The organism is Nonomuraea sp. B5E05 (assembly GCF_039880665.1).
Lineage (GTDB): Bacteria > Actinomycetota > Actinomycetes > Streptosporangiales > Streptosporangiaceae > Nonomuraea.
In genome coordinates this window covers 56,315-113,277 of sequence record NZ_JBDPMJ010000012.1, presented here as the reverse complement: position 1 = coordinate 113,277, position 56,963 = coordinate 56,315, and the positions used below count along the sequence as shown (strand labels likewise).

Sequence of the window (56,963 nt, the reverse complement as noted above, 5' to 3'; positions counted from 1 at the left end):
TGCCGAAGTCGGTGAGCACCACTCGTCCGTCGTCGGTCAGGAACACGTTGGCCGGTTTGACGTCGCGGTGCTGGATGCCGTGGGCGTGCGCGGCCGACAGCGCGTCCAGCACCCGCAGCCCGAGCGCCGCCGCGCGTTCCGGCGCCCACGGGCCCTCCGCGGCCACGGCGTCCTTCAGATCGCGGCCCTTGAGCATCTCCATGACGATCGTGGGCAGGCCGTTGTGGGTGAGCACGTCGTGGACCGTGATGATGTTCGGATGCCGTAGCTGGGCGGCGGCCATCGCCTCACGTGTCGCGCGCTGCAGCGCCTCCTCGCGTTCGGCCGCGGTGAGCGACTCCGGCAGCAGCAGGGCCTTGACCGCGACGTGGCGGTCGAGGAGCTCGTCGTGGGCGAGCCATACCGTGCCCATGCCGCCCTGGCCGAGTGTCTGCAACACTCGGTAGCGGCCCGCGATTTTTCCTTCCCCGTTACCCGGCACCCGGCCACAGTATTGAGGGCAGGTTTCAATTCGCTATATTTCACGCCGCAATCAATCGCATGAGTCCGAGCCCTGGGAGCGACGATGACCACAGCACCACCTGTGCCACCTGCGTCTTTCTGGCCGGACCAGGGCAGCGGGCAGCCGTCGACCTCGAAGCCACCAGGGTGGGCGATGGGCATCATGGCCGCCGCCGCGACGGTCGCGGTGCTCGGCGGGGCTCTCATCGCCGTGCGGAACGTGGGCACGCAGCCTCCGGTCGCGATGCCCCCCGACCCCGGAGGCAAGGTCGGCGCTCCGGCCACCCAGCCCACCGCGGACCCCACCCTCGGCCCCACCGCGAGCCCGCCCACCGCATCCCCGCAGGACACGGCGCAGGCCTCGCCCTCCTCCACCGTGACCTCCACCTTCCCGCCGCTGCAGGACGTCCCCGAGGTGTGCGACCTGCTCCCCGCGAGCCTGACCTCGCGGCTGGCTCCCAAGAGCGAGTCCGAGCCGGGTGTGGCCAAGGACGGTTACGGCGCGAAGCGGAAGGACTGCGCGTGGAACCAGAAGGGCTACAACATGAAGGGCGGGTACAACGAGTCCCGCTCGTTCACCGTCAAGGTCAACGTCTTCCCGGACAACGACTCCGCCCTGGACGACGCCGACTTCTCGTGGCGCTCGATGCGTGACGACTCGGGCCAGACCAAGGGCGCCCCGTACAACACGAAATATGGGGAGATCAAGGAAATCAGTGATCTCGGCGACGGGGCGTACGCGATCTACAACGAGCACACCGACAGACGGAGGGCGATGGCCTGGATTCTCGTCGTCAGAGGCAACGCCACCATCGACATCCATTTCCACGGCTCCGACAACAAGGGCCGCGAAATCCTCCCGAACAAGGACAGCCGGCCCGTCCCCGAGGAAGAACTCCTGCAGGGAGCGGAGGAGATCGCCAGGGAGACCCTCAAGAACCTCACGGGCTGAGGCGCCCCGCGTGGTCGCCCGGGGTGGCTCGCGCGCCGCACGCCCGGCGGTGCATGAGCGGCCCCTACCGGGGTCAGGGCTGGTCCGCCACCAGGGCGGCGAAACCGTCGAGATGGCGGGCAAGGCTGTATTCGAACAATCCGTCCAAGTCCGACACCACGTCCTCCTGAGCCGTGGCCAGCAGCGGGAATCGTCCGCTGCCGAGGAGTTCGCCGGTCCGCTTCCGCTGGGACAGCCGCCACTGGTCGAGGGTCACGCCGGTCTCCTGCTCGGCTTCGACCTCGGCCGCCATGGACTGGGCGACGGGAATGACCAGCGCGTGCAGCGTGAGCGCCTCGCGCATCCGTGTCGCCATCGTCAGCCCGAGCCCGTCGAGCGCGCGCAGGGTCCACTCGGTGTGCGCCATCATGGCGGGCACGAGCAGCGGGCGGATGAACGAGACGGCGCTGGGCAGCCAGAGGTGTCGCCGGCACAACTCCCACTGCAGGCGGGCGACCAGTTCGAGCTTGGCCCGCCACCCGTCCGGCCCCGGGACGGGCAGCTCTGGTTCGCCGAAGGCCTCGTCGGCCATCTGCGTCACGAGCTCGTGCTTGCCGGCCACGTGGCGGTAGAGCGACATCGGTCCGACGTCGAGCTCGGCCGCGAGCCGCCTCATGGACACCGCGTCGAGCCCCTCGACGTCGGCGATCGCGATGGCGGTGCGGAGCACCTGCTTCCGGTCGAGTGCCGGTTTGGGGGTGGCGTCCTGCCGCCGTCTCGGGGCGGCAGGACGCAGCCGGCCCTCGCGGGCGCTGACCACCGTGCCGGCGCCGACCTTCGTTTCGACCAGCCCCTCGTCGCGGAGCGTGGCCATCACCCTGGTCGCGGTCGCGACCGCGACGCCCCAGCGCTGGGCGATCTGCCGGATGGAGGGCACACGATCGCCTGGCCGCAGGTCGCCGGCTTGGATCCGGGCGCGGAGCTCCGCGACGATCCGCCGGTAGGGCGCTTCTTTCTGCGACGGCATTGAACCTCCGGATCTGACGGCTGCATCGCCGAGCCAGTGTACTAGGTCATTCAATCTCGTACTAGTGCACTCTGTGCTCCATATTTTCTCTGCTCGCACACATTGGGGCGCCATGTCCATACGATGTACGCATGCCAGTTGATACACCGTACGCATCCGTGCGGCGGGCAGGCGACGCGGACCAGCAAAGGGTGCTGGACGTCCTGACCGAGGCGTTCATGAACGATCCCCTCGCCTGCTGGCTCTTCCCCGACGCGGGCGGGCGGGGTCGCCTCCAGGCGTACTTCTACCGCCCGATGCTCACCCACCCCACCGCTGAGGCGTACCTGGCCGGCGGTTCCGCGGGCGCCTCGGTGTGGCAGACGCCGGCCGCGGGCCGGACGCCCCACGAGGAGAACCCCGACGCAGTGGGCCAGAACGCGGTCCTCGGCGAGAGCGGCGCGCGGTTGCGGGCCCTGGGCCAGGCGCTGGCCCCGCGGCACCCCCAACACGAAGCCCACCTCTACCTCCCCTGCATGGGAGTGATCAGCGGGCGGCAGGGCGCCGGGCTCGGCTCGGCGATGTTGCGCCACCGGCTGGAACGAGCGGACGCCGACGGGCTCCCCGCCTACCTGGAGGCGAGTTCACCCCGCAGCCGCGCCCTCTACCAGCGGCATGGATTCGAGGACCGCGGCGAGCCCGTACGCGTGGCGGACAGCCCGCTCCTGTGGCCGATGTGGCGCCAACCGCGCCGCTGACCGCCGACCCCACCACCCGACAGACGGACAGAAGGAGACCACGTCCATGACAACCACCCACGACGCCGACCGGCGACCGCCCACCCTGGTGATCGTCCACGGCACCAACGCCTCGTCGGTTGCGGTTTCGGGACTGATCGGCGAACTCACCCTGCGCGGCCACCGCTGCGTGGCGGTCGACCTGCCGGGACACGGCCGCCAGGCGTTCTACCCCCGTTCGTACCAGGCGCCGCAGGACCTCGAGGCACTGGCGACCGAACCGTCGCCCCTCGCGAAGATCACCATCGACGACTACGTCGAGCACGTCGTGGACGTGGTGCGCCGCGCCCGGAGCCACGGGCCCGTGATCCTCGCCGGCATGAGCCAGGGAGGCGTCACCGTGAGCAGGGTCGGCAACGCCATCCCCGACCTGCTCGAGCGGGTCGTCTACGTCGCGGCGTACTGCTGCGTGGAGCTGCCGAACCTGACCGCCTATCTCGGGACGCCGGAGAACGGCGACAGCCTGCTTTCCCGGGTGACCGCGGCGATGGTCGCCGATCCGGCGGTCCTGGGAGTGAGCCGGCTCAACTGGCGTTCGGCCGACCCGGCGGTGTTCCAGGGCGTCAAGGAGGCCCTGGCCGGCGACTTCACCGACGAGGAGGTGAGCCGGCTGCTCAGCATGCTGGAGCCGGACGAGAGCGCGAGCATTCCCCTGGCCGAGGCGCGGGGCGAAACGCACACCTGGGGCCGGATTCCCCGGACCTACGTGCGGCTCACCCTCGACCGGCTGATCCCGCCGGCGCTGCAGGACCGGTTCATCGAGGAGGCCGACCGGCTCACTCCGGACAACCCGACCGACGTGCGCAGCGTCGCCGCACCCCATGTCGGCCCGTTCGACCGGCCCGAACTGGTGGAGATCTTCGCCGGGCTCCTCAGCCGCTGACCGGGGTGGGGGACCTCCCCCGGATGCCCCTGCTCACGGCCAGGTCATGATGATCGAGCGTTCGAAGTCGACGTATCCGGCGCGCCGGAAGGCGTTAGCCATGGGGACGTTGCCGAGGTCGGTGGCCGCCCGGATGCGCGGGACACCCTGCGCGGCGAGGATCCGGCTGCCTTCGGCGAGGATGTCGTCGATGTAGCCGTTGCCCCGGTGCGCGGGCACCACGGCGAGATAGCCGATGACGGGGTTGTAGTCGTTGCGGGCCGGGGTGACGAACCCCACCGGCTCGCCGTCCGGCAGCGTCGCGACCCGCCACCAGTCGCGCGGGCTGCGATAACGCGCGAGCTCGTCCTCGTAGTGTCCGACGGCGGCCTCGCGGGCGGGCATCCGGGTCAGGTCGTCCCTGCTGTGCGCGTCGAGGGTGCCGTCGAGGACCCGGGTCATCAGGGAGAGGATCTCCTCGGTGTCGCGGACCTGCCGGAACCTCAGGCGCCCGCTCGGCTCGGGGATCGGCGTTCCCGGACGCCACTCCAGGCGCAGGCGCTCGACGAACAGGCGGGCGCCGGTCCGTTCCAGCGCGGCCATGCGGTCCTCGACGGCGCGCCTGGCCGCCCCGTCGTCACGCCAGCCGGGCGGGACGAAGCGACCGTACTCGGGCGGCCGGGCCCCTGCCGGGACGACGCCGGCCATGGCGGTCCGCAACAGCCGCACGCCGACGTCCACGCGGTCGTCGTCCGGGCCGCCGTCGTCGAGGTCGAAGACGTCGAGGAGGAAGGGGGTTTCGTCACCGGCCCGGCACCACCAGGCGGCCCTGGCCACCAGGCGGTCGCCGCGAAGGGCGACCCACATCCACTGCGGTCGCCTGCGGCCGGCGGCGAGGTCGTCCGCGAGTTCCTCGTTGAGGACGTAGGGCAGCCGGGAGAAGAGGCCGAGTTCGTCGCGCCCGGTGATCGGGCGCACGGTCAGGTCGTTATTTTCCATCCGGCTGCAAGGTCTATCCGATCGCCGGGCCCGCGCGCCAACCCTTTCACGCGTCCGGCCGCGTGGCGTGGGCCCTGAGGACGGCCCGTGCTCTGGCCGCCATGGCCTCGTCCACCATGTCGCCCTCGAAGGTGATCGCGCCGGCCCCGCTCGCCTGGGCCCGGTCCACGGCGGCGACCAGCCGCTCGTAGCGGGCGAGCTCCTCGGGGCTCGGCGAGAACACCTCGTTGATCACCGGTACGTGGGACGGGTGGATGGCCATCATCCCCTCGTAGCCCAGGGAACGGTTCTGCCCGGCGAAGGCGCGCAGCCCGTCGAGGTCGGCGATGTCCGTCCACAGGCCCGCGACCGGGCAGGGCACGGCCGCGGCGCGCGCGTCGAGCAGGACGCGGGAGCGCAGGGCGAGGGTCTCCGTCCCGTCGCGGCTCCAGCGGTAGCCGACCGCGCGTTCGACGTCGCCGCCCTTGCCGGTGACCGCTCCGAGATAGGCGACGCGCGGGGCGGCGCGCCCGATCTCGTACGCCTCCCGCAGGGCGGCGGCGCTCTCCAGCAGCGGCACCAGGGCGAGCCGCCCCTCGGGCAGGCCGTGCTCGCGCTCGCACCAAATCAGCAGCCGGTCGGCCAGCCGCACGTCGGCGGGGCCGGTCACCTTGGGCAGGACCACCCCGGCCAGACGGGGGTGGGCGACGGCGCGCAGGTCCTCGGCGCCCGCCCAGCCGTCGAGCGGGTTGATCCGGACGAGGAGCGCCATGTCGCCGGTCGCGTTCGCGACGGCCTCGGCCACATCGGCGCGGGCGGCTGCCTTCCCGGCCGGCGGGACGGCGTCCTCGAGGTCGAGGATGGCCGCGTCGGCCCCCGCCGCCTCGGCCTTGGCGAGCCAGCCGGTCCTGGTGCCGGGGACGAACAGCAGGGAGCGCAGCCGCGGCCGGTCAGATGACACCGCGCTCCTCCAGCTTCGCCAGCTCGCCGGCGTCGAGCCCGAGCCAGTCGCGGTAGACGAGGGTGTTGTCCTCGCCGAGCGCGGGCCCGGTGCGCCAGACGCCGCCGGGCGCCTGGTGGAAGTGCGGCAGCGCGGCCTGCATGCGCACGGGCCCGAGGTCGGGGTCGTCGACGGTGACGATGTCGCCGCGTTCGGCGTAGACGGGGTCGGAGGCGATGTCCTCGGCGGTGAAGACGGGCGACGCGACCACCTCGGCCTCGGCGAACGCGCGCAGGCACTCCTCGGTGGTCCGCGCCGCCACCCAGCCGCGCAGGACGGCGTCCAGGCGTACGCGCCCGGCGAGTTGCTGCTCGGTGGTGGCGTACTCCTCCTCGGGCAGGCCCACGAGGCGGACGACGTTCAGGACCGAGCGCAGGGTGGCGGAGGTGACGGTGATCCATTGGGCGTCGGCCGAGAGGTAGGTGTTGATGACGGCGGCGGGCGCGACGGCCAGCTGGTTGCCGGACCTGCCGGGGACGACGCCCAGCTGGTCGTGGGTGATGACCTGCCACTCGACGAGCCGGAACAGCGGCTCGAAGAGGGCGAGGTCGATCCACTCGCCGTCGAACGACGGATCGTTCGCCCGGCGGTGCAGGGCGGCGAGCACGGCGTACGCGCCCATCAGCCCCGTCACCGCGTCCCCGTGGGAGAAGCCCGTGTGCACGGGCGGCCCGTCGGGGAAGCCGGTCAGGTGCACCACCCCGCTGCGGGCCTCGCCGACCTTGCCGAAGCCGGGGGCGTCGGCCAGTGACGAGGTCGCGCCGAACCCGGAGATCTGCAGCAGGACGGCCCGGGGGTTGATCCGGTGCACGGCCTCCCAGTCGAGCTCCCAGGCGCGCAGCCGCGACGCGCGCAGCGTGACGATCACGACGTCGGCCCAGGCCACCAGCCGGTGGGCGACCTGGCGGCCGCCGGGATCGTGCAGGTCCAGGGTGACGGAGCGCTTGTTGCGGCCGGCGACCTTGAACCACAGCGGCACGCCGTCACGCGCCGGCCCCATCGCGCGGGCGGCGTCGCCGGTGCCGGGCGGTTCGACGTGGACGACGTCCGCGCCCTGGTCGGCGAGCATGGACCCGGCCAGCGGCCCGGCGACCACGTGGGCGAACTCCACCACCTTCAAGCCGCGCAACTGCCCGCGCTGTTCAGAGGCCACGCATGAACTCCTTCGTCCTGGTCAACGGAAATTCATCGTGCATGGGCGGAGAAATGCGGGTCCAGCAGGACGACCGGATATATTCATGCGGTTCGTGCATCAGTGGCGATCCAGGCCGCGCCGGCCGGCACCTCCCGCCCTTCGGCACGGGCCTCGTCCAGCAGGTCGAGGAACGCGGCGGCGGCGGGCGGCAGGGTCCGCCGGGCCCGCACCACGATGTCCAGGCGCCGTTCGACCGCGGGCCCGGTCAGCTCGCGGTGCACGACGTGCCCCGGCCCCAGCAACGGCAGCACGAGCGCGGGCATCGCCGACACCCCGAGGCCGGCGGCGACCAGCCCGCCCACGGTCGCCACGTTGCCGGCCTCCGCCGCGGGCGTGACCACGGCACCGGCCTGCTCGAACGCCGCGTCGGTGAGCCTGCGCACGCTCGACTCAGGGCCGACGGCCAGGAACGGCTCGGCGGCCAGGTCCTCCCAGGTGACCTCGTCGCGGTCGGCGAGCGGATGGCTCTCCGGCAGCACGGCCCGGAAGCGGTCGCGGATCAGCGGGCGGTGCTCGAGCCGGTCGGAGGCCGTGCCCACGGTCGTGACGGCGAAGTCGGCGTCGCCGTTCAGCACCCTGCCCAGCACGGCGCGTTCGAGGCCGTCCATGATGCGCACGCTCACGTCCGGCCGCCTGCCGCGGAACGCGGAGATCATCCGGGGGAGCAGCACGGCCGCGACCGACGGGAGGGTGGCCATGGCGACCAGGCCGGACTCGCCGAGCAGGTAACGTCGCAGTTGTTTCATCCCCGACCGGTGGGCGTCGACGATCTGCTCGGCCACGCGCAGGGTCTCCTGGCCGGCCGCGGTGAGCTGCACGTTGCGGGTGTCGCGTTCCAGCAGCTGGACGCCGAGCACCCGTTCCAGGTCGGAGACGGCGCGGCTCAACGTCGACTGGGAGACGCGCAGGTGCGCGGCCGCGGCGGTGAATCCGGCGGCCCTGGCCACGGCGACGTAGGCGGCGAGTTGCCGCAGGCTGGCGTCCATGGCACCCACTGTTGCGCATATCGCATGGATAAATCCACTTTTGATGGTGGACGTGAAACGTCGGTGCTCGGAAACTTGCCCGTAACCTCCCGCCCGGCGAAAGGACCCCGATGATCGCGATCCTTGGCTTCCTCACCATCGGCCTGTTCCTGGTGTTGACCATGACCAGGCGCGTCTCGGTCCTGACCGCGCTCGTGCTGGTCCCCGTGGCCACGGCGCTCGTGGGCGGCTTCGCCGCCGGCATGGGCCCGATGATCCTCGAAGGGCTGGGCAAGGTCGCCCCCACCGGCATCATGATCGCCTTCGCTGTCCTGTACTTCAGCCTGATGATCGACACCGGCCTGTTCGATCCGCTGATCCGGGGCATCCTGCGCCTGGCCAAGGACGATCCGCTGCGCATCGCCGTCGGCACCGCCGTCCTCACCATGTGCGTGGCCCTCGACGGCGACGGGGCCTCCACGTTCCTCATCACCGTCTCGGCCCTGCTGCCCGTCTACAAGCGGCTCAACATGAGCCCTCTCGTGCTGACCGGTGTCGTCTGCCTGGGCGCCGGCGTGATGAACATGGTCCCCTGGGGCGGCCCGACCGCCCGCGCGATGGCGGTGCTGAAGCTGGACAGCTCCGAGGTGTTCGCCCCCGTGCTGCCCGCCATGGCCGCGGGCATCGTCTGGGTGCTGGTGGCGGCGTACCTGATCGGGCTGCGGGAACGCCGCCGCCTGGGCACCGTGGGCCTGCCGGTCGAGCCCCAGGTCGAGCCCCAGGTCGAGCCACAGGTCCAGGCCGAGTCCGGGCCGGTCCGCGGTGACGGGCCCGGCACGCGGCTCGCACCCGAGCGCAGGAGCGCGGCCCTGACCGCGTTCAACCTCGTTCTCACCGTCGTGCTGCTGGTCGCGCTGGTCCTGCAGGTGATGCCGCTGCCGGTGCTGTTCGTCCTCGGCTTCGCGATCGCCGCCGTCGTCAACCTCCCCACCTGGGAGAAGCAGCAGGCCCTGCTCGACAAGCACGCCAGGAGCGTCGTCCTGGTCACCACCATGATCTTCGCGGCCGGCGTCTTCACCGGCATCCTCACCGGGACCAAGATGATCGACCAGATGGCCACCGCGTTCGTCGGGGTCATCCCCGACTCCTTCGGCGGCCACCTGCCGCTGCTCGTGGCGATCACCAGCATGCCGCTCAGCCTCGTCTTCACTCCCGACGCCTACTACTTCGGCGTGCTGCCCGTGCTGGCGCAGACCGCCGGCGGCTTCGGCATCGAGCCGGCCGAGATCGCCAGGGCCGCCATCCTCGGCCAGATGACCACCGGATTCCCCCTCAGCCCGCTCACCGCGGCCACGTTCATCCTCGTCGGCATGAGCGGCGTGCAACTCGGCCAGCACCAGCGCTTCATCTTCGGCTGGGCGTTCGCCACCACCGCCGTCATGACCGTCGTCGCACTCCTGACCGGCGCCATCTCGATCTGAGGAGTTCTCGTCATGAAGTACGGCCGGATCCTCGTCGCCTCGCGTTCAGCGCCACCGACGGCAACATCGCGGTCGTGGTCGAGGACGTCGCCCCCGACGGCACGACCGTCCGCGTCACCCAGGGCCGGCTCAAGGCCGGCCACCCCTTCGGGCACCACCGCGCGGTGCCGGTCCGCCCCGGCAAGACGTACGGCCTGGAGATCCGCACCTGGCCGACCCACTACCGGCTCCCGGCCGGGCACAGCCGGCGGGCACGGGCCGGCGGTCAGCGCCGGCCCGTCACGATCGGCCCGTCACGATCGGCCCGTCACGATCGGCCCGTCACGATCGGCCCGTCACGATCGGGCGGTCACGGGCCGGCGGTCAGGAGGTGGACGGCACGGGCAGGAGGTCAGGGGCGGGCCTTCTCCAGGCCCTGGGCGAAACGCCGGGTGATGTCGGCGGGGCGGGTGATCGCGCCGCCGATGACGACGGCGTGCGCGCCCAGCTCGATCGCCCGGGCGGCCTGGCCGGGGGCGCCGATCCTGCCCTCGGCGAAGACCGGGACGTCCAGGCTGCCCGCCAGCACGGCCACCAGCTCCAGATCCGGCCCGTCAGGAGGCGGCGCAGCGGACGTGTAGCCGGACAGGGTCGTCGAGACGCAGTCGGCGCCGAGCTCGGCGGCGGTCAGGCCCTCCTCGGCGGTGGAGACGTCCGCCATGACGAGCGCCCCCGCCTGGTGCACGCCGGTGATCGTCTCGGCCAGGCTCCGGCCGTCAGGGCGGGGGCGGACGGTGGCGTCGACCGCCACGATGTCCGCTCCCGCCCGCGCCACCGTCAGGGCGTGCTGGAGCGTGGGCGTGATGTAGACGTCGCCGTCGCCGTCCTTCCACAGGCCGATCACCGGGACGGACACGGCCGCGCGGACGGCCTCGACGTCGGCCGGGCCGTTGATCCGCACGCCGGCCGCGCCGCCCAGGACGGCGGACCGCGCCATCGCGCTCATGAACTGCGGCCCGTGCAGCGGCTCGCCCTCGTAGGCCTGGCAGGAGACCACCAGGCCACCGCGCAGGAGTCCGAACACCTCGCTGTCGGTCATGCTCTTCCTTTCACTGCGGCGAGCGCACCCGCCGGGTCAGCCCGGTCGCGTCCCGGGTCCGAGGCCGTCTCGTGCCGGTCCGGGAGGTGCCTCATCCGCGCGCTCCGCCCCGGCGCGGGGTTCATCGGCGTGCCCGTTCCGCTTCCCCGGCGGCAGCGGCGGCGCCCACCAGCACCGCGTCGTCCCCGAGACGGGCGGTGACCACGGGAACGTCCGCCAGGACGGGCAGGACGCCGGCGGCCAGCGCGGCACGCAGCGGGGCCAGGTAGAGCTCTCCGGCGGCCAGCACCCCGCCCCCGAGGATCACCACGTCCGGATCCCAGACGTTCACGACGCCGGCCAGGGCCCTGCCCAGGGCACGTCCGCCGCGCGCCAGCACACCGACCGCGTCCGCGTCGCCGTCCCTGGCCGCCCCCACCACCCGCCGCAGATCACGACCCTGGTCACGGTCCAGATCACGGCGCAGGTCGATGCCCCTTTCACGGCGCCGGTCAGGGGGCAGGTCGCGGCGGGGGTCACTGCGGGGGGCACCGCGGGGGTCAGGGGCTTGCGGGGGCGGGGCGGTGGTGTAGGCGGCTGTCATGGCGGGGCCGCTGGCGACGGCCTCGACGTGGCCTTCGGCGCCGCACGAGCACGCCAGGCCCGCCGCCTCGGGGACAGGTACGTGCCCGACGTGGCCGGCGGCTCCGCGGACGCCGGTCACGACGCGGCCGTCCAGGGCGAGGGCTCCGCCGACGCCGGTGCCCACGGTGACGCCCAGGGCCGTCCCCCACGGGGAGCCCGCCAGCTCGCCGGCGAGGAACGCGTGCACGTCGTTGCGGACCAGCACGGGCAGGTCCAGCTCGGTCTCCAGCGACGCGGCCAGCGGCGTGCCCGCCCAGTCGCGGATCGCGTCCGTCGCTCCGGCGATCTTCCGGCCGGCCGGGTCGACGACTCCCGCCGTGCCCACCCCGGCGCAGGTGACGTCGTCCAGGCCGAGCTCGCGGGCCAGCCGCAGCACGGTCCGCACGACCGCCCGCGGTCCCTCCGCGGCCGGTGTCGGAGCGTACGCGTGGCGGAGGACCGTCCCTTCCGGCGTCACCAGCCCAGCGGCGATCTTGGTGCCGCCGATGTCGATGCCCAGCCTCACGTCCCGCGCCCCCTCGCGATCGACAGCCGGTAGTCGTAACGATCGGCGCGGTACAGGCTGACGGCCCGCTCCACCGCCCGGCCGCGCGCGTCGTGCGTCACCCGCGAGACCCGCAGCGCCGGGAAGTTGTTGGGCACGCCCAGCAGTTCGGCCTGCTCGCGGTTGACGACCGTGGCCGAGATGGTCTGGTCGGCGTGTTCGGGCGCGGCGCCCGCCGCCTCCAGCACGGCGTACAGGCTCTCCACGTGTCCGCGCGCGGCCAGGTCGGGCACCAGGTGCTCGGGGACCCAGGCGTTCTCCAGGCACATCGGCTCGCCGTCGGCGGTGCGCAGCCGGGTGATGCGCACGACCGGCGTGCCCGGCTCGAGGAACAGGTCGCGGGCCACGTCGATCTCGGCGGGCTCGCTCGCCAGCACGAGCAGCCTGCCGCCCGGCTTCATGCGCCTGGCCCTGATGTCCTCGCTGAACGAGCTGAACGTCAGCGACTTGGTGATCTTGCCGGGGTCGGCGACGAACGTGCCCGACCCCTGGACCCGGTAGACGCGGCCGTCACGTGCCAGGCCCTCGATGGCCTGGCGCACCGTCATGCGGCTGACGTTGTACTGCTGCATCAGCTCGCGCTCGCTCGGCAGCGGGTCGTGCGGCGCCATCCGCGCCTCGATGAGGTCGGTGAGGACGCGCCGGAGCGTTTCGTACTTGGTCTCCTGCGTCATCCCCCTGGCCGCCCTTCTAAGTGGTCCGTACCACTAGAAGGGAATCCTGGCCGTCAGGGGAGCAATATGTCAAATGTCCAGGGACAGGTCCGTACCACTACGCGAGTGCGCGGAGGGTGGCGGGCAGGCCGCCGGCGTCGAGCCGCTCCAGGCAGTCGGTCACCAGCGCGCGGAAGACCCGGTCGCCGGGGAGATCGGCGCCGAAGATCTCCTCGATCGCCAGCAGGCGGTTCACGGTCGCCGCGGCGGAGGCCCTCTCGTCGCCGCGCAGCCGGTCGGCCAGCGGGTCGGCGAGCTCGCGGGCCGTGGTGACGTACCGCATCCACCCGGCCACGGCCAGCGCGATCCAGCGGGGTTCGTGCCCGCCCGCCAGCCTCTCGCGGGCCGGGTCGAGCAGGCGCTGGGGCAACTTCTGCGAGCCGTCCATTGCGATCTGCGCGACGCGGTGCCGCAGGCCGGGGTTGGCGAACCTGGCCTGCAACGACTCCTTGTACCGCGTGAGGTCGAAGCCCTCCAGCCCGTCCAGGGTGGGGGAGAGGTCGTCGTCCATCAGCCGGCGCAGGAACCCGGCGAACACGGGATCGCCCACGGCCTCGGACACGTGCGCCGCGCCCGACAGGTAGGCGATGGCCGAATGGCTGCCGTTGAGCAGGCGCAGCTTCATGCGTTCGTACGGCCGGACGTCTCCCACCAGCAGCGCGCCCGCCTGATCCCACGCGGGCCGGTCACCGGCGAAACGATCCTCGATCACCCACTGCGTGAACGGCTCGGTGACGACCGCGCCCAGGTCGGTCACGCCGAGCCTGGCGGCCATGTCGTCCAGGTCGGCCTGCGTGGTCGCGGGAACGATCCGGTCGACCATGGAGGCGGGGAAGGTCACGTTCTCCGCGACCCAGGCGAGCACCGGAGGCTCGCACAGGTCCGCCACGAGCGCGGCGAGGGTGGCGCCGTTGCCGGGCAGGTTGTCGCAGGAGATGACGGTGAGCGGGCCCGCGTCCGCGGCGGCCCGGGCGCGCAGCCCGGCGACGAGCCTGCCGATCGCGCCCCGCGGGTCACGCCGGTACGCCCGCTCCGTGATCGTCAGCGTGACCACCGCCGTGTCCGGGGCGCTCAGCCGGGCCGCCAGGTCGTCACCGGGGGCGAGCACTTCGCGTACGGCGCCGACCACGCGGGCCTCCTCGCCGGCGCGCACGCCGTACAGGCAGTCCTGAGGGCGGAGCCGGTCGGCCACGTCGGTGCTGCGCTGGCTGGCCCCGCAGACGCCCCAGCGGTCGTCGCCGGTCGCGGCCATGGCGCGCTCGGTGTAGACCGCCTGGTGGGCCCGGTGGAAGGCGCCGATGCCCAGGTGCACGACGCCGGTCGCGCGCGGCTCCGCGAGCGGGCGCGCGGCCGGCGCGACCCTGGACAGGGTGGCGCGGCTGAGCCTCACCAAGAGTGCACGCTCCCGCCGGCGACGCTCATCGGCACGCCTCCGAGAGGAGCGCCGCTCGTGATGTTCACCGGTAGGCCTCCAGGTCGGCGAAGAGGGTGCAGGCCGGGTGGGTGCGCAGGACGGAGGCGGGGCAGCTCTCGCTGATCGGCCCGTCGAGCGCGGCGGCGAGCGCGGCCCTCTTGTTCGCGCCGGGCACGGTGGCGACCAGCGTGCGCCCGGCCATCAACGTGGGAACGGTCAGCGTGATCGCCCGCCCGGGCACGTCCGCGAGCGTGGCGAAGCACCCGTCGCTGACCTGCTGCCGCCGGCAGTCCTCGTCGAGCTCGACCACCTTGACCGCGCGGGGGTCGGCGAAGTCGGCCACCGGCGGGTCGTTGAACGCCAGGTGGCCGTTGTCGCCGATGCCCAGGCAGACCAGGTCGATCGGGGCGCTGCCGAGGAGCGCGGCGTAGCGGGCGCTCTCCGCCTCCGGATCGTCGCCGGGCTCGATCACGTGGACCGCGCCCGGCCGTACGGACTCCCAGAGCTCGTGGCGGAGGAAGCGGCCGAACCGCTGGGGCGCGTCCGCGGGCAGGCCGATGTACTCGTCCATGTGGAAGACGGCGACCCTGGACCAGTCGATCCCCTCGGCCGCGCGCAGCCCGGCCAGCGTCTCCCGCTGCGAGGGGGCGGCCGCGAAGATCACCCTGGCCTCGTCGCGGGCGGCGAGCGCCGTGCGCAACGCCGCGGCCGCGGCCCGCCCGGCGGCGGCGCCGGACCGCGCCCGGTCGCTGAAGATCCGGACGTCGAGGTGCCCGGCGACGCGTTCGATCACGGGGTCCGTGTGCGTGGCCGTCACGGCCGGCCTCCCTGGGAGCGGAGCTCGATGATCTGCATGAGGTTCCTGGTGATGTGGTACGGGTCCTTGACCGGCAGGGCGACGACCTCGTCGAGGGGAGCCCCGGCCCGGTCCCTGATCTGGATCCACTCCGCGCCGTCCGCTCCGCCGGGAAACGTGCGGAGCGTGTAGTCCCAGATCCGGTCGAACCAGCCGGCCGCCTCCCGGTCGCCGTAGCGTTCGGCCGCCAGCAGGGTGGTGTAGGCGGCTTCCGAGTGGACCCACCACAGCTTGGTCGACCAGGTCCGCCTGACCAGGTCTTCGTACGGCCCCCCGGCGGGCCGTCCCGAGACGCCGACGTAGCGGAACAGCCCGCCGTGCTCGTCGTCCCACCCTGCGGCGCACAGTGCGGAGACGCTGGCGAGCAGGTCGCCGTGGTCGCCGGTCTCGCCGAGCGACTCACCCGCCTCCAGCGCGATCCAGATCCCCTCCAGCGCGTGGCCGGGCGTGCGGTGCCTGGCCAGGACCGTGTCGCGCATGCCGGGGTCGGCCACGAACGTCTCGGTGAACAGGCCGCCGTCCTCCCGGTGCGCGAGCATGGCGCGGCGCGCGGCGCGCAACTCCTCCGCGTAGGGGTTGGTCCGGTCCGCGGACGCGGCCTGGTGCGCGCGTGCCTGGTCGAGCCTGGCGTTGAGGACGATCATGCGGGCGCCGAACCCCGAGCAGCCGGGCGGCAGCGGATAAGGCGGGGTCGGGGGATCGCCGGCCTGCACGTCGTCCGCGATCCGCTGGACGATCACGTCGATCGTGGGGAGGTGGGCGGGCGAGCCGGTGGAGCGGGTGAGCTCGGAGAGCCCCATGGCGACGAAGGCGTCGGCGAAGATGCTGCGCTCCGCGGGCAGCGGCAGGCCCTGCTCATCGAGCGCCGTCCCGCCCCGCTCGCCGACGACGTAGGCGCACCGGCCGTCGGGGCCGACGGCGTGGTCGAGCAGGAAGGACGCGCCGCGTTCCGCGTGCCGGACGAGCGTGCCGGCGTCGGCGCCCAGCCCGTCCGGCGAGAGCAGGCCGCGGTCGGCGAGCCGGGCGGCGCGGGCGAGCAGCCAGACGAATCGCCCCTGGGACCAGGTGAACTTGTTCGTGGACAGCAGGCGCCGGCCGCGATTGTCGAAGCAGGTGAAGAACCCGCCGTGCTCGGTGTCGATGCCGTTCTCGAGCCAGAACGGGAGGATGACGTCTTCGAGTTGCCTGCGGGCGACCTGTTCGGGCTGCTCCGAACCCATGCCGTCCTTTCCTGAGGAACAATGAAAGCGATTGCATTGATTCTTGCTCCGCTAGAGTACTCCGGTCAAGCCGGGGCGAGCCGATGCCGAGGAGCGCGGGTTGAGCAAGCCGACGATCTACTCCATCGCCCAGCGGTGCGGCGTCTCCGCGGCGACCGTGTCGCGGGTCTTCAACCGCCCCGAGCTGGTCAGCCCGCGGGTCAGGGAGCAGGTGACGGCCGTCGCCCGGGAGCTCGGCTACCTGCCCAACCCGGCCGCGCGCGGGCTGGTCACGGGCAGGGCCGAGACGATCGGGCTGATCGTCTCCGACATCACCAACCCGTTCTTCCCGCTGCTGGTGCGCTCGATCCAGCGTACGGCGGAGCGGATGGGGAGCTCGGTCATGCTGGTCGACGCGGAGGAGAGCGCGGCGGCGGAAGTGAGACACGTCGCCCGGCTGCGCGGCAGGGTGGACGGGGTGATCGTGGCCTCGCCGCGCTCGTCGTCGGCGGCGTTGCGCGAGGCCGCGAAAGGGCTTCCCTGCGTCCTGCTCAACCGCCCGCTGCGCGACCTGTCCTCGGTGATCTGCGACAACACCAGCGCGCTCTTCGACGCGGGCGAGCACCTCCACAAGCACGGTCACCGCTCGTTCGCGCTGCTCGCCGGGCCGAGCGCGTCGTGGGCCGCGGCCCGGCGCTCGCAGGCGATCCGCGGGTGGGCGCGGGGCCGCGGGGTCGAGCTGACGGAGCTCGGGCCGTTCCGCGCGACGTTCAAGGGCGGCAGGCAGGCGGGCGCCGCGCTGCTGGAGACGGGCGCCACCGCCGCGTTCGCGTTCGACGACCTCACCGCGTGCGGAGTGCTCGCCGAGCTGGCCGGGCGGGGCGTCGCCGTGCCCGGCGACCGCAGCGTCGTCGGCTGTGACGACGTGCTGCTCGCCAGGACCGTGACGCCGAGCCTGACCACGGTGACCGCGCCGATGGACGATCTCGGCGCCACCGCGGTCCAGGTGCTGACCAGGCAGATCGAGGCGCCTGGCGGCGCGCCGGAGCACCACAGGCTGCCCGGCGTGTTCGTCGCGCGCGACTCCACGGGACACTCCACTGGGCCGCGGTCCACCTCTTGACCGGGGTTCGGCCGTAGTCTTGAATGCCTGCAATCGCTTTCATCGGTCATGAGGAGCTTGCAGGGTGCGAAACGGACGGCCAAACGGACGGCACGCGTCGCTCATGCGGACGTACGCCGAGCAGGTCGCGGGCCTGATCGGCAGGATCGAAACCGAGGAGGCCGGCGCCATCGAGGCGGGGGCGGAGCTCATCGCCGACCACATCACCCGGGCGGACCGGCTGATCTACGTCTACGGCCCCGGCGGGCACTCGAACCTCGCCGCGCAGGAGGTGTTCTTCCGCGCGGGCGGCCTGGTCAACGTCAGCGCGATCCTCGACGAGGGCACGCTGCTGTCCGGTGGCGCGCTGCGCTCGATGGCCATCGAACGCACCCCCGGTTACGGCCGCGTCGTCATCGAGGACAACCGGCTCGGCGCGGGCGACCTGCTCATCCTCGTCAACGCCTACGGCATCAACGCCGCGCTCGTCGACGCCGCGCTGACCGCCCGCGAACGCGGCGTCACCGTCCTCGGCGTCTCCTCCAGGGAGCACGCCGACCGGACCGCGCCCGACCATCCGGCCAGGCATCCCACCAGGCAGAACCTGCACGACCTCGTCGATCTGCACATCGACACGAAGGTGCCGGTCGGCGACGCCGTACTCGAGATCGAGGGCGTGCCCGAGCGGGTCGGCGCCATCTCGACGTTCGCCAACGCGTACACGCTCAACTGCGTCATGGCTGCCGCGATCGCCGAGCTGGCCGAGCGCGGCACCGTTCCGGAGATCTGGCGCAGCGGGAACGCGCCGGGCGGCGACGAGCGCAACGCGCTCTTCCTCGACCGCTTCCGGGGGCGGGTCCGATGGTTGTGACAGGGGACGGCCTGCTCGCCGGGGCCGCGGTCGCCGACATCACGCCGCGGCCCGGCGGTTCGCTCGCCGGCTACGCCGCCAGGACCTCCGCGTCCACCGCGGTGCACGATCCGCTGCTGGCCACCGCCGTGGCGGTCTCCGACGGCACGACCACGTCCGTCGTGATCTGCGCCGATCTCATCGCTCTCGACCCGGACACCACCCGCCATATCGCCGGCGACCTGCGCGAGCGCACGGGCATCCCGGAGGAGCGGGTGGCCGTCGCGGTGACGCACACGCACGCCGGGCCCGCGGTGACCAGGGGCGGCATCGGCGGCGTCGCCGACCCTTCGTACGTGCGGCACGCCCGCTCGCGGATCGTCGCCGCGGCGGAGGCCGCGCTCGACGCCATGACCCCCGCCGTGCTCCGCCGCGGCAGCGGCACGCTCGACGGCGTCGCGAGCAACCGGCGCGGCGGGACCCTCACCGACCCCGTGGTCCCCGTCGTACGGCTGGAGCGCGAGGACGGCGAGCCCATCGCCACCGTCTTCTCCTACGCCTGCCACCCGGTGACGCTCGGCCCCGGCAACCTCCAGGTCACCGCCGACTGGCCCGGGTACGCGCGGCGGCACGTGGAGTCCAGGGCCGGCGGCGTGGCCGTGTTCCTCCAAGGCTGCTGCGGCCAGCTGAACACCGGGCACACCGCGCTCGACAGCCTGCGCCGCGCCGAGCCACAGCCGGGCAGGACCTTCGAGGCCGCGGAACGCATCGGGACCCTGGTGGGCGAGGCCGCGCTCGGGGCCGCGACAGCACCGGCCGCTGGGCTGGTGTCGGTGGCTGCCGCGCGGGTCGAGTTGCCGCTCGGTGAGCCGCTCCCGCCGGACCGGCTGCGGGAGCTCGCGGACGAGCCCGGCGGCATCTGGGCGGAGTGGGCGCGTGCCCAGCTGGCCGGCACCGGGCCGGCGGCGGTCGAGGTCCAGGTCGCCGTGCACCGGTGGGGCGGTGTGCCGCTGGTGTTCCTGCCGGGCGAGCCGTTCGTCGAGTTCGCCGTGGAGCTGCGCGCCGCGCTCGGCGATCCCGGGCTGCTCGTCGCCGGCTACACGGGCGGGGTCCCCGGCTACCTGCCCTACCCGGAGGCGCACTACGAAGCGGGCGGCTACGAGATCTGCGAGGCCCACCGGGCCTACGGGCTGCGGGCCGCGTTCACCCCCGAAGCCGGCCGCCTGGTCATGGCCGCCGCCATGGCCCTGGCCGGGGAGGCGCGGTGAACGTCGAAGGCCGGCTCGCGGACGGGCGTCACGTACGCGTCGAACTGGACGGACCGCGGATCGCCGCGGTCACCGAGCTCCGTGACGCGCCCGACGTGCTCATCCTCCCGGGCCTGGTGGACATCCAGGTCAACGGGTACGGCGGGCGTGACTTCAACGCCGACGACCTCTCGGCCGGCGACGTGGCCGAGCTGGTCCGCGAGTTGTGGAGGCACGGCACCACGACGTCGTGCCCCACGATCATCACCGCGCCGGAAGACAAGATCATCAGGAACCTGCGCGTGATCGCGGCGGCCCGCGAGGCCGATCCGCTGGTCCGGCACGCCATACCCGCCCTGCACGTCGAGGGGCCCTGCCTGGCGGCCGAGGACGGGCCGCGGGGCGCGCACGACGCCGCGTACCTGCGCGATCCCGACCTCGCCGAGTTCGGGCGCTGGCAGGAGGCGAGCGGCGGGCTGGTGCGGATCGTCACGCTGGCCCCCGAGCGGGCGGGCGCCGTCCCTTACATCGCCGAGCTCTCCCGGCGGAACGTCATCGTGTCCATCGGGCACACGGCGGCGGCGCCCGCCGACATCCAGGCCGCCGTGCGGGCGGGCGCGCGGCTCTCCACCCACCTCGGCAACGGCGCCCACGCGATGATCCGCCGGCACCCCAACTACATCTGGGCGCAGCTCGCCGAGGACCGGCTCGCCGCGACGTTCATCGCGGACGGGCACCACCTGCCGGCCGACACGTTCACCGCGATGCTGCGGGCCAAGGGGACCGCCCGCGCGCTGCTGGTCAGCGACTCCGTCGCGCTGGCCGGTTGCGCTCCTGGCGACTACACGACCCCGGTCGGCGGCCGGATCACCGTACGCGAGGACGGCCGGGTGACGCTGCCGGGAAGCGAGCTGCTGGCCGGTTCGGGAAGCTCGCTGATCGAGTGCGTCGCCTGGGCGGTCACGCGTACGGAGGTCGACCTCGGCACCGCGACGGGCCTGGCCGCGGCGAACCCGGGCCGCCTGCTCGGAACGGGCGGCGGCCGGGTCGAACCCGGCGCGCCCGCCGACCTGATCGTCACCACGTCCGACATATCCAATCTGTCCGTCCTGCGCACCTTCGTGAACGGCGTGCCCGTCCACGGCGCCTGAACCGCACCCCTCCCCGCCCCCCGACCTGGGAGATCTCATGGGCTTTCTCGACTGGCTAGTGATCTGCGGCTACTTCGTGGTGATGATCGCGATCGGTGTCTGGGCGAAATCCCGCATCCGTGACGCCAAGGACTTCTTCACCGCCGGAGGCCGAATGCCCTGGTGGTTGTCCGGCATCTCCCACCACATGTCGGGCTACAGCTCCGCGGTGTTCGTCGGCTACGCGGCCATCGCCTACACCGCCGGATTCACCCTGTACGTCTGGTGGGCGATCGGCATCACGTTCGCGATGCTGGTCGGATCGGTGCTGTTCGCGCCGCGCTGGCCACGGCTGCGGCAGCGGCTCGGGATCATCTCGCCGCTGGAATATCTGGCGACCCGCTACAACGTGCCGGCGCAGCAGGTGCTCGCGTGGAGCGGCACCGCGCTGAAGGTCTTCGACGTGGGAGCCAAGTGGGCGGCGACCGCGCTGCTGCTCCAGGTGTTCGCGGGCGTGCCGATCGCCTGGGGCGTGCTGCTCACCGGCGGGGTCACGCTGATCTACTCGACGATCGGCGGGTTGTGGGCCGACGCGCTCACCGACCTGGGCCAGTTCGTCATCCAGCTCGTCGCGGGGATCACGTTGTTCGTCGCGGTGCTCGCCCAGCTCGGCGGCGTGTCCGCGATCTGGACGCTGTGGGACAGGCTTCCCGAAGGGCACGGCCAGCCGTTCAACGGCACGTACACCATGGGCTTCGTCCTGGTCTACCTGCTGATCAACACGCTCTCCTACAACGGCGGGACCTGGAACCTCGCCCAGCGCTTCATCGCCGCGCCGACCGGCGAGTCGGCCAGGCGCGCCGCGCTGTTCTCCGCGGGCCTCTACCTCTTCTGGCCCCTCGTGCTGTTCTTTCCGATGTGGGCCGCACCGGTCCTGCTGCCCGGCCTGGCCGAGCCCGACCAGTCGTACGCGCTGCTGACCCAGCAGCTGCTGCCCGGCGGACTCATCGGTCTCGTGCTCGCCGGGATGTTCGCGCACACGATGGCGATGACGTCCTCCGACGCCAACGCCATCTCCTCGGTGGTGATCAGGGACATCATCCCCGCGGTCTGGAAGCGGGCGAACCGGCTGTCGTCCGCGTCCGAGCTGCTGGCCGGCCGGGTCTCCACGTTCCTGTTCATCGCGCTGTCGATGGGCATCGCGCTCGGCGCGGACAGCTTCGGCGGCGTGCTGGGCCTGCTGATCCTCTGGTTCGGCGCGCTGGTCGGCCCGATCGCCATCCCGATGTTGCTCGGCATGTTGCCGATGTTCCGCCGCAGCGGTCCCGCGGCCGCGATCGGCTCGTGGGCGACCGGGCTCGTGGTCTTCGCGCTGCTGAAGTACGTTTTCCCTGGTCAGAGCCAGACCGTGGAGGTGGCCGCCCCGGTCCTGTCGGCGCTGGTGGTGTTCGTGCTGGTCGGCCTGGTCGCCCCCGCGCGCGACGCCGAGGCCGACGAGCTGGTCGACTCGCTGAACGCCGAGCAGCCCGAGGCCGCCCCGAGCCGGTGAACGGCCGTACGGGGTGGACGCCGCGACGTCCGGCTGATCGGCCTGTCCTGCCACGCGGGGTGCGTGATCGTGCAAAGCCGGGGTAGGGGCACGCGCATGGCACTCATGGATCGGGTACGCGCGTACATGCGCAGCCCCAAAGGCAGGCAGAACGTCGAGAAGGCCAAGCGGATGGCCCGTGACCCGCACACGCAACAGCAGGTGCGACGCTTCCTCAGCCGCTTCAAGACCCGTCGGCACTGACCCCCGGACCGGCTCAGGGCAGGGTGGCACGGCGTACCCCCGCGCCGGGGACGGGCGCCATGGTGCTCCTCGACGCCGCCGAGGACGACGCCATGATCGGAAGGATGCCGGGCGTCTGCGGCGCACGCGCCTGATGGGCCTGAGAGGGTCAGGCGTCCAGCGTGCTGGCGTCCTCGCAGGCCTGGTAGTGCTTCGACGCCTCCCGCAGGCCTGTCTCCTGCTCCCTGAGCGCGGTGGCCAGGAGTGCGAGCCCCGCGTCGATGCCGTCCAGCCGCTGCCCGCGCCCCCGCCGGTATCCGCGGCCGTAGTCGTCGTCGCCCAGGGCGGTGCGCGCGGCGCGCCATGACGCCTCGAATGTGGCGTGGATGCCGGACACGTCGCCGGCCAGGTCGTCGGCCGCGCACGCCAGCCGGTGAAGGTGACTCTGGCTGTGGGCGACGACGCCGTTGAACTCCACGGGTTCGCAGCCTAGCGAGCGCGCCGCCCGAGGTCGATAGGCAGCGTATTTCAGAAAAGGATGGTACATACGAGACTTACGGTGCTGTGTGGTCGGTGTGAAGGGCGGGCGATGACGAGGGACGAGCCGTGGCGGCTGCTGGAGCAACTCGTCCAGGAGGTGAACCAGGAGACCGAGCAGCTCAAGCAGATGCAGGAAAGGATGCGGCTGCTGTCGGCGACGGCCACCTCGAAGGACGGCATGGTGACCGTGACCGTCGGACCGCGCGGCGAGGTGCGGACGATCGACCTCGACCCGCGCGTCTACCGCAAGCTGTCGCCGTCCGAGTTGTCCGCCTCGATCATCGAGCAGATCGGCAAAGCGACCGGGCAGGTCTCCGGTGAGATGAAGGAGCTGATGGAGCCCTTCACCCCCGATCTGCCGCTCGATGACCTGTTCGGCGAGGAGACGGGCTTCGAGCCGTTCCTGCCGCGACCCGGCACACCAGGTCACGCGAGCCACGACCGCCGTCGTGACCCGCCGCCCCGAAACGTCGATCGAAAGAGATGACGCCGAGTGATGGGCTCGATCTCAGCCTGGTGCCCGACATCGTCAAGCCGCTGGCGCGGCCGCTGACCGGCGGAGCGGTCCCGGAGGCCGACGTCGCCGGGATCCTCGCCGAGGCCGCCACGCTGGAGAACCTGGCCGACCTCCTGGCCGGGCTCAGAGCCGACGACGCCGGCGCTGTCGCACGAATGTTGCGCGGCTGGGACTGGCAGGGCCCCGCCAAGGAGGCGTTCGAGCAGGCGTTCACCGCGCTCGGCGGGCAGCCGGGCGCCACCGGCCCCGATGCCGGGCCGGCGCTGCTCGACCTCCTGGAACAGGCGCTGCGCGACGAGGCGGCGGCCCTGCGCGAACACGGCGTGCGGATGCAGCACACCGAATGGATGATCTACGCCTCGCTGGCGCTGCTCGGCGCGGTGATCGTCAGGCTGCTGGTGTGGATCTACGTCAACGGCCCGGCCGTGCTCAAACTCATCCAGCACAACACGCTGCTGACCCGGATGCGCATCCAGACGATCAAGCGGCTCGTCCTCAGCGGCATGCTGACGTTCGGCGGCATCAGCGGCGGTCTCGACCTCGGCGTGCAGGTGGCTCAGCAGATCTGGGGAGACCGCGAAGCCGGTGACTTCGACGTCGCGTCGCTGGCGCTGTCGGCCGGCAGCGGCGCCCTGACCGGCGCCCTGTTCGCCGGCGCGAACGCGGGGCTTTCGCGGCTGCTGAGCCGGAACATGGTGTACCTCGCCTCCGAAGCCGAGCTGGCCGTGCGTGACAGGATCGTGGCGTACGGGCAGAGCATGTACGGCCAGGCGCTGCTGGGCGGGCTGGCGGGCACCGGCGGCTCCGTCCCGGGACTGGCGCTCAGCGGGCAGCTCGACACCTCGCACCTGGCCTTCGCCCTCATCGCCGGCGTCTCCGGAGGCCTCGACGTCCCGGCCGCGGCGAGGGTGAGCTACACCCCGATGCAGGCGGTCGCCCAACTCGGCGACCCCCCAGCCACCGGCCCCCCGACCACGGTCAACGCGTCCGCCGGCACGCCGCCCACCGGAACCTCGGTCACCGGTTACGGGTCCGTTGGCAGCTCGGCCACGGGCACCTCGACCACCGGTGACGCCGGCGTTGGCACACCGGTCGCCGACTCCTCGACCCCGGTGCACCAGCCCCGGCCCGAACGCCACGGTGACGTCGGCGCCCTGATCAACCGGCAGACCCCTGAACCGGCTCTTGCCCAGCCGCACCAGGGCGAGACGATCGTGGGTGAGGTCACCCGGCGTCACGACACACCCCTGTCCAGCGCCGAAGGGGGCGGAGTTCCCGTACGGCCGGCCCAGAGCCACCCGGCCGAGCAGGCCCCGGCCGGACCGACGCGGTCGGAGGTGGCGCGTCCGGGTGAGCTCCCCCGTGACTCGCTGCTCCCGGCCAACATCCCTACGATCAACGCGCCCCCAGAAGCCACGGCCGAACGGCACCACGACGACGATCTGAAACCCGCGGACACCGCCCCGGCCCACCAGCGGCCCGCGGACGCCCCGGCTCCTCAGCGGCCCGCGGACGAAGTCCCGGCCAGGCAGCGGCCCGCGGACGCCCCTCCAGCGGACGCTCCGGTCCACCACCGGCCCGTGGATCTCCCGGTCCACCACCGGCCCGTGGATCTCCCGGCCCATCAGCGGTCTGTGGACGGCGGCCTCGGGCACAAGTGGCCCCAGGGGTCCGGCGAAGAGCGGCCCGCGATGTCGAGTGAACCGGTGCCGGGCGGCCGGAGCGGGCCGGGCGGCGACTCGGCCGGCCCTGTCGTGCGGCAGCCACGCGACCACAGCACCCCGCCGGACGCCGGAACGCGGGCCTCGACGCTGACGTGGACGCCCCACGAGGGGACGGTGCCGGTCCTGGACCCGGTGGACCCCGTGGGCGCTCGCCAGGCGACCGGAGACGCCCCGACGGTCGCGGACCCCCGGCCGCGGAACTTCGCCGAGGCCGCGGCGATGGTGCACCGCTGGACGCCTGACAGCGGGGATGCCCGGCGGCCTGCGCGCGATGGCTGGTCGCCTGACAGCGGGGACGCCCGGAGGCCCGTACCCGATGCGGAGCTCCTGGCCGAGGGCCGTCGTCTGAGACGGGAGCTGGGTGTCGTCAACGACAGCGAGACGACGGCGTGGGCGCTGGCGCGGATGAGCCGGATCTCCGGCGAGCCGGCGGCGGGGCGGGCCGTGCACCGGCTGGCGGCCGAGCTCGGCCTGCACCGCGACATCGACACCCTGGTCGATCTCTACAACGACGCCGAGCGGTTCGCGATGGCCCGGGACGGCGATACCGGCCGCGCGGCGCTGGTGGACACCCTCCGGGCCACCATGGCGGCGGACTCCTTCCGCTGGACGGGATACCGTCACCGGAACCTGTTCGGCCTGCGGGACGTCACCGCCGCGCAGGCGCGCGCGGTCGGGCTCATGGTCGGCATGATGGGGGAGCGGCTCACCCAGAGCGGCGCGAGGGACTTCGTCAGGCCCCTGCTCGACGGGCACGTGGGGCCTGGCGCCGGCCGGGTCGCCGAGGTGCTGCCGGTCGTTCGGGCGGCCCAGGAGAACGGCTATTTCCCCGCCGGGACGAGCGGGGCCGCAGCCTTCCGCCGGGGCATGGAGCGGTTCTGGCACGAGGACCCCTACCTGTGGAACGGCGTGCTGCTCGCCGAGAGGCACGCCATGACCGACCCCGGCGAGGCGACGGCCCGGCTGCTCGCGCACCTCGACGAACTCGCCGCGCCGCCGGGCCCCGGCAGAGAGCGCGCCGGCCCTCCGCTGGAGCGGCTGGCCGAGGACGTGGGGCTGGGACGCTCCGTCGGGCACCTCGTCCGCCTGGCCGAGGAGGCGCGGGCGCACGGCGCCGGCCTCACGCGGGCGGCCCGCGTCGAGGAGCTCACCGGCCTGCTCGCCGCGCACCGGGCGCGGGACCCGTACCGCTGGGACGGTCTGCGGATCGCGGCGGAGCACGGTTTCCCGCGCCCGCGCGACGACGAGGCGCGGTCCCTGGCGCGGCTGGCCGAGCTCACCCGCTCCGAGGCGCCGTCCCGGCTGTGGGTGTTCGACCCCCTGCGCCGGCTGGCCACGGAGGCGGGTCTCGGCCAGTCCGTGGAACGGCTGGCGCGCAGGGCGGCCGACGTCCAGCAGGCCGGTTTCGACCTGTTCGGGCCGGTCGATCGGCGGCAGGTGCTCGATGCCCTGACCCCGCACGCCGGCCGTGCCCCGGCGGGCCCGCCGCAAAATCCGCGGAACCTGCCCCCGGGCCTGCACGATCTCTCCCCCTCCGCCGTTCAGGAGGCGAGGCAGGCCGCGGCTCGGGAACACGCGCAGGCGCAGAAGGCGTACCGGAGCGCCCATTCCCCCCTGCGGCGCTCGCTGTCCCTGCTCACCGGGCCCGATCCGCTGGCCGTGGCGGAGCAGGAGCGGGTCGCCTCGCTGGACTCCCGCGTCCAGGCGTGGCGGCGCTGGCCGGAGCGGCCGGAGGTGTCGTTCACGAGGGACGTCGGGGCGTTCCGCCGTGCCTACGATCGGGCGATGGAGCGCGCGGTCGCGGGGGAGGCGGCGATCCCGTACATGTCGGAGAACGCGACCGCCTCCCTCGCGGACCGTGACGGCGGGCGGGGGTTCGGGCTGGAGCTGGAGTTCGACCTGCCGGACCGTACCGACGTCAGGAGGCTGGAGGCGATCGCCCGCGCCCTGCGCGAGGCCGGCCTGACCGGCGACGCCCAGGTGCACAGCCGCCACACCATGCACGGGGAGGGCTACCGATCGGGCGGGAACGGCGGGCGCGGGCTGTGGAACCTGGAAAGGGATGGCACGGTCGCGGGCGAGCTGGTCTCGCCCATCCTGTACGACGAGCCCGCGACGTGGGAGAACCTCCGCGTCGCCTGCGAGATCATCCGGTCGCACGGCGGCACGGCGAGCCTCTCGACCGGCGGGCACGTCCACGTGAGCACCCACGACTACGACCACATCGTGGAGAACTACACCGCCGTGCTGCGCTACGCGGACCATCACGCCGACACCCTGTTCAGGCTCGCGCAGAACCCGGAGCGGGCCGGTCACCGAGGTCTCGCCTACTGCCGTCCCAACGACCTGCCCGCCCCGGGCTACCAGCAGATCGATCCGGTACGGCACGCCAACACGGGCCAGGAGCTGGCCCTGAACATGGAGGCGATGCGTGGCACCGCGAAGGACCACATCGAGCTGCGGTTGTGGGACGGTTCGCTCGACCCCGCCGTGATCCAGTCACAGGTCAAGGTGTCGCTGGCGCTGGTCGAGGCGGCGTTCCGCACCGCGACGCTGGGCCGTCCGCCGAACGGCGACCGGCGCGACCACCTGGGCGCCCACGCCGCGCTCCTCGCGCAGGAGCCCGCGCTGGACGTCACGGAGCGGGGAAGCCGATCCTTCCGTATCCTGATGGACGAGCTCTTCTGGCGGGCCGCCGACAAGGAGCAGCTCACGGCCCTGTTCGCCGCCACGCGCTGGATGCCGGGCCCATGAGGGAACGGGACAACGTCGTGATCGTCCGTAACGGCCCGGCGGCGGAGCCTCCTCCGGCCGCTCCCGTCCGGCACGACGGACGGCCGTACCACCTGGAGATGATCTACGCGGGCGGGGCCCGCCGCGGCTACGCCGACGACGCCGCCGACCTCGTCGAGCTGCTCGCCCCCGGCTACGCCGCGCTCGCCACCGCCGGCGAGCGCGCGACGGCGCGCGTACGCCTCGCCATGGACCTGCAGGTCACGCTGCAGGCCCGGCTCGCGGCCGGACCCCGGCTCGACGCCTGCGGCGACGCGGAACGCGCCGTGATCCTCGGCGGGCGGCACGAACCCCCGGCACCCACCCGGTGGGAGGCGCCGGTCCCCCTGGTGCTGGTCGCGACCTTCTACGAGCCCGCCGGTCCGCTGCCCAGGCCACAGGGGCCCGCGGACCTCCAGATCTGGCTCGACCCGGCCGACGACTGGGCCCTGCTGACCAGCCTGCACGCCGCCGGCGTGATCACCGTCAGCCGCGCGGTCACGTGAACCACGGAAGGAACGCCCATGAACGCTCGATCCGTCACCGTCCTGGTGTGGGGCGAGAACCGGCATGAACAGACCGAACCCAGCGTGGCCGAGATCTATCCCGACGGCATGCACAACGCCGTCCGCCGCGGCATCGAGCACTGGCTGGGGGAGTGGGTGACCGTCACCACGGCCACGCTCGACGACCCCGAGCACGGGCTGACCGAGGAGGTGCTCGCCGGCACCGACGTCCTCACCTGGTGGGGCCACGCCGCGCACGGCGAGGTGTCGGACGAGGTGGTCGATCGGGTGCACCGGCACGTCCTGGCGGGCATGGGGCTGGTGGTGCTGCACTCCGGCCACTACTCGAAGATCTTCACCAGGCTCATGGGCACCACGTGCACGCTGCGCTGGCGCAGCGCGAACGACCGCGAGCTGGTCTGGACGGTGAACCCGTCCCACCCCATCGCGCGCGGCATCCCCCACCCCATCGAGATCCCCGCCCAGGAGATGTACGGCGAGCAGTTCGACATCCCGGCGCCCGACGAGCTGATCTTCATCAGCTCGTTCACCGGCGGCGAGGTGTTCCGCAGCGGCTGTACCTTCCGGCGCGGCAACGGCAAGATCTTCTACTTCAGCCCTGGCGACCAGGACTACCCGGTGTACCACCACCCGGACGTGCTGCACGTCATCGCCAACGGAGTCGAGTGGGTGGCCGCCGACCCGCCACGGCGCGACCTGCCGGCCTCGCTCCGGCAGGAGACGGGCGACTTCGGCACCGGCCGGGACGACCGCGGCGCGGCGCCCGACGAGAGGGCCGCGGAGTGAGCGCCGCCGCCGGCCGGGCGCGGCCGCTCCGCGTGGTCCAGGTCGGAGCGGGCGCGATGGGCCTGGTCTGGATGCGCACCCTGACCGCGTCCCGTGACGTCGACCTCGTCGGGGTGGCCGACCTCGACGTCGATCGGGCGCGGGCCGCCGTACGCGCCACCGGCGCCGACGCCAAGGTCGGCGCCTCGCTCGGCGACCTGCTCGCGGACACCGCGCCGGACGCCGTCGTGAACGTCACCGTCCCGGCGGCCCACAACGAGGTGAACATCGAGGCGCTCTTCGCCGGGCTCCCGGTCCTGTGCGAGAAGCCCGCCGCGCCGACCCTGGCCGAGGCGGTCGTCCAGGTCGCCGCCGCCGAGGCGACCGGCCGGCTGCTGATGATCAGCCAGTCGCGCCGCTACTACGCCGCCCTGGAGGAATACCGCCGCCGCATCGCCGAGCTCGGCACGCCCGGGCTGCTGACCACCGGCTTCTACCGCGGCGAGCGCTTCGGGGGCTTCCGCGACGTCATGGAGCAGCCGCTGCTGGTGGACATGGCGATCCACGCCTTCGACGCGGCCCGCCACCTGCTCGGCGCGGAGCCGATCTCGGTCGTGTGCGAGAGCTGGAACCCGGCCTGGAGCTGGTACCGCGGCGACGCGGCCGCGACCGCGACGTTCCTGTTCGGGGGCGGCACCCGCTACGTCTTCACCGGCTCCTGGGTCGCGGAGGGGCTGGAGACGCCCTGGAACGGCCGGTGGCGGGCCTCCGGCCCCGGAGGCACCGTGACCTGGGACGGCGAGGACCGCGTCACCTCCAGCACCGGCGGCGCGTCGGAGGTGCCGGCGGGCACGCACGAGGAGATCGCCGGGGCGCTGGCGGAGTTCCTCACGGCACTGCGCACGGGCGTGGAGCCGTCGGGATCGATCGCCCGCAACATCCGCTCCCTGGCCATGGTGGAGGCGGCGGTGCGCTCGGCGGAGTCGGGCGCGCGGGTCCACATCGGGGCGCTGCTCGAACAGGCCCACCGGGACGCGCTGGCCCTTTCCGTGCGCGAGGAGATCCGCGCCCGTCTGGAGAGCGCCTCCCGGGTGACAGGGCCTACCGCGGAAGGTTGAGTGATCCACCGTGGCGGGTTGACGACGTGGTGTGCACGCGACGTCGGAAGCGTGCCATTGACAGGCGTGTCGGCCGATCGAAAAGATACGGTCGTCCGTACAACTTCGTGGACAAGAGGCACCGGATGACCGACATCGACTGGGCGCGGCGGCTGGCTCTGGAACCGGGCGCCGCCGTGCCGCTCTACTACCAGCTGCGCGAGCGCCTGCGCGCGGTGATCGGCGAGTGCGAGCCCGACACCCCGATCCCGGCGGAGAAGGACCTCATGGTGTTCGCCGGGGTGAGCCGGGCCACCGCGCGGCGGGCGATCGGCGACCTGGTCCAGGAGGGGCTGCTGGTGGCCCGGCAGGGCAGCGGCACCTACACCGCACCGGTCGGGGTCACCTCCGAGCTTCTGGGCTCCAGGCCGGCCGGCTTCACCGAGACGATGGCCAGGCTGGGGCGCAAGCCGACCACGCGGGTGCTCGTGGCGCGCGCGCAGCCGTGCGCCGCCGACCTCGCCCCCGCGCTCGGCCTGGAGGCAGGCAGCGAGGTCGTCTTCCTCGAACGCCTCAGGCTGCTCGACGACGAGCCCTGCATGATCGAGAGCGCCCATCTCCCGGCCGAGCTGGTGCCCGGCATCCTCGACGAGGACCTGACCGGGTCGCTCTACGGCCTGCTGCGGCTGAAGTACGGGCTGACCCCGGCCTCGGGCAAGGAGACGATCGGCGCGGTCAACGCCGACTACCGCCTGGCGGGGCTGCTGCACGTGCCCATGGCCGCGGCCCTGCTGGCCACCGCCCGGTCGACGGTCACCGAGGGCGGGCTGCCGCTCGAATACACGATCCGCCACGCCAGAGGCGACCTCGCCGTGTTCTCCGTCGAGCTCAACGACGCGAAGAACGCCCTGATGGGTCAGGAGCCGAGGTGAAGGGCGTGTCCGGACGGCGCCTGCTCGCCGCCGCGCTCACCCCCTGCCCGGGCGGCGCTGACCGGCAACGCCGCCGGGCGATCCGCTGACGTTCAGGAGAGGTTCTTCTGGGCGGCGTTGTCCCAGGAGGCGTTGGTGCCGATCTCCGGCGTGGAGCCGGCGAAGGCGCCGCGGGCGTAGGTGTCGCCCTGGAGGGTGTACATCAGCCAGGCGGTCAGATATCCGAGGAAGCCGCCGCCGTCGCCCTGGATCGTGTTGTGCCCGGCGCCCTTGAGCATGGCCTTGGCGGCGGCCCCGGGGACGGCCCGGTAGTAGTTCCGGATGGCCGAGTGCGGGGAGATCAGGCCGTCGCGGGTGCCGCTGAGGAACAGGACGGGGCAGTCCAGCCGGTCCACGTGGAACCTGTCGTCCGGGTCGACCCAGATCGGGGCGGGCAGCGCGATCGGGACGACCGACGAGATCAGGCCGCCCGACTTGGTGGCCGTGTTGACGGAGCCGCCCGCGCCCTGCGAGTGGCCGACGGCGCCGACCTTGCCCACGTCGAGCTTGCCGTGGAACACGCTGGAGGAGTCGCCGTTCCTGGCCACCATGTACTCGGCGGCCTCGATCATCTCGGTGCCGGTGCCCGTCGTCGTGTCCGTCGTGGCGATGACCACGAACCCCCAGGAGGCGAGCTGGTTCAGCACGCCCGGATACTGGGTGGGGACGGCGTCCGTGCCGTTGCCCCAGGTGACGATCGGGTGCTTGACGCCTCCTTCGCCCAGGCCGGCCGGATAGTGGATCCGGTAGTCGCCGCCGACGTCCGCGGTGGCCACGGCCCAGGGCCCGGCCGCCGCGTAGTGGGCTTCGATCGTGTCGGCGGCCCGCGCGGGGGAGACCAGGACCCCCAGCAGCAGCACCACGGCGACCATGAGCTTCATGCATCCTCCCCAGGTGTACGGATGACCGTATCTTTCGCGTCACCCGCCACCCTGTCAACAGCCCTGTCGGCGAACCGCACCCGTTGTCCGCCCACGCCGCCGTGTTCCTCGGGCTCGCGGCGGCCACCCTGGCCCTGGACCCGGCTCTCGTCCTGTCCCCGCCGGGTGACCGCCGCTGCACCCGTCAGGCCTGCGTACGGTCCAGTTCCAGGCGTACCCTGGCCAGCCAGGACCCCCAGCCGTCATCCGGCCGGCTGTCGCCGATGCGCAGGTAGAACCCCGGAGACTCGCCCCGCAGGTCGGCGAGGCCGAGCGTGCGCTCCTCCCGGTTGGACCGGTCGCGCACGTCGTTCTCCTCCCGCAGCACCGTCCGCCAGGTCTGCTGGTCGGTCGAGACCTCCACGAGGAAGTGGTTGGCGATGTCCAGCGTCAGCGACCCGCCGGTGACCTGCGCGGGCAGCTCGAACCGGTAGGTCGCGTGGCTGTCGCCGTCGGTGAACCGGGCACGCCCGTCGTGGACCTCGCCGTCGAGCTTGGACCCGCCCACGTCCAGGAGCCAGGGCTCCTCGGCCGGGGTGCCGGGCGTGAACTCCACCGTGTCGCCGATCAGCGTGACCGCCACCTGCTCGCCGGCGGCCCCCTGGTCGGAGGTGGCGGCGAGCCGGATCGGGTGGCTGCCGGGACCGGCTGTCGCCGGCACCGCCACCTCGAACGCCACGGTCTGGGACGCGCCCGGCGCCACGGGGCCGAAGGGGGCGGACGCGGGCTGGACGGTCCAGCCCTCGGGTCCCGTGGCGGTGAGCCGGCCGCGGGCGGGTTTCGTGGCGTGGTTGGCCACGGTCGCCGAGAGCCTCACGGTCTCGCCTGGGGCGGCGAACACCCCGGAGCTCTCGATGACCAGCGTCGACGTGGCGGGCGGCTCAGGAGCGAGCAGTTCCACCTCGGCCAGCGAGACCGCCGTGCCGCCGGTGAACCTGATCCGGTAGTGGGCGTACGCGCTCGGGCTGGTGATCTTGAACGGGCGCGTCTGCGACCGCCACGCGAAGCTCTCACCGGTCCGCTTGTCGATCGACTTCCACGCGTTGCCGTCCTTCGAGCCCTCCAGGACCCAGCTGGACGGATCCTGGGCGGGATCGCCCGAGCCGGACGTGAGCGTGTAGTAGCGCGCCGTGCGCTCGCCGTCGAAGGAATAGCGCACCCACTCGGGCACCGTCGCCCCGGTGGCCGAGTCATCGTCGAACAGCGCGCTCACGTCGGCGCCGCCGGGCGCCGACGCCGTGCCGCGCCCGGGCCCGGTGAGGTCGTGCAGCGGCGTCGGGACCCGGTCGTCACCGGTGATCGAGGGCGGGGCGGCGTTCTTCCCCGTGCCCCAGCGCGAAGGCTTCGGCCCCATCTCGAACACCAGCTCGCCGCCCTTGGCGATCAGGTCGTGCGGCAGGTACGTCTTCCCGTACGGCTTGCCGTTGACCTTCAGCCCCTGCACGTAGACGTTGCGCGCGCTGTTGCCCGGCGCCCTGATCACCAGCTTCCTGCCGTTCTCCAGGCGCACGGTCGCCTTCGTGAACAGGGGCGAGCCGATCGCGTAGGAGGGGCTGCCCATCTGCAGCGGGTAGAAGCCGAGGGCGCTGAAGACCTGCCAGGCCGACATCTCCCCGTTGTCCTCGTCGCCCGGGTAGCCCTGGCCGATCTCGCTGCCCAGATAGAGCCGCGAGAGCGCCTCGCGCACCTTGGCCTGGGTTTTCCACGGTTGTCCCGCGTAGTCGTACATGTAGGCGATGTGGTGCGAGGGCTGGTTGCTGTGCCCGTACTGGCCCATCCGGATGTCGCGGGCCTCGCGCATCTCGTGGATGATCCCGTTGTACGAGCCCGGGAACAGCGCGGTCTCCTGGTCGTCGAAGAACGCGTCGAGCTTGGCGGCCAGCTTGTCCGCGCCGCCGTACAGGTTGGCCAGGCCGCGGCCGTCCTGCGGCACGTGGAAGGCCATGTTCCAGCCGTTCGTCTCCGTGTAGTCGTGGCCCCACTCGCGCGGGTCGTAGGCGTCCGGCTTGAGCCGGAACGACCCGCCCGCGCTCCTGCCCTGGAAGAAGCGGACCGCCGGGTCGAACATGTGCACGTAGTTGAGCGCCCGGTTCCTGAAGTACTCGTACTCCTCCAGGTAGCGGGCGCGCTTCGCGCCCTTCGACCGTTCGGCCAGCGACCTGGCCATGTTCGCGATGCCGAAGTCGTTGATGTAGCCGTCCATGGCCCACGACATGGCCTCACCCGTCGACTCCGTGCTCGTGTAGCCGAGGAAGACGGAGGTCGACAGGCCCTTGCGGCCCACGTGGCGGGTGGGCGGGGTGACCGTGGCGTTCTTGAGCGCCGCCTCGTAGGCGGTCTCGGCGTCGAACCCGGTGATCCCCTTCAGGTGGGCGTCGGCGAAGGCGACGTCGGAGCTGGTGCCGACCATCAGGTCGGCGTAGCCCGGCGAGGACCAGCGCGCGATCCAGCCGCCGTCCTCGTACTGCCGCACGAACCCGTCCACCATCTCCCCGGCCGCCTTCGGCGTGAGCAGCGCGTACGCGGGCCAGGTGGTGCGGTAGGTGTCCCAGAAGCCGTTGTTGACGTACACCTTGCCGTCCGCCACCTTCGCCCCGGTCTCGGTGGGCGTGCTGGGCGGGGTCTCGGTGGCCGACTGCACGGCGTGCCTGTACACCGGGGTGTCCGCGGTGCCGGTGTTCTCGTGACCGGAGTTGGGATAGAGGAACAGCCGGTAGAGGTTGGAGTACAGGGTGACGAGCTGGTCGTGGCTCGCGCCCTCGACCTCGATGACGCCGAGCTTGGCGTCCCACGCCTTCCGCGCCCGCTCGCTGACCTGCTCCAGCGTGTCGGAGGCGCCGATCTCCAGCTCCAGGTTCTTCCTGGCCTGCTCCACGCTGATCAGCGAGGACGCGATCCGCATGGTCACCGTGCGCGTCTCTCCCGCGTCGAACGCGAGATAGCCCAGCACGTTGTCGCGTCCCTGGCCGGTCAGCCTGCCGCCGCCGGTGACCGGGCGGTCGAAGGCGGCGTAGTAGAACATGCGCGTCGCCCCGGTGGACAGGTCGCTGCGCACGTCGGAATAGCCGGTGACCACGCCGCCGGACACGTCGAGGGTCAGGCCGCCGCTGTTGTTCACGTTGTCGAAGATCAGCTTGGCCGACGAGCCGGGGAACGTGAACCGGGCCAGCGCCGCGTGGTCGGCCGGCGCGATCTCCGTCTTGAGGCCGTTGTCGAACGTGACCGCGTACAGGTGCGGCTGGGCGACCTCCCGCTCGTGGCGGAAGGGCAGCGCGCGGGCGGTCCTCGACGGGTCGGGCGCCCCTTCGGCCGCCGACGGCATGAACTGGAACGTCTGCCGGTCGCCCATCCACGGGCTGGGCTCGTGGCCGGCGGTGAACGCCTGGATCTCGGGCAGGTTCGCCGCGTTGCCGGCCCGGTGGTATTCGTAGAGCCACCGCGTCGAGGAGGCGTCCGTCATCGGCGTCCAGAAGTTGAACCCGTGCGGCACGGCCGTGGCCGGGAAGTTGTTGCCCCGCGAGAACCCGCCCGTGGAGTGGGTGCCGCGGGTGGTCACCGCGTACTGCGAGGGCCGCTGTCCGTCGCGCCCGTCACGGCCGTCGTACGGCTGCCGCTTCCGCTCCTTGACGATCTTGATGTCGTCCACCCAGCCGCAGAACCCGGCCTCGCCCACGGGGCTGTCGTAGGCCACCAGGATGCGGCTGATCCGCTTGCCCCTGGCCACCTTGCCGATCTCGGCGCGCTTGAAGTTCCACTGGTCGGCGTAGAGGGTCTTGGACTCGCCCTGATCCCGGGGCGCCAGCCGGACTCCGTGCTGGTCGACGGCCTTCAGGTCGCTGAGGTAGGTGCCGTCGCTGAAGGCCAGGTCCACGGAGACGTACGTGCTGGGATAGCGCAGGTGGGCCGAGGTGAACTCGGGGAAGACCAGGTAGGACAGCTCCATCCCGGACGTGACCGGGATGTCCATCTCGAACACCTTGTTGGTGGAGTAGCCGCCCTTGCCCGACGTCGTGCCGCCCGCGTACCGGAGGGCGCGCAGGCCGCTGAAGCCGGCGCGCGGTCTGGACGTGTGGCCGCGGGTCGGGCCCTCGCCGACGTGGCTGCGCATGTCGCTGGGCGGCCTGGCGCCGGTGTGGCCGTCGGAGAGCTCCCACTCGGCCAGTTGCAGCATGGGGGCTCCGCCGACGCGGGTGACGTTCAGCCGGTAGTGGGCGTAGACGGTCGTGTTGGCGAAGCGGTATTCCTTGCGCTGGTGACGCGCCGAGAACGTCTCGCCGGTCCGGGTGTCCAGGGTCGTCCAGGTCTTCCCGTCCTGCGAGCCCTGGAGTTGCCAGTCGCGGGGGTCGCGCTCGGGCACGTCGTCAGCGGAGGTCAGCGCGTAGTGCACGACCGCGACCGGCTCGGACAGTTCGTACCGCGCCCAGCCCGTGCCGCTGTCCACCAGCCACTTGGTGCTCGCGTCGGTGTCGGCGAGGTTCTCCTTCACCTCGCCGGCGTCGAAGAACTCGCCGCTGACGTCGATCCGGGCGATCTTGTCGGAGATGCTGCCCTCGATGCCGCCGGGCAGGGTGCCGGTGACGTTGTCGGCCTTCTTGCCGCCCTTGGCGTCGGTCTCGGTGGTGTTGATCCAGGTCGGCTGGGGGTCGCCGGGCTCGAAGGAGGAGGCGAAGGCCGCTCCTTCCGCCTGGGCCAGCTTCTGCCCGTCCTGCGCCGCTCGCCGCGCCTGCTCCGCGGACGGAACCGGCTCGCTCGCCTTGGGATCGGGCGGCGGGCTGGAGGACGGGCCGGGGGTCGGGGTGCCCGAAGGGCCGGGATTGGGAATCGGGTCTGGACCTTTCTGTGCGGTGGCGCCTGCCGGGCCGTACCGGGTGGTCAGCGCGGCGGCGGCCGGGGCGGAGAGTGCGAGGGCGACGCCCGCGCATAAGAGTGCCGTCATGAGGGATCGTCGGCGAGGGTGCTTCATCGGGGGGAACCTTCCGTGCGTCAGCCGGTACGGGGACTCGGTCGAGCAGCGTCACGAAGGCGGCTGCGTGGGTCGTGCCTTGTCGGGACGGGACGGGCCCGGGATGGACCGGATGGCCAGGGGGTGCTCACAACGATCTGCCAGAAGGGGGATGACAACGTTGTCAGCCTCAATCTGTCAAGGAAGTTTTCAAATCGCGGGCCCCCTGTCAAGAGGCCGCCCCGCGGGCCCCGGGCGGGCGCAGGAAGGCGCACCGGTGGGCGCCCCACCGGTGACAGCGATCGGTCGCGCCGGGGTCAGCGCCGCTTGACGACGGTCAGCAGGACCGCGGAGTCCTCCAGCGCCTCGAGACTGTGGCGGGCGTCGGGCACGATGAGCAGGTCTCCGGTGCGCGCCTCCCACGACTCCGCACCGGCCAGCATGCGCACCCGGCCGTGCAGCACCTGCACCGTCGCCTCTCCCGGGTTCTCGTGCTCGGCGAGGTGCGAGCCCTGCTTCATGCCGATGACCGTCTGGCGCAGCACCTTCTCGTGCCCGCCGTACACGGTGTCGGCGGTGTGGCCGCCACCGGCGCCGGCCGCCAGATCGGTTTGCTGACGGGCCAGGGCCGTGAGCGAGACTTTCTGCATGCCGCCATTGTCTCAGTTGGGCTATGGTCGGCCGTGTGACGGGACCGTGGAACACCCCGCGCAGGCCCCTCGTGCACTTCCCCGACGGCCGCGAACCCCTCGTGCCGGCGCAGTCCGGCGCGCGGCAGAGCGACGCCGCCCATCTGGCGCTGCTGCCCCCGCCGCACGGCTCGGCCGCCGTCGGAGACCCCCAGCAGTTCGGGCACCGCGCCGCGGGGTCACGCAGCCCGCCGATGGTCTGACCCTTCGTCCACTGTCGCGCCGCGCGGCCCGGCCGTGCGCGCCCGGCTTCCCGCCGGCGCGACCGTCCCCCATGCGGGACACCCCCTCATTCCTCCCTTCTCGCGTCAAGCAAGGAGCCGAACACCGCCATGGCCGAGCTCGCATCAGCCCGTACCCTCCAGCACGCCCGCCACGGACGGGTGGCGCTCGATCTGGGCACCGCGCGCACCAGAGCGCTGACGTCGAGCGGGGTCGCCATCGCCGACCGCCCGTCGGCCGTCGTCGCCTCCCCGCCCGTCGCCGATGTCGCCGAGCCGGTACGCCCGATCCGGCACGGGATGATCGCCGACCCGGGCGCGTGCCTGCGCCTCGTACGCCTCGTGCTGCGGGACGTCCAGACGGCGGGCGACCGCTCCATGGAGCAGGTGCTGGTCGGCGTGCCCGTGGCCGCGTCGCCCAGCGACCGGAGGGCGGTGCGCACCGCGGTGTCCGAGGCCGCCGGGTGCGGGGTGACGCTGGTGGAGGAGCCCCTGGCCGCCGCCGTCGGCGTCGGCCTCGACGTCACGGGCTCGCGGCCGTTCCTGCTGCTCGACGTGGGCGCGGGCATCGTCGAGGCCGTTGCCATCCGCGACGGCGCCATCAGCGACGCCGTGGCCGTCCAGCTGGGCGCCACGACCAGCGCGGGCCTGCTGCCGTACGTGCTGGACGGCGTCGTCGACATGACGGCCGCGCTGCTGCGCCGCCTGCCCGCCCGGCTTCGCGCCGCCGCGCGCGCCCACGGCCTGACGGTGACCGGGGGCGGCGCCCTGCAGGCGCAGCTGCTCAACCGCCTGGACACCGTCCTGCGCATGCCGGTCAGCACGCCGCCCGAGCCGCAGCACGCCACCGTACGCGGCCTGATGCGGCTGTGCCTGCAGCCCGCGCTGGCCGCCGGCATCGCCGCGCGTGGCCGCTGATCGCCGGGGCAGGGTAAGCCCGTGATCCGACTCGATCGCCTGGTCAACGTGCTGGGCGGATACGGGGTGCGGCTGTGCGGGCGGCCCGAGACGCGCTCGGTCCAGCTGCGCAGCGTGGCGATGCCGGACCCTGCCGACGAGCGCCTCCAGGGTGACGTGCTGCTGGCGGTCGGCGCCCCGTCGGCGGCCGAGGCGGTCCGGTGGGCGGTGTCGGCGCGGGCCACGGTGGTGATGGTGCGCGCCGGCGCCGAAGCCGCCCGCGAGGCGTCCTCGGCCGGCGAGAGCGAGGGCGTGGCGGTGATGCTGGTCGACCCCGCCGTGTCGTGGAGCCAGCTCGCCGGTGTGGTCTACGGGCTCGTCCTGGAAGGGCGGGAGACGGAGGCGGGTCGCGGGCCGACCGACCTGTTCGCGCTGGCCGACAGCCTGGCCGACGTGGTCGGCGGCGCGGTCACCATCGAGGACCGGCTGTCGCGGGTGCTGGCGTACTCACGCTCCCAGCAGGCGGGCGACCCGGCCCGGCTGGAGACGATCCTGGTGCGGCAGGTTCCCGACCGGCTGCGGGAGCTGTTCAGGTCCCGGGGGGTGTTCGACCGGCTGGCCGCGTCCGACGAGCCGGTGTTCGTCGAGCAGGACCCGGAGCACGGGCTGACCGGGCGGATGGCGGTGGCCGTGCGGGCGGGCCGCGAGGTGCTCGGCTCGGTCTGGGTGACCTGCGGCAGCCCGCTGACCGGGGCGCGGCTCGGCGCCCTGACCGACGGGGCGCGCACGGTGGCGCTGCACCTGCTGCGCCAGCGGGCGAGCGCCGACCTGGAGCGGCAGGTGGAGTCCGACCTGGCCATCCGGCTGCTGGAGGGCAGCGCCGACGCCGCGACGGTGCTCAGCCAGCTGGGGCTGGCCGGCGAGACGCTGCGCGTCATCGCCGTCCGCGCGCACGCCGAGAACGAGCGGCACGCCGCGCTGCTGCTGGCCTTCGAACGGGCCACCACCGGCTTCGGCTGGTCGCGGCCCGGGCGCAGCACGCTGCTGGGCAACACGCTCTACACGGTCCTGCCCGGGGAGGAGGCCGACGCGGCGCGCGCCTGGGTGTCCGCGCTGGGGTCCGCCCTGCCCGCGCAGGTGAGACTCCTCGCCGGGATCGGGGCGCCGGCCAGGGCGGCGGAGCTGCCGGCCAGCCGTCAGGAGGCCGACGAGTGCCTGGCGCTGCACGAGACGGGCGCCCTTCAGGCCGCGCCGCCGGCGTACGACGAGTCCTGGGACGACATCCTGCTGCGGCGGCTGCGGGCCGCCGCGCGCACCGGCCGCACCCCCGCCCGCGGGCCGGTCGGCGCGCTGCGCCGGCACGACGCCCGCCACGGCACCCACTACATGGCCACGCTGCGGGCGTGGCTGGAGGCCCAGGGCGACCCCGCCGTCGCCGCTGAACGGCTCGGCGTGCACCCCAACACCGTACGCAACCGGCTCCGCAAGATCGCTCAGATCACCCCGCTCGACCTGGACGACGCCCGCCAGCGGCTGGCCATGGTCATCACGCTGGCCGCCCTGGAGGACGACCGGCCGTTGTGACGACCGGACAATCCGGCCGCCGCGATTGTCGGCTCCGCACAACGCTGGACGGTCTCGCGCGCGCGATCCTGGGGGAAAGAGCGTCATTTGTCCAGTACGGAGGCATGCCATGACCGGCAACGAGCGCATCACCAACCCGCCGCGATCGGCGATCGTGGTGGGCGCCGGCATCGTCGGCCTGTCGACCGCGTGGTTCCTTCAGGAACGCGGCGTCGAGGTCCACGTGGTCGATCGCGGCGGCGTGGCGGCCGGGGCGTCCTGGGGCAACGCGGGATGGGTCGCGCCCGGCCTGGCCATCCCGCTGAACGAGCCCTCCGTCCTGCGTTACGGCCTCAAATCGCTGGTGAACCCGTCGGCGCCGCTGCACGTCCCCGCCACCGTCGATCCGAAGTTGTGGGCGTTCCTGCTCCGGTTCGCCGCCAACTCCCGGTGGTCGTCGTGGACGCGGGCCGTGCGCGCCAACCTGCCGCTGAACGAGGAGTGCATCGAGGCGTACGAGGTGCTCACCGCCAACGGCGTGGACGCCCCCGTCGTCGACGCGCCCATCACCGCGGCCTTCCGCACCCCGCAACAGGCCGAGACCCTGCTGCGGGAGCTGCGCCGGATGGCCGACGCGGGACAACCCGTCGACCACGCCGTCCTGGAGGGCGCGCGCCTCGCCGAGCACGTGCCGCTCGCCTCCGCGGCCCTGCAGGCGGGTGTGCGGATCGACGGGCAGCGCTACGTCGACCCCGGCGGCTTCGTCCACGCCCTGGGCACGGCGGTCATGGCCCGCGGCGCCACCGTGTACGCCTTCGAGGTCGCCGACGTGCGCGACGAGAACGACAAGATCACCGTCAGCTCTCGCCAGGGCACGTCCGTGTCGGCCGACGCGGTGGTGGTGGCCACCGGCGCATGGTTGCCACGCCTGGCCTCACAGTGGGGCGTCCGCGTCCCCGTGCAGGCCGGCCGGGGCTACTCCTTCACCGTGCCGGTCGACCGCCCGGTGCCCGGCCCGATCTACCTGCCCGACGTGCGGGTGGCGTGCACGCCGTACCAGGGGGCGCTGCGCGTGGCGGGAACCATGGAGTTCCGCGACCCTGACGCCCCGGGCGTCCCCGCCAGGATGGAGGCGATCATCGCCTCCGCCCGCCCGCTGCTGGACGGCGTGCGCTGGGACGAACGCACCGACGTCTGGGTGGGCCCGCGGCCGGTCACCCCCGACGGGCGCCCGCTCGTCGGCGCGACCGCCCGGCCGGGGATCTACGTCGCCGGCGGGCACGGCATGTGGGGCCTGACCCACGGCCCGATCACGGGCCGGCTGCTGGCCGAGCAGATCACGACCGGCAAGCAGCCCGCCGTCCTGCACGAGTTCGACCCGCTGCGCTGACCGGTCCGGCTCGCTGCGCCGACCGGGCGGAGCCCGCGGCGGCGGGGACGGTGGTCGCGGCCGTGACGCCGTGGACGCTCGCGTATGCGATCGAGTGCCCGATGCATGGACCGTCTCATGCCGCGGGCGTCACTATGAGGACATGTTGGCTCTGTCCCTTGTCACACTCGCGCTGCACGGCGCCCTCGCGGGCCTGTTCTACACCTTCTCCATGTCCGTCATGCCGGGCCTGCGCGCCATCGACCCCGCCCAGGCGGAGGCGGCCATGCGCAGCATCAACCGTAAGATCCTCAACCCCTGGCTCTACCTCGTGTTCCTGGGATCGCCGCCGGCGGCACTGGTGGCCGGGTTGCTCGCGGACGCCCCTGCGGCCCTCTGGTTCTTCGCCGCCGCCGCGGTGAACTTCGCCGGTTCGTTCCTCGTCACGGTGGCGATCAACGTACCGATGAACAACGCCTTGGACGCGGGGACCATGCCCTGGAAGGACTACGCGGGCAGGTGGACGGCGTGGAACACGTTCCGCGCGGTGGCGAGCGTGACGAGCCTCGTCCTGATGGGTGTCGGCCTGACCGCTCTCTGAGGGGACCGAGCGGGTGGGAACGCCCGGGTGAGCGCCGCCCCACCCGGGCTCATCCGAGCCTGGGCTGACCTTGCGGGAGAAATCCCTGACGGGGCCAGGAGAAAATGACAACGGTAAGAGGGTGCCGAAGGAATCGATCGCGTATTGCATCGGACATATAACAACATTATAGTTAATCGATGCTTTCCGGGAGATGCGGCACCGGGTGCTTGATGTTGTCCTCCTCGCCTGGGCTATGCCCCATGAGTTCCTGGTTTCACCGCCCTGCCGGATGACTTTTCCAGGTCATCGCACGTGAAGCAGCGCACGTGGTTACGCTTTAACGATTCGTGCCGATGTCATTCTGGCGGGATTGAACGGGTCATTCTCGGGAGGTGAGATGGCCCAGCGGTTCAGTGAGTTCGAACTCCGGCTCGACGCGGTCCACGGCGTGCACTCTCGATCCGCCGACGGGCACGAGGCGAGCGGTCAGTGGGTGGATGCCGACCTGCTCGCGATCGGGCCCTTGGCCGCGAACGTGTTCACTGCCGGCGGCTCGCCCAAACGTTTGGGCGACGCGATGGAGCGGCTGGCGTTCCCCGGGCGGGTGGCGGAGCATTTCGCCACCGCGTGGCAGCTCGCCAGGCGGAATCCTTCAGTGTTGCGGGTTCGGCTGCGGCTGGACGCGACCTTGGCGCCGCTTCCTTGGGAATTCCTGCGTTTCCGCGACCGCTGGCTCGCCACGCACGCTGACTTCGTCCTCGCCCGGCACGTCGCGCGGGCCGTGGGCGGAAGGCCCCCGGACCAGTTGCCCGACCGGCCCAAGATCCTGGTCGCGTCCGGATCCCAGCAGGAGGGGCCGATCCAGGCCGGCGCGATCCATGAGCTGCTCAGCACCAGGCACTTCGACGTCCTGGAACTGCTGGAGGACTGCGAGCTGCGGGACCTCGACCAGGCGCTGGTCAGAGACCGGCCGCACATCCTGCATCTCATCGCTCACGGGCGCGTCCGCGATGGACAGGGCGAGATCGCCCTGTCACACCGGGGCGACAGCACCCACTGGCACGCCGCGGACCAGCTGGCCACGGTTTTCGACCGCTGGCAGCCCGAACTGGTGCTGCTGCACACGTGTGACAGCGCGGCCCGCCCTCGCGGCGAAGCATCCGATGGTGAACAGCGCGTGAGTATCACGGACGCCATGGCGGCCAAAGGGCCACTCCGCGTCGTTGGGATGAGCGCCCCGATCTCCAACGAGGTGGCCGTGGCCTTCTCCAACGAGTTCTACCGTGAGCTGACGAGGACGGGCGCCACCATCGAGTACGCCGTCCAACTGGCCAGGAGAGGGCTGGGACGCGAGTTCGGCTTCACCCGCCCGTGGTTCGGCGTGGCGAACCTCCTGCTGTCGGGGGCGGCCGAGCACACGCCGGCGCCCGAGACCGGGCCGCAGGATCAGGTCGCCTCCCAGGCTCCGCGCGTCCGGCACAACCTGCGGCAGCGCGACTACGCCACCTTCGTGGGCCGTGACCGGGAGCTACGCCAGCTGAGCAACCTGCTTCCGCCGGACTCCAGTTGCCCGGTCATCGGGGTGTTCGGACCGGCCGGTTCGGGCAAGAGCACGCTCGCGTTGGAAATCGTGCACCGCGTGATCGAGGCGCCCAAGCCCGCGTTCGACACCGTGATCTGGGTGAGCGCGCAGACGCAGGTGCTCACCAGAGCGGGCGTTCAGCCTCACTCGCACGTCAACGCGCTGGAAGACGTGCTCCAGAGCACGGCCTTGACGATGGGACGTTCGGAGCTGCTGCGGCTCCCGGTGCCCGAACAGGTCGAAAGGCTCCGGCTGGCGATGGTCGACCAGCCCGTGCTCATCGTCATCGACAATTTCGAGACGGTGGACGACCACCGGGTGCTCGAGTTCGTCAGCGAGTTGCCCGCCCCGACACGGGTGCTGCTGACGTCACGCGAGTTCGTCGAGTGCTCCGATCACATCCGGCTCGGACCGATGGGGGAGTCCGAGGCGATCAGGTTGCTGGAGCTGGAGCTGAGCAGGAGAGGGATCCAGCAGAGCCGCGATCAGAACGAGCGGTTGGCGGCGGCGAGCAACGCGCTCCCGCTCATCATCAAGTGGGTGGTGGGCCACCTGGCCGCCGGGCATGCTCCTGGCTCCGTGCTGGCCAAGCTGGCGAGCGGGGCCGACGACCTGGCCGCGTACTGTTTCGGCACCTCGGTGGAGTCGCTGCGGATGCGTAACCACGACGCGTATCAGAGCCTCATAAGCGCGTCGGTGTTCGCCGGGTCCATGTCGAGGGAGGCCTTCGGCGAGGTTGCCGCGCTCGACTCGCCGCACGTGCGCGACGAGTGCATCGCGACGCTGCTCGGGATGAATCTGCTGGAGCAGACGGGCGAGCGGCTGCGCATGCTGCCCGTGATCAAGCGGCTCATCCTGAAACTCGTCGGCGACATGGACGAGCTGGCTGAGCCGCGAACGCGGCAGGTGGCTTACTACCTCCGGTTTCTCAAGAAGTACAACCCCAAACAGGATTCCACACCAGAGACGGAGCCGTTCTGGCAAGAGGTTCACAACATCCGGGCCCTGATCCGAGCCCTGCAGACCGAGAGAGCCGACGAGGACGCCGAAGGGGCTGACCAGGATTACGTCAAGCTGTGCGTCGAGTACAGCTCATTCGTATGGGTGCACGGGCTCTGGGCCGAACTGTTCGAGATCGCCCAGAGCATCGCAGCGTCGGGAAGGAAGACCGGCGACTGGGAGGCGGTCGCGAAGGTGGCGCTGGACGCGGCTCTGGCCTACATGGACCGGTTCGACGCCGACGCCATGCGTGAGCAGCTGACGCTCGTGCTCGAGATGTTCGAGCACCTGGACCGGATCCCTCCTCAGCTGTATGAGACGTTCCTGTTCTGCCGGGCGGCCGCGGCCGCCATCCGGCGCGACGCCGCCGCGCAGCAGTACTTCGAGGAGGACCTCGAATTCATCGAGAGCATCGGAGAACGCTGGCGCAAAGCGGGCACGCTGTGGTGGATGGGCGCCTTCAACGCCCGGCAGGGGCGGTGGGAGGACGCGCAACGTTACTTCGACCAGGCAATGGAAATATCGGAGTCGGCGGGAGATCGGCGCACCATGGCGCTGGTCTATGGCTGGCGGCCCGCTGCTCTGTACTTCTTGGGCAGGAAAAGCGACGCTTTCGGGTCGATAGCGGAACTGGAGGGCTTCGTGCAGCGGTACGGGCAGCTCACGTCCAAAGGGCAACTCGCCGACAGCGCGGCCATCATCCACCTCGCGGAAGGGCTCGCCCACCTGCAGAGCGGGCTGGCGTACGCGGAGGCGGCGCACGGGGTCTTCCGCGACCTGGGAAGGAAAGAGCTCGCGGCGCACTACGAGGCGGTGGTGCCCGCTCTGCACGAAATCGTCACACGATTGGCAGAACTGCAGCGGAAGGAACCAACGAATGGCTCGACGTGAGATTCTTGAATGGGGTTCGATCGCCGAGCGCTATGCCGCCTGGCTGAACGACGAAGAGAACATTTCCGGTCGGGCCTTCACCGACATCGTCACTGACGCGGTCCTCGACATGGCCGGCGATCCGGCCGGCAAGCGGGTTCTCGACCTGGGCTGCGGCGAGGGATATCTCTCCCGTCACCTCGCGCGGACGGGAGCCGCTGTGGAGGCCATCGACGGCGCGGGGGAGATGCTGCGGATCGCGCGAGCCCTCTCCGCAGACCTGCCCGTCATCTTCCGCCAAGGCGACATCTGCGGGAAGCTGCCCTACGATTCCGGCACCTTCGAACTGATCGTCTGCAACATGGTGCTGATGGACGTCGACGACATAGGCCACGCCATATCGGAGGCGGCACGGGTTCTCAAACCGGGCGGCCGGCTCGTCTTCTCTGTCGTCCACCCCACGTTCTTCGACGCCACAGGGGAGTGGCGCAGCGAGGACGGGCAGCCGGTCTACCGGCCACGGCGCCGTTACGTCGAGGAGTTCAGCTACGTCAAAACCCTGGTCGGGCTCGATCCGCCCGCCCGGCTCACCCATTATCACCGGCCCATCCAGACCTATGTGCAGGCCGTGCTGGCGGCCTCCCTCGTGTTGACCGGCTTCGCCGAGACCAGCATGTCGCGGGACCAGCGCCGGCCCGAGTTGACGCGTTTCCACTTCACGGCCAACAACCTGATCATCGGGGCCACCAAACCGGGCGGAGGCGAGGGATGATGCGCCCCTTGCCGCAGCGCATCGGTGATCTGCTGGGCAGGGCCCGGACCGGACGCGTCGACACCCGTTCCTACTCCGCCGTCCCGGACGATCACAACCTGGACGGTGGTGGGGGGGCGGCGTGGTTCGGGCCCGGAGAGGGCTATTTCGAGGTGCGCGTGAACCAGTTGCAACTCGCGGCGGCCCGCGAATGGTTCACCAGATACGACCCGATGGTGCTGATCGCTGTGGACTGCGTCTACGGGAGTAAACACATCAGCATCCCGTACGTCGTCGGGCCGGCGCTGTTCGAGTCGGCGGGCATGCAGGTGGGGCCCAACGCGATCATCCGCGACATCCGCACGGTGGGTCCCCTGCCATACCTGGGAAGCCCGATCCGGATCCGCATCGTGCTCTACAAGGTGGTGCGGGAGAACCTCGTCTCATCCATGATCAACATCGCGGAGACCCTGTCGGGGGTGTTGCAGCCGTTCGCGCCGCGGGTGGTCGGAGAGTCCCTGAGCGTGGTGAGCAACTCGGTGTTGTCGGCTCTGGAGGCCGTGGTCGGTCTGCAGGACGCGGTGGTGCCCGTGCTGGCCTTCGCCAAGGACTTCGGCGGTGGGAACGAGCCGCTTAAATCCGTTCATATCGCTTTGATGGATCGGCCGTCTGGTGAGCTGAGTCCTGATGAGCTGTGGATCAGGAACGGGGAACTGCGCATCGGCTCATTCCCGGGCAGCCTCTCCAGGATCGTCGACCATGACTTCGTGCACTTCAGCGTCAACGGCAGCCGCTCCCGTGACGACGTCTCGCTGCTGCCGTTCTATGCGATCTGGGAACAGGCGCTCCGGCACGCCCTCGAACCGGGCCGTCCGCAGTGGTCGATCGCGAAGTCTCACATGGTGGCGCTCTATTCGGCGATGGCGACCAGCCCTGACCTGACCCGCGGGCAAGCCGGCGAACTGCTCGACGGGTTCGGGGCCGAGTTGCAGCGGCATCGCAAACGTGCCCTCGATCTCGCCAAGCTCGGCGCCAGACCGGACGGCGGCGCGAAGGAGGGAGTCGAGCAGATGCTCGAGCTGCTCGACCTTTCGGAACACTGATGCCGGGCGACCTTCTCGTCCTCATGTCCGGTCAGCAGGCGACGGGCAAGACCACGACGGCGCGAGCGCTTGCCAGGCAGCTCGATCTGCCGCTGCACGCCAGCCACGATCTGCGGGCCGCGATGGGGCTCGCCTCGGGCGAGCTCTACCGGCCGGAAATGCGGGACGAGGTTTACGAGCGGCTCTTACGCGGGGTGACGGAGTCTGGTGCGGTGCTGGACGCCGCTTTTCTCCGATCGGCATATCGGGCGGCCGCATATCGTCTCGCAGAACGTTCGAGGCTCGTCGCCGTTGTCGTGGAGTGTCAGGCGAAAGTCTCTGACATCGCGTTCCGGACACGTCGTCGGCTTGGCGTGCCAGGGCCGGAAAACCAGGGTGATCGTATGCTGTATTATCATCTTCGATCCGCCGAAACCGATCCACTGAGCCAGGATGGTGCAATCGAGCACCTCCGCTTCGACACGTCGGCGAACACGATCACCGTGATCCGATCGACGAGCCCGGCGACCACGTGCGTGGAGCGGGTTCTGCGGTCGTTGTCTCTTCTTGGCGGCCCCGGTGGATGATACGGTTCGGTCGCCGGGCATCGACGGCTACGCGCTCTTCACATCAATGGAGGGTATTCCCGTGGAATCGCCGAAATACTCAAGAAGCGACGCGTTCGTGGTGCGTCCCGATGAAAAGGGCGTCATCTACGAGTATCCAAACCAGTCCCATGCGCTTCGGATGTCCTATATGGAGGTCAACGGCCGCCGTCCCGGCGAGCCGGGCAAAGCTTTTCTGGAAGAGGACTGCACGTTCGCCATCTACATCATCGACGGCGCCGGCACGATCTGGATCGAGGGTGAGGAGTTCAAGCTCGGCGCCCAGGACGTCGCCACCGTGCTGGCCGGCAAACGCTGGTACATCGAGGGCAACCTGAAATACGTGACGGCGACCACGCCGGCCTTCTACCCCGAGCAGTCCACGATGGTCGACGTGAACCCCGGCTGACACCCCGGGAGGTGGTCATGACTCCACCGGATGCGGACCTCTTGCTGGAGTCCTTCAGCCGCGGCGAACCTCTGCTGCCACCACGCACCGCCTACGTCAACGTCGTCAAACGGTGCAACGCCGGTTGCGGATATTGCGCCGACTGGACCGCGCCCCGTGATCCGCGGCTCGACCCGCCGCTGGAGCAGCTGGCTTACCTGTTCGGAGAGTTACGCCGCCTGGGCGTCGGCGATCTGGTGGTCAGCGGCGGAGAGCCGTTCTTACGCCGTGACCTCCCCGCCGTGCTGGAAGCGGCGCTCGAGTGCGGATTCGAGATCCGGGTGATCTCCAACGGCTCCCTGATCACTCGGGACCACGTGGGAGCCCTCGTCGGCCTGGGGATCACGAAGGTCGGCATCTCCATCGACAGCCTGGTTCCTGACCGGCTCATGGCCATCCGAGGGCTGAAGGTCGCTCGCGTGCGCCGGACCATCGAGAGCCTTGCCGGTGACGAGCGGACCAGGCCGCGGGTGGCGCTCTACGTCACCATCACCAGGGCCAACCTCGACGACCTGATCCCCCTCGCCGACTACGCCCGCCGGCTGGGGATCGCTGTGCAGTATCAGCCAGTCCACTTCGCCGGTACCGGCCTCGACGACCATATCCTGACCCATCTGTGGCCGGCCGAGCCCGATCTGGCCCGGCTGGACGGAATCATCGCCGAACTCGTCCGCGGCGCACAGGACGGCACGCTCCCCATCAACAGCCGGCCGGACTTCCTCCAGCAGATTCCCCGCTTCTTCCGCGACCGAACCTTCCATCCGGAACGATGCACGGTGGCCTACACCGACGTCGTGATCGACCAGGACCTCAATCTGCGTCCCTGCTGGTCCATGCCGGCCGTGGCCTCGCTCGCGCAGCCGGGGTTCGACCTGGTGCGGATCTGGCGATCTCCCGAGATGCGGGCGGTTCGTGAGGAGATCAAACAGGATCGTTGCCCTGGCTGCCTGTTCAGCTGCCATATGAACAAACCGCACATCTCGCTGAACAAGGCACGCTCGTGACCGCCTCGTCCCGAAGGCTCCTGCTCGTTCAGCTGTACAGCTCACTACAGCCTGCCGATGCCGAGCCCCTCTCCGTGGCCACGCTGGCGTCCGCGGTCCAGGATATGACGGAGGTCGAGGTCCGTACGGTCAACCCGGTGACCGACCCACGGGCGGTGAGCGACTTGGTGGCCTTTGTCCGCCGCGAACGGCACAAACTGGTCGGCCTGTCCGTACCCCAGGGCACGTACGACACGGCACTGGAGATCATCGAACGGCTGCGTGCGCTACGGTCGGCGCGGGGCCACCCCGAGGTCCTGCTGGGGCATGCCCTGCCGACCCACCTTCCGGAACGTTTCCTCGGCGTCGACCCGGACGTACTGATCATCCGTGGCTGGGGCGAGAACGCGCTCCGTGCCTACCTGTCCGGGCAACCGCGGCATCGGCTCGCCGACGTTGTGTTCATGGAGTGCGGAGAACTCGTGCGCACCCCCGCCCGGTCGGACGGCCAGCCGGTGTACCCGCCTCCGTTGCGGGTGGACGGCGACTATTTCCGCCGGGTCGAGGCCAGCCGCGGCTGCCAGTTCGGCCGGTGCACCTTCTGCACGCGGCCGCCGGGACGGGCCGACCAGTGGAGCGCCACCGCGCGGGAACGGATCGCCGCCGACCTGTCGGCGCTGGCAGCGATGGGGGTGCGCCGCTTCACCTTCACCGACGAGGACTTCCAGCCCGGTGCCGGGATCGCCGCACTCGTACGGGATCACGGACCGTTCACCTACACGGTCTCGATGCGGGTGGACACCCTGATGGGACGCCAGGGGGATCGACAGGGGATGACGACCTCGGAGGCGGAACTGGCAGACTTGTACGACTCGGGTCTTCGCCAGGTGTACCTGGGTGTGGAGACGTTGTCCAGGTCACAGATCCGGCGTTTCGGCAAGCGGGCCACCGCCGACCATTCGATCAGCGCGGTGCGGCGCCTGGTCCGTCGCGGTTTCGATGTGGAGATCGGGCTGATCCTCTTCGACCCTCTCGTCACGCTGGAGGAACTGGCGGAAAGCGTTGACCTGATGCTCTCCAGCGGGTTGTGGCGGCACGCGGGCGCGCCGTTCGGAAAACTGCGGATTCAGGTCGACTCGCCCATGGCGCGCAGTCGCCGCCTCGCACCGATGCTGACCACGATGGATCCCACCATGATGTCCTATTCCTGGGACTACGCCGACCCGCGCGTGGCTCGGGCGTGGCAGGTGGGGCTGGAGTGGTGGAGCGGGTTGGACCAGGCGTACCAGCTGATCCGCAATGTGGTCAGGACGGGTCGTGACCGGCCGGATCTCCTGCGCGTGGCCACCTCCGCCCTGCTGATGTTGCGCGCGTCGAGCTTCCAGGTGCTCCGGCTCGCGATCGAGAGCATCCGGCAGGGCGGCACCGGGCTGGAGGCCGACACGGTCACCTCGTTGGTCGAACGGCGGGAACGAGCGCTGTCAGCGGTGAACGCCGCGTTCGGCGAGGGCTCGGACCGGGTGACGACGCGCCGGCTGGTCGAGGAAATTCATAAGATCGCTATGAAGGAGAGAACAGATGGCTTTTGATCCCTCCTTCGAAGGGTTCGAGGGAATTGCGGGTGTCGATGGTGAGACAACCGGCCGTGATCCCTTCTTGGCGAAGAAACCCGACACCTTGTGGGAGTACGCCATCGTCATTCCCCACGAAGGGGCGAGGCTGGAGCGGGTCTGGGAGTTCTGGCCGGAGGCGGTCGCCGACCCGGAGTTCCTGGCTATGAGCAACTTCTCGCGCCGGCACCATCCCCGCCTGCGGGAGTGGGGCGCCGCCACCTTGGGGACCGGCGGATCATGGCGGCGGACCTCCCGGCGGGAGGCGGCGACTGAGATCGCCGCGTTGCTGCAGGGCAGACATATCGTGGGCATCGTTCCCGGGTTTGACGACATGTTCCTCAGGGCGCTTTTATGTGAATACGATCTGCGACCTTCCTATCACTACCATGTCATTTGCGCAGAGGTTCATGTCCGCGGATTCATTCACGGCTGGCATGCGGCGCTGGCGGCCGCCGCTGAACGGCTCGGGAGACCGGCGGCGGGGCTGGTGGCGGAGCTCGCGGGGCCACCGCTGGAGGTGACGCGCGCTCCCTGGGATGCCGACCGGCTGCTGGCCGCGGTGGGCGCCGAACCGCCGCAGGGCATCGAGCGGCACTCCGCGCTGGCCGACGCGCGGTGGGCGTTGGAGGCGTACCTGCTCGCGCAGGCGCCCGTCCCATGGACGCGGTCGGCGGGCGGCCCCACCCCGTGACGGCAGCTTCGGGGCGGCCGGGCATCTGGCGGTGAGACGCCGACCGCGGCCGGCGCCCCTGTGATGATCAGGGCGTGCCGGTCAGGCGAGCAGCTCCAGCACCCGCCCCGCCTGCCGCTCCCACGTTCCGGCCGGGTTGCGCGCGGCGAACGGTCCCTCGGGCCCGAGCGTGGAGAACCAGACGAACGCGATCAGCCGCCGGAAACCCAGCACACGGGAGCGCTCCGCCCGCGTGAGCCCGATGTGGTCCAGCAGCCGCGCCGCGTCGAGGTCGCCGTCGAGCCGCGAGACGTGCTCAAGGAGGTCGCCCAGCTCGAACGCGCGGTCGCTGCGGCCGGAGTCCTCCCAGTCCAGCAGCCGGATCCGGCGGTCGTGGGCGTCCCACAGGTAGTTGGCGCGATTGCCGTCTCCCTGCCCGAGGACCGGAGGGAACGGGTCGGCGAGCAGCTCGTCAGGGTCCGGGCCCGCCAGCCATGACATCCCCTGCGCGTGCGCCCTCCGCACGACGGGGTCGTCCCCGGGACCGGGCTGCCGCCCGGCGGCCCAGGCCCGAGCCTTCGCCACGGCCGTGGCCGGGGACCACACGGCCGGTCGCATGGACGACACGACTCCGGCGGGCACCGCCTCGCGTAACCGGCCGAGGGCGTCGGCCGGCGCTTCGATCTGCTCGTCCGTCGTACGCTCGCCGCGCAGCGGGATGCCCGGCAGCCGGGACATCGTCACGCTCGGGGGCATCGCGTCCAGGGCGGCCTCGACCGGCGCCGGGGCCAGGCCGGGCGCGTACGCGCCCAGCACGGTCAGCGCCTCCCACTCCCGCCGGTGCTCCTGCCGCTCCCACGACCGGTAGCGTTTGACCACGACGTCGTCGCGGAGCTCGAAATCGTGGGTGGCGAACCGGCCGCGTGTCACCGGCCGCGGCCCTGGTCAGGCGGCCGACCGCGGGGAGCACCCGGAGGTGTTCGCTCGTCGATCATCACCGTGCCTTTCTCCCGCGCGTTTCACCGGATCATACGGGCCGCGGCGGAGATCTTCGCGGCCCGATGTCCGGATCGGCGTCGCCCGTTCGTCACCCTGCTGAGAACACGACACAAAGGAGCGTAGAGATGAAGTACATGATGTTCGTCTGCAGCGACACAGCACCGGACACCGATAAGTCGGAGATGCCGGACATCGAGGCGTGGGTGGCGGAGAACGACGCTCGCGGCCGGCGCCTCGACGGCGACGCGCTGGCACCCACGTCCGCGGCCACGACCGTACGCGTGCGCAACGGAGAACTGCTGGTCTCCGACGGGCCGTTCACCGAGACCAAAGAGGTGATCGTGGGATACGACCTCCTCGAATGCGCCGACCTGGACGAGGCGATCGAGGTCGCGCGGACCCACCCCATGGCGCGGGCGGGACGGCTCGAGCTGCGTCCGTTCACCGGCCCGGACGGCCCGCCGCGTGACTGACGCGGACCCGGCCGGCGACGGCGCTGCGGTAACTGGCGGAGGCGCGGTGCGGACGGGCGCCGGCCCGGCGCGGGCGGGTGGCGATGCGGCGGGCGCCGTCGCCGTCGCGGGCAGGGACAGCTTCGCGCGGATCGTCGCCGCCCTGATCCGCGTCACCGGGGACTGGACGCTGGCCGAGGACTGCGCGCAGGAGGCGCTGGCGCTCGCCCTCGAACGCTGGCCCGCGGACGGCGTGCCCGCCAACCCGGGCGGATGGCTCATGACGGTGGCTCGCAACCGCGCGGTCGACGCCCTGCGACGGGCGTCGACCGAGCGCCGCAAGCTCGAGGAGGTGGCGGTGCTCGCGCTCACCGGCCCCGGCCCCGGCACAGGGAAGGAGCAGGTCGTGGACGACCGGTTGCGCCTGATCTTCACGTGCTGCCACCCCGCGCTTCCCCTGGAGGGCCGCGTGGCGTTGACGTTGCGCACGGTCTGCGGGGTGCCGACCGCCGACATCGCGCGGGCCTTCCTGGTCAGCGAGTCCACCATGACCCGTCGCCTGACCAGGGCCAAGACGAAGATCGCCGATGCGGGCATCCCGTACCGGGTGCCGGCCGGTCCGGCGCTCGCCGAACGGTTGCCCGGCGTCCTCGCCGTGCTCTATCTGCTGTTCACGCGCGGTTACGACGCGGAGGGCGAGCCCGCCTTCGCGGACGAGGCGATCCGGCTGGCCCGGCTGCTCGAACGGCTCATGCCGGATGAGCCGGAGATCTCCGGGCTGCTGGCCCTGTTCCTGTTCCAGCACTCCAGGCGCGATGCCCGCCGCGACGGCGACGGCGACCTGCTCACCCTCGACCGGCAGGACCGCTCCCGCTGGGACCACTCCGCGATCGCCGAGGGCCTGGCCGCCCTGGCAAGGACACGGCAGGACAGAGCTCAGGCGCGGCGCGGCGGCGCCGGGGCGGGGGAGGACAGTGCGGGGGTGCGCCTGGGCGGTCCCGCGGCGGGACCGGACGGCCCGTACGTGCTGCAGGCCAGGATCGCGGCCTGCCACGCCACCGCGGCGTTCGCCGACGCCACCGATTGGACGGCCATCGCGGCTTGCTACGACGCGCTCGCCCGGATCCAGCCCTCCCCGGTGATCCAGCTGAACCGGGCCGTGGCTCACGGGTACGCGTACGGTCCGGCGGCGGGCCTGGAACTGCTGGCCGCGGCCCGCGCCGGTGGCGCGCTCGACGGCTACCCGCCCGCGCTCGCAGCCGAGGCCGACCTCATCGCCCGCGACGGCGGCAGGGACCGGGCCGCGGCCCTGTTCCGGCGGGCCGCCGCGCTCGCCGACGGCGAAGCCGAACGCCGTGCCCTGCTGGACCGGGCCGACCGGCTCCTCGCGTAGCCGGTCACAGGGACGACCAGGGCGGGTCAGGCGGTCACCACGAGCGCGCGGGAAATCGATTACTGCGCAGGCCGGTCGTCCGCCACCCCGTACGTGGACGCCCGGAACAGGAAAGAGGCCCAGGAGCGGTACGGCCGCCACGCCTCGGCCAGCCGCCGGTAGGCGGCGGGCGGCGCGTCCTCCGGCAGCCCGTACGCCTCCCGCAGGATGGCGAACAGGCGCGGCTCGTCACCGGGGAACGCGTCGGGCGCGCCGGCCCCGCGGATCAGGATGAGACCCGCGGAGAACGGCCCGACCCCGGGCAGGGCACGGAGCTCGGCCAGGGCGTCGGCGGGGGAGAGCGAGCGCAGGTGCTCGGTGGTGAGCACGCCGTCGAGGGCCACGCGGGCCAGGCCGCGCAGCCACTCCTCCTTCTGCCCCGGCAGGCCGAGACCGCCGGCGTCCAGCAGGGACACGGGCGGCGGAAAGGCCGCGTACGTCCGCCCGTCCACGGTGACCCGGGCGCCGTGACGCTCGGCGATGCGCTGCTTGAGCCGGGAGGCGATGACCATCGACGACCGCTGCACGATCACCGCCCAGCAGGCCGCCTCCCACGGGGTCCAGAAACACACCGGCCGCAGGCCCGGGCTGCGCCGCTGCAGGTCGCCGAGCACCGGGTCGGCCTCGCCGAGCTTGGCGAAGCCGGAGGCGTCGACGTCGAGGGAGAGGATGCGCGCCACCTCGCCCCGGATGTCCGGCCCGGCGGGGCGGGTGGTGGTGACGGTGACCCCGCCGGGCGCGGCCGTCGCGGTCACCCCGATCGGCAGCCAGTCGGCCTCCGCGTTGTAGGCGAAGCGCAGCGAGCGGCCGTCGGACGGCAGCGCGCTGGTCGCCGGCCACTCCTCGACGAAGCGCAGCGACGCGCCGAAGTCGAACGGGCCCTCGGCGGTGAGCGTGAAGTCGTACGTGGTCATGCGCGAATGGTAGGGGCGGCACGCTCGTCCTCCGCAGCCGGCACGGGGGCGTGGGCGGCCCGCGGCAGGGTGACCGACACCTCGAGGCCGCCTCCCTCCCGGGCCCTGGCGGCGTAGCGGCCCAGGTGGGCGTGGGTGATCGCGGCGACGATGGACAGGCCGAGCCCGTGTCCCTGTCCTGCCCCGCCGGCCCGGTCGGGGGCGTGCCTGCGGAACGGCTCGAAGAGCGCGGCCACCGCCTCGGGGGCGACGCGCGCGCCGCCGTTGGCGACGTGCAGCGTCACCGAGCCGGGCCCGGCCTCCGTGCGCACGTCGATCCAGCCGCCTTCGGCGTTGTGCCGGACCGCGTTCTCGACGAGGTTGCCCGCCAGCCGTTCCAGCAGCACGGGATCGCCTGACAGGGGAGCGGGGGCGAGCGCGTGCGCGAGCCGCAGGCCCCTGAGCTCGATGTCGCCCGCCGCCGCCGCGAGGGCGTCCCGTACGGCCGCCGCGAGGTCGACGGGCTGGTAGCGCTCGATCCCGCGCTCGCTGCGGGCGAGGGTGAGCAGGCTGGTGATGAGATGCTCGTGGCGCCGGGTCGCGGCGCGGATCCGCCGGGCCATGGTCAGCAGCGACTCCAGCGAAGGGCGCGCGAGCGCGACGTCGACGGCGGCGCGCTGCACGGTGAGCGGGGTCCGAAGTTCGTGCGAGGCGTTGGCGACGAAGCGGCGCTGCGCCTCGAACGCCGCGGCCAGCCTGCCGAGCATGGCGTCGATCGTGTCGGCGAGCTCTTTCAGCTCGTCGCGCGGGCCGCGCAGGTTGATGCGCTCGTCGAGGTTGTGCGTCGACAACCGCCGCGCGGCCGCGGTGATGTCGCGCAGCGGGCCCAGCACCCGTCCCGCCATCACCCACCCGAGCACCGTCGCGACGATCGACACGAGCGCGAGAGCGAGCACGGACTGCGTGAGCAGCTCGCTGAGCGCCTCGGCCCGCTGCTGGGCGAGCGCCTCGACGATCCGTTCACGGATGGATCCTGGATCGTTCGGGTGAGGGCTCAGGACGGGCGGATCCGGCCGGGGGACGCCCCGGCCGCGCGCCTGCAACTGCCGCGCGAACAGCCCGTACGTGATCGTGAGAAGCAGCACGCCGACCGCCACGAAGAGCCCGCCGTACAGCACGGTCAGGCGCAGCCGGATGGTGGCGGCGGGACGCAGCCGGGCGATCGACCCCGCCGCCGTCATGG

The 56,963-nt window shown here is 71.9% G+C and carries 51 protein-coding genes (2 of these 51 running past the window's edge); 31 read left to right on the top strand and 20 right to left on the bottom strand.

Annotation, left to right across the window (positions count from 1 at the left end):
• Positions 1-481, bottom strand: partial view of a serine/threonine-protein kinase gene (locus ABGB01_RS23270; protein WP_347775647.1) — the 5' end (the start) only. 1,172 nt of this gene lie to the left of the window's left edge; the window shows 481 of its 1,653 coding nt (coding positions 1-481); its start codon is at positions 479-481; its stop codon lies beyond the left edge, outside the window.
• A 174-nt stretch (positions 482-655) separates the two neighbouring features.
• Between ABGB01_RS23270 and ABGB01_RS23265 the strand changes: the two genes are divergently transcribed.
• Positions 656-1,453 carry a hypothetical protein gene (locus ABGB01_RS23265; protein ID WP_347775646.1) on the top strand — a complete coding sequence of 266 codons (798 nt, stop codon included), beginning with the start codon at positions 656-658 and terminating at the stop codon, positions 1,451-1,453.
• A 73-nt stretch (positions 1,454-1,526) separates the two neighbouring features.
• Here the strand turns inward: ABGB01_RS23265 and ABGB01_RS23260 are convergent, their stop codons facing one another.
• The gene (locus tag ABGB01_RS23260; RefSeq protein ID WP_347775645.1) at positions 1,527-2,459 is read right to left on the bottom strand and encodes a GntR family transcriptional regulator; all 933 of its coding nucleotides are present in this window, start codon (positions 2,457-2,459) and stop codon (positions 1,527-1,529) included.
• A gap of 131 nt (positions 2,460-2,590) precedes the next feature.
• Between ABGB01_RS23260 and ABGB01_RS23255 the strand changes: the two genes are divergently transcribed.
• Positions 2,591-3,196, top strand: coding sequence for a GNAT family N-acetyltransferase (locus ABGB01_RS23255; protein WP_347775644.1), 606 nt, complete (start codon positions 2,591-2,593; stop codon positions 3,194-3,196).
• Positions 3,197-3,242: 46 nt separating this feature from the next.
• Positions 3,243-4,118, top strand: coding sequence for an alpha/beta hydrolase (locus tag ABGB01_RS23250; RefSeq protein WP_347775643.1), 876 nt, complete (start codon positions 3,243-3,245; stop codon positions 4,116-4,118).
• A gap of 33 nt (positions 4,119-4,151) precedes the next feature.
• Here the strand turns inward: ABGB01_RS23250 and ABGB01_RS23245 are convergent, their stop codons facing one another.
• From ABGB01_RS23245 to ABGB01_RS23230, 4 genes are all read right to left on the bottom strand, one after another.
• The gene (locus tag ABGB01_RS23245) at positions 4,152-5,096 is read right to left on the bottom strand and encodes a GNAT family N-acetyltransferase (protein ID WP_347775642.1); all 945 of its coding nucleotides are present in this window, start codon (positions 5,094-5,096) and stop codon (positions 4,152-4,154) included.
• Positions 5,097-5,142: 46 nt separating this feature from the next.
• Complete coding sequence (locus ABGB01_RS23240; RefSeq protein ID WP_347775641.1) at positions 5,143-6,036, bottom strand: CoA ester lyase; 894 nt, start codon at positions 6,034-6,036, stop codon at positions 5,143-5,145.
• Entirely contained in the window at positions 6,026-7,228 is a 1,203-nt protein-coding gene (locus ABGB01_RS23235) for a CoA transferase (RefSeq protein WP_347775640.1), read from the bottom strand. The genes ABGB01_RS23240 and ABGB01_RS23235 overlap by 11 nt, the downstream gene beginning before the upstream one ends.
• An 83-nt stretch (positions 7,229-7,311) precedes the next feature.
• On the bottom strand, positions 7,312-8,256 hold the full coding sequence (locus tag ABGB01_RS23230) for a LysR family transcriptional regulator (protein WP_347775639.1): 945 nt from the start codon (positions 8,254-8,256) through the stop codon (positions 7,312-7,314).
• Positions 8,257-8,366: 110 nt separating this feature from the next.
• On the opposite strand from ABGB01_RS23230, the gene ABGB01_RS23225 reads away from it, so the two are divergent.
• Entirely contained in the window at positions 8,367-9,716 is a 1,350-nt protein-coding gene (locus ABGB01_RS23225) for a citrate:proton symporter (protein ID WP_347775638.1), read from the top strand.
• Between the two features lie 391 nt (positions 9,717-10,107).
• Here ABGB01_RS23225 and ABGB01_RS23220 read toward each other — a convergent pair whose 3' ends face one another.
• From ABGB01_RS23220 to ABGB01_RS23195, 6 genes are all read right to left on the bottom strand, one after another.
• Positions 10,108-10,794 (bottom strand): N-acetylmannosamine-6-phosphate 2-epimerase, encoded by a 687-nt coding sequence (locus ABGB01_RS23220; RefSeq protein WP_347775637.1) that lies wholly within the window; start codon positions 10,792-10,794, stop codon positions 10,108-10,110.
• 121 nt (positions 10,795-10,915) lie between these two features.
• Positions 10,916-11,923 (bottom strand): ROK family protein, encoded by a 1,008-nt coding sequence (locus ABGB01_RS23215; protein WP_347775636.1) that lies wholly within the window; start codon positions 11,921-11,923, stop codon positions 10,916-10,918.
• A complete protein-coding gene (locus tag ABGB01_RS23210; protein ID WP_347775635.1) occupies positions 11,920-12,636 on the bottom strand; it encodes a GntR family transcriptional regulator in 717 nt (238 codons plus the stop codon). Before ABGB01_RS23210 ends, ABGB01_RS23215 begins: the two co-directional genes overlap by 4 nt.
• Before the next feature lie 97 nt (positions 12,637-12,733).
• Positions 12,734-14,065 carry a mannitol dehydrogenase family protein gene (locus tag ABGB01_RS23205; RefSeq protein ID WP_347775774.1) on the bottom strand — a complete coding sequence of 444 codons (1,332 nt, stop codon included), beginning with the start codon at positions 14,063-14,065 and terminating at the stop codon, positions 12,734-12,736.
• 67 nt (positions 14,066-14,132) lie between these two features.
• Positions 14,133-14,906 (bottom strand): 6-phosphogluconolactonase, encoded by a 774-nt coding sequence (locus ABGB01_RS23200; RefSeq protein ID WP_347775634.1) that lies wholly within the window; start codon positions 14,904-14,906, stop codon positions 14,133-14,135.
• A complete protein-coding gene (locus ABGB01_RS23195; protein ID WP_347775633.1) occupies positions 14,903-16,165 on the bottom strand; it encodes an AGE family epimerase/isomerase in 1,263 nt (420 codons plus the stop codon). Before ABGB01_RS23195 ends, ABGB01_RS23200 begins: the two co-directional genes overlap by 4 nt.
• 100 nt (positions 16,166-16,265) lie before the next feature.
• Between ABGB01_RS23195 and ABGB01_RS23190 the strand changes: the two genes are divergently transcribed.
• The 6 genes from ABGB01_RS23190 (at position 16,266) to ABGB01_RS23165 (ending at position 22,265) form a co-directional block, all read left to right on the top strand.
• Positions 16,266-17,267, top strand: coding sequence for a LacI family DNA-binding transcriptional regulator (locus ABGB01_RS23190; protein WP_347775632.1), 1,002 nt, complete (start codon positions 16,266-16,268; stop codon positions 17,265-17,267).
• A 103-nt stretch (positions 17,268-17,370) separates the two neighbouring features.
• Positions 17,371-18,117: a sugar isomerase domain-containing protein gene (locus ABGB01_RS23185; protein ID WP_347775631.1), complete on the top strand. Its 747-nt coding sequence runs from the start codon at positions 17,371-17,373 to the stop codon at positions 18,115-18,117.
• Positions 18,108-19,364, top strand: coding sequence for a neutral/alkaline non-lysosomal ceramidase N-terminal domain-containing protein (locus ABGB01_RS23180; protein WP_347775630.1), 1,257 nt, complete (start codon positions 18,108-18,110; stop codon positions 19,362-19,364). Before ABGB01_RS23185 ends, ABGB01_RS23180 begins: the two co-directional genes overlap by 10 nt.
• A complete protein-coding gene (locus tag ABGB01_RS23175) occupies positions 19,361-20,494 on the top strand; it encodes an amidohydrolase family protein (RefSeq protein ID WP_347775629.1) in 1,134 nt (377 codons plus the stop codon). The genes ABGB01_RS23180 and ABGB01_RS23175 overlap by 4 nt, the downstream gene beginning before the upstream one ends.
• Before the next feature lie 37 nt (positions 20,495-20,531).
• Positions 20,532-22,022 (top strand): sodium:solute symporter family protein, encoded by a 1,491-nt coding sequence (locus ABGB01_RS23170; RefSeq protein WP_347775628.1) that lies wholly within the window; start codon positions 20,532-20,534, stop codon positions 22,020-22,022.
• 96 nt (positions 22,023-22,118) lie between these two features.
• A complete protein-coding gene (locus tag ABGB01_RS23165; protein ID WP_347775627.1) occupies positions 22,119-22,265 on the top strand; it encodes a hypothetical protein in 147 nt (48 codons plus the stop codon).
• Positions 22,266-22,413: 148 nt separating this feature from the next.
• Here the strand turns inward: ABGB01_RS23165 and ABGB01_RS23160 are convergent, their stop codons facing one another.
• Entirely contained in the window at positions 22,414-22,722 is a 309-nt protein-coding gene (locus ABGB01_RS23160; protein WP_347775626.1) for a hypothetical protein, read from the bottom strand.
• A 111-nt stretch (positions 22,723-22,833) separates the two neighbouring features.
• On the opposite strand from ABGB01_RS23160, the gene ABGB01_RS23155 reads away from it, so the two are divergent.
• The 6 genes from ABGB01_RS23155 (at position 22,834) to ABGB01_RS23130 (ending at position 31,118) form a co-directional block, all read left to right on the top strand.
• Complete coding sequence (locus tag ABGB01_RS23155; protein WP_347775625.1) at positions 22,834-23,271, top strand: YbaB/EbfC family nucleoid-associated protein; 438 nt, start codon at positions 22,834-22,836, stop codon at positions 23,269-23,271.
• A complete protein-coding gene (locus ABGB01_RS23150; RefSeq protein WP_347775624.1) occupies positions 23,268-27,779 on the top strand; it encodes a hypothetical protein in 4,512 nt (1,503 codons plus the stop codon). The genes ABGB01_RS23155 and ABGB01_RS23150 overlap by 4 nt, the downstream gene beginning before the upstream one ends.
• The gene (locus ABGB01_RS23145; protein ID WP_347775623.1) at positions 27,776-28,303 is read left to right on the top strand and encodes a hypothetical protein; all 528 of its coding nucleotides are present in this window, start codon (positions 27,776-27,778) and stop codon (positions 28,301-28,303) included. Before ABGB01_RS23150 ends, ABGB01_RS23145 begins: the two co-directional genes overlap by 4 nt.
• Positions 28,304-28,321: 18 nt before the next feature.
• Positions 28,322-29,110, top strand: coding sequence for a ThuA domain-containing protein (locus ABGB01_RS23140; protein WP_347775622.1), 789 nt, complete (start codon positions 28,322-28,324; stop codon positions 29,108-29,110).
• Positions 29,107-30,207: a Gfo/Idh/MocA family oxidoreductase gene (locus tag ABGB01_RS23135; protein ID WP_347775621.1), complete on the top strand. Its 1,101-nt coding sequence runs from the start codon at positions 29,107-29,109 to the stop codon at positions 30,205-30,207. Before ABGB01_RS23140 ends, ABGB01_RS23135 begins: the two co-directional genes overlap by 4 nt.
• A 125-nt stretch (positions 30,208-30,332) precedes the next feature.
• Complete coding sequence (locus ABGB01_RS23130; protein WP_347775620.1) at positions 30,333-31,118, top strand: GntR family transcriptional regulator; 786 nt, start codon at positions 30,333-30,335, stop codon at positions 31,116-31,118.
• 92 nt (positions 31,119-31,210) lie between these two features.
• Here ABGB01_RS23130 and ABGB01_RS23125 read toward each other — a convergent pair whose 3' ends face one another.
• The 3 genes from ABGB01_RS23125 to ABGB01_RS23115 form a co-directional block, all read right to left on the bottom strand.
• Complete coding sequence (locus tag ABGB01_RS23125) at positions 31,211-32,038, bottom strand: alpha/beta hydrolase (RefSeq protein ID WP_347775619.1); 828 nt, start codon at positions 32,036-32,038, stop codon at positions 31,211-31,213.
• Between the two features lie 184 nt (positions 32,039-32,222).
• Positions 32,223-37,013, bottom strand: a complete 4,791-nt coding sequence (locus ABGB01_RS23120; RefSeq protein ID WP_347775618.1) for a GH92 family glycosyl hydrolase — start codon at positions 37,011-37,013, stop codon at positions 32,223-32,225.
• A 323-nt stretch (positions 37,014-37,336) separates the two neighbouring features.
• Complete coding sequence (locus ABGB01_RS23115; RefSeq protein WP_347775617.1) at positions 37,337-37,669, bottom strand: cupin domain-containing protein; 333 nt, start codon at positions 37,667-37,669, stop codon at positions 37,337-37,339.
• A gap of 35 nt (positions 37,670-37,704) precedes the next feature.
• Between ABGB01_RS23115 and ABGB01_RS23110 the strand changes: the two genes are divergently transcribed.
• The 13 genes from ABGB01_RS23110 (at position 37,705) to ABGB01_RS23050 (ending at position 51,965) form a co-directional block, all read left to right on the top strand.
• The gene (locus ABGB01_RS23110) at positions 37,705-37,911 is read left to right on the top strand and encodes a hypothetical protein (protein WP_347775616.1); all 207 of its coding nucleotides are present in this window, start codon (positions 37,705-37,707) and stop codon (positions 37,909-37,911) included.
• 129 nt (positions 37,912-38,040) lie between these two features.
• Positions 38,041-38,847 carry a rod shape-determining protein gene (locus ABGB01_RS23105; RefSeq protein WP_347775615.1) on the top strand — a complete coding sequence of 269 codons (807 nt, stop codon included), beginning with the start codon at positions 38,041-38,043 and terminating at the stop codon, positions 38,845-38,847.
• A 21-nt stretch (positions 38,848-38,868) separates the two neighbouring features.
• Positions 38,869-40,410 (top strand): helix-turn-helix domain-containing protein, encoded by a 1,542-nt coding sequence (locus ABGB01_RS23100; protein WP_347775614.1) that lies wholly within the window; start codon positions 38,869-38,871, stop codon positions 40,408-40,410.
• A 109-nt stretch (positions 40,411-40,519) separates the two neighbouring features.
• Entirely contained in the window at positions 40,520-41,779 is a 1,260-nt protein-coding gene (locus tag ABGB01_RS23095) for an FAD-dependent oxidoreductase (RefSeq protein WP_347775613.1), read from the top strand.
• A 142-nt stretch (positions 41,780-41,921) separates the two neighbouring features.
• Entirely contained in the window at positions 41,922-42,359 is a 438-nt protein-coding gene (locus tag ABGB01_RS23090; protein WP_347775612.1) for an anthrone oxygenase family protein, read from the top strand.
• 379 nt (positions 42,360-42,738) lie between these two features.
• Positions 42,739-45,813, top strand: a complete 3,075-nt coding sequence (locus tag ABGB01_RS23085; RefSeq protein ID WP_347775611.1) for a CHAT domain-containing protein — start codon at positions 42,739-42,741, stop codon at positions 45,811-45,813.
• Complete coding sequence (locus ABGB01_RS23080) at positions 45,800-46,564, top strand: methyltransferase domain-containing protein (RefSeq protein WP_347775610.1); 765 nt, start codon at positions 45,800-45,802, stop codon at positions 46,562-46,564. Before ABGB01_RS23085 ends, ABGB01_RS23080 begins: the two co-directional genes overlap by 14 nt.
• On the top strand, positions 46,561-47,646 hold the full coding sequence (locus ABGB01_RS23075) for a hypothetical protein (RefSeq protein ID WP_347775609.1): 1,086 nt from the start codon (positions 46,561-46,563) through the stop codon (positions 47,644-47,646). Before ABGB01_RS23080 ends, ABGB01_RS23075 begins: the two co-directional genes overlap by 4 nt.
• Positions 47,646-48,212 carry an AAA family ATPase gene (locus tag ABGB01_RS23070; RefSeq protein WP_347775608.1) on the top strand — a complete coding sequence of 189 codons (567 nt, stop codon included), beginning with the start codon at positions 47,646-47,648 and terminating at the stop codon, positions 48,210-48,212. Before ABGB01_RS23075 ends, ABGB01_RS23070 begins: the two co-directional genes overlap by 1 nt.
• Positions 48,205-48,639: a hypothetical protein gene (locus tag ABGB01_RS23065; protein ID WP_347775607.1), complete on the top strand. Its 435-nt coding sequence runs from the start codon at positions 48,205-48,207 to the stop codon at positions 48,637-48,639. The genes ABGB01_RS23070 and ABGB01_RS23065 overlap by 8 nt, the downstream gene beginning before the upstream one ends.
• Positions 48,640-48,656: 17 nt before the next feature.
• Positions 48,657-49,682 (top strand): radical SAM protein, encoded by a 1,026-nt coding sequence (locus ABGB01_RS23060; protein ID WP_347775606.1) that lies wholly within the window; start codon positions 48,657-48,659, stop codon positions 49,680-49,682.
• On the top strand, positions 49,679-51,250 hold the full coding sequence (locus ABGB01_RS23055; RefSeq protein WP_347775605.1) for a radical SAM protein: 1,572 nt from the start codon (positions 49,679-49,681) through the stop codon (positions 51,248-51,250). Before ABGB01_RS23060 ends, ABGB01_RS23055 begins: the two co-directional genes overlap by 4 nt.
• Complete coding sequence (locus ABGB01_RS23050; protein ID WP_347775604.1) at positions 51,240-51,965, top strand: hypothetical protein; 726 nt, start codon at positions 51,240-51,242, stop codon at positions 51,963-51,965. The genes ABGB01_RS23055 and ABGB01_RS23050 overlap by 11 nt, the downstream gene beginning before the upstream one ends.
• Positions 51,966-52,046: 81 nt before the next feature.
• Here ABGB01_RS23050 and ABGB01_RS23045 read toward each other — a convergent pair whose 3' ends face one another.
• Positions 52,047-52,874, bottom strand: a complete 828-nt coding sequence (locus ABGB01_RS23045) for an aminoglycoside phosphotransferase family protein (RefSeq protein ID WP_347775603.1) — start codon at positions 52,872-52,874, stop codon at positions 52,047-52,049.
• A 194-nt stretch (positions 52,875-53,068) separates the two neighbouring features.
• Here ABGB01_RS23045 and ABGB01_RS23040 point away from each other — a divergent pair, with 194 nt between their 5' ends.
• Entirely contained in the window at positions 53,069-53,416 is a 348-nt protein-coding gene (locus ABGB01_RS23040) for a YciI family protein (RefSeq protein ID WP_347649093.1), read from the top strand.
• A gap of 46 nt (positions 53,417-53,462) precedes the next feature.
• Positions 53,463-54,788 carry a DUF6596 domain-containing protein gene (locus ABGB01_RS23035; RefSeq protein WP_347775602.1) on the top strand — a complete coding sequence of 442 codons (1,326 nt, stop codon included), beginning with the start codon at positions 53,463-53,465 and terminating at the stop codon, positions 54,786-54,788.
• Between the two features lie 59 nt (positions 54,789-54,847).
• Here the strand turns inward: ABGB01_RS23035 and ABGB01_RS23030 are convergent, their stop codons facing one another.
• The 3 genes in view from ABGB01_RS23030 to ABGB01_RS23020 are tightly spaced (each overlapping or abutting the next) and all read right to left on the bottom strand, a layout consistent with a single transcriptional unit that may run on beyond the window.
• Positions 54,848-55,741, bottom strand: a complete 894-nt coding sequence (locus ABGB01_RS23030) for a hypothetical protein (RefSeq protein ID WP_347775601.1) — start codon at positions 55,739-55,741, stop codon at positions 54,848-54,850.
• Positions 55,738-56,961: a HAMP domain-containing sensor histidine kinase gene (locus ABGB01_RS23025; protein ID WP_347775600.1), complete on the bottom strand. Its 1,224-nt coding sequence runs from the start codon at positions 56,959-56,961 to the stop codon at positions 55,738-55,740. Before ABGB01_RS23025 ends, ABGB01_RS23030 begins: the two co-directional genes overlap by 4 nt.
• Positions 56,958-56,963, bottom strand: the 3' portion of a protein-coding gene (locus ABGB01_RS23020) for a response regulator transcription factor (RefSeq protein ID WP_347775599.1). The gene runs 657 nt beyond the window's last position; only the last 6 of its 663 coding nucleotides appear in the window; the start codon falls outside the window, past its right edge; its stop codon occupies positions 56,958-56,960. Before ABGB01_RS23020 ends, ABGB01_RS23025 begins: the two co-directional genes overlap by 4 nt.

Excerpts from the sequence above, each read along its gene's own strand:
- ABGB01_RS23265 (WP_347775646.1), top strand. The coding sequence starts at position 656 with ATGGGCATCATGGCCGCCGCCGCGACGGTCGCGGTGCTCGGCGGGGCT.
- ABGB01_RS23260 (WP_347775645.1), bottom strand. The coding sequence starts at position 2,459 with ATGCCGTCGCAGAAAGAAGCGCCCTACCGGCGGATCGTCGCGGAGCTC.
- ABGB01_RS23255 (WP_347775644.1), top strand. The coding sequence starts at position 2,591 with ATGCCAGTTGATACACCGTACGCATCCGTGCGGCGGGCAGGCGACGCG.
- ABGB01_RS23250 (WP_347775643.1), top strand. The coding sequence starts at position 3,243 with ATGACAACCACCCACGACGCCGACCGGCGACCGCCCACCCTGGTGATC.
- ABGB01_RS23245 (WP_347775642.1), bottom strand. The coding sequence starts at position 5,096 with ATGGAAAATAACGACCTGACCGTGCGCCCGATCACCGGGCGCGACGAA.
- ABGB01_RS23230 (WP_347775639.1), bottom strand. The coding sequence starts at position 8,256 with ATGGACGCCAGCCTGCGGCAACTCGCCGCCTACGTCGCCGTGGCCAGG.
- ABGB01_RS23225 (WP_347775638.1), top strand. The coding sequence starts at position 8,367 with ATGATCGCGATCCTTGGCTTCCTCACCATCGGCCTGTTCCTGGTGTTG.
- ABGB01_RS23220 (WP_347775637.1), bottom strand. The coding sequence starts at position 10,794 with ATGACCGACAGCGAGGTGTTCGGACTCCTGCGCGGTGGCCTGGTGGTC.
- ABGB01_RS23210 (WP_347775635.1), bottom strand. The coding sequence starts at position 12,636 with ATGACGCAGGAGACCAAGTACGAAACGCTCCGGCGCGTCCTCACCGAC.
- ABGB01_RS23195 (WP_347775633.1), bottom strand. The coding sequence starts at position 16,165 with ATGGGTTCGGAGCAGCCCGAACAGGTCGCCCGCAGGCAACTCGAAGAC.
- ABGB01_RS23185 (WP_347775631.1), top strand. The coding sequence starts at position 17,371 with ATGCGGACGTACGCCGAGCAGGTCGCGGGCCTGATCGGCAGGATCGAA.
- ABGB01_RS23180 (WP_347775630.1), top strand. The coding sequence starts at position 18,108 with ATGGTTGTGACAGGGGACGGCCTGCTCGCCGGGGCCGCGGTCGCCGAC.
- ABGB01_RS23170 (WP_347775628.1), top strand. The coding sequence starts at position 20,532 with ATGGGCTTTCTCGACTGGCTAGTGATCTGCGGCTACTTCGTGGTGATG.
- ABGB01_RS23165 (WP_347775627.1), top strand. The coding sequence starts at position 22,119 with ATGGCACTCATGGATCGGGTACGCGCGTACATGCGCAGCCCCAAAGGC.
- ABGB01_RS23155 (WP_347775625.1), top strand. The coding sequence starts at position 22,834 with ATGACGAGGGACGAGCCGTGGCGGCTGCTGGAGCAACTCGTCCAGGAG.
- ABGB01_RS23150 (WP_347775624.1), top strand. The coding sequence starts at position 23,268 with ATGACGCCGAGTGATGGGCTCGATCTCAGCCTGGTGCCCGACATCGTC.
- ABGB01_RS23145 (WP_347775623.1), top strand. The coding sequence starts at position 27,776 with ATGAGGGAACGGGACAACGTCGTGATCGTCCGTAACGGCCCGGCGGCG.
- ABGB01_RS23140 (WP_347775622.1), top strand. The coding sequence starts at position 28,322 with ATGAACGCTCGATCCGTCACCGTCCTGGTGTGGGGCGAGAACCGGCAT.
- ABGB01_RS23130 (WP_347775620.1), top strand. The coding sequence starts at position 30,333 with ATGACCGACATCGACTGGGCGCGGCGGCTGGCTCTGGAACCGGGCGCC.
- ABGB01_RS23125 (WP_347775619.1), bottom strand. The coding sequence starts at position 32,038 with ATGAAGCTCATGGTCGCCGTGGTGCTGCTGCTGGGGGTCCTGGTCTCC.
- ABGB01_RS23120 (WP_347775618.1), bottom strand. The coding sequence starts at position 37,013 with ATGACGGCACTCTTATGCGCGGGCGTCGCCCTCGCACTCTCCGCCCCG.
- ABGB01_RS23115 (WP_347775617.1), bottom strand. The coding sequence starts at position 37,669 with ATGCAGAAAGTCTCGCTCACGGCCCTGGCCCGTCAGCAAACCGATCTG.
- ABGB01_RS23105 (WP_347775615.1), top strand. The coding sequence starts at position 38,041 with ATGGCCGAGCTCGCATCAGCCCGTACCCTCCAGCACGCCCGCCACGGA.
- ABGB01_RS23095 (WP_347775613.1), top strand. The coding sequence starts at position 40,520 with ATGACCGGCAACGAGCGCATCACCAACCCGCCGCGATCGGCGATCGTG.
- ABGB01_RS23090 (WP_347775612.1), top strand. The coding sequence starts at position 41,922 with ATGTTGGCTCTGTCCCTTGTCACACTCGCGCTGCACGGCGCCCTCGCG.
- ABGB01_RS23085 (WP_347775611.1), top strand. The coding sequence starts at position 42,739 with ATGGCCCAGCGGTTCAGTGAGTTCGAACTCCGGCTCGACGCGGTCCAC.
- ABGB01_RS23080 (WP_347775610.1), top strand. The coding sequence starts at position 45,800 with ATGGCTCGACGTGAGATTCTTGAATGGGGTTCGATCGCCGAGCGCTAT.
- ABGB01_RS23075 (WP_347775609.1), top strand. The coding sequence starts at position 46,561 with ATGATGCGCCCCTTGCCGCAGCGCATCGGTGATCTGCTGGGCAGGGCC.
- ABGB01_RS23070 (WP_347775608.1), top strand. The coding sequence starts at position 47,646 with ATGCCGGGCGACCTTCTCGTCCTCATGTCCGGTCAGCAGGCGACGGGC.
- ABGB01_RS23060 (WP_347775606.1), top strand. The coding sequence starts at position 48,657 with ATGACTCCACCGGATGCGGACCTCTTGCTGGAGTCCTTCAGCCGCGGC.
- ABGB01_RS23050 (WP_347775604.1), top strand. The coding sequence starts at position 51,240 with ATGGCTTTTGATCCCTCCTTCGAAGGGTTCGAGGGAATTGCGGGTGTC.
- ABGB01_RS23040 (WP_347649093.1), top strand. The coding sequence starts at position 53,069 with ATGAAGTACATGATGTTCGTCTGCAGCGACACAGCACCGGACACCGAT.
- ABGB01_RS23030 (WP_347775601.1), bottom strand. The coding sequence starts at position 55,741 with ATGACCACGTACGACTTCACGCTCACCGCCGAGGGCCCGTTCGACTTC.
- ABGB01_RS23025 (WP_347775600.1), bottom strand. The coding sequence starts at position 56,961 with ATGACGGCGGCGGGGTCGATCGCCCGGCTGCGTCCCGCCGCCACCATC.